We start from the raw sequence: 44239 nt of genomic DNA on the forward strand, positions 1-44239 counted from the left end.
TACCCAAATTTTTAATTAAAATATATAAGGTCATTTAAATTGGACATTCTTTTATTTATCAAAGCCCTAATCATGGGTATTATTGAAGGTATTACCGAGTTTTTGCCGATTTCTAGTACGGGCTATTTGATTTTATCGGCGGATTTAATGAACTTTTGGACAAAAGAAAAGGCAAGTTTGTTTATTGTCGTCATTCAAATGGGGGCAATGCTGGCGGTGGTTTATGATTATTGGGGCAGGCTTTGGAATGCCCTAATGGGTTTATTAACAGGCAAGGCACAAGGATTAGAAAAACCCCGTCAATTAGGCTTATCGTTAATTATTGCCACATTGCCGATAATGGTGCTGGGTTTATTATTTGAAGATTTTATTACCGAAAAATTATTTCACCCTGTGGTGGTGGCAATAATGTTAATTGTCGGTGCAGTGCTTATTATATATGCTGAAAAAACCAAACGCCCCATCATTGCTCAAACAGCCGAACAAATAGACTTTAAAACCGCTATTAAAATCGGTTTGGCACAATGCCTTGCTCTAATACCAGGGACTTCTCGCAGTGGCTCAACCATTATTGGGGCGTTATTATTTGGTACTTCTCGCACGGCTGGCACCGAATTTTCATTTTTTTTGGGTATTCCTGTTATTATGGGGGCAGGCTTACTAGGCTTAATCAAACACAAAGAGGCAATGCAAACAGGGGGCGATTGGGCAATATTGGGTGTGGGCTTTGTGGCATCTTTTATTATTGCTTTAATTTGCATTCGCTTTATGGTGGCGTGGGTTTCCAAAAAAGACTTTATGATTTTTGCTTATTTAAGAATTATTACAGGCATTGTGGTGTTAATTGCTTTTTTTGGCTTTGGTTATTCAATGGAAGGATAAGATTGTTGAATTGCATTTTTTTAAATAATCACGAATACGATATTAAATTTATTGAAACGCTCATACAAGAATTTCAATTAAATTTGTCATTATCTGTTATTGAAACTTTGGATTGTTCTAATAAATCTTTAAAAAAAGTAAGTGCCTTTAATGATAATGCACCTTTGTTATTTTTTGATAAACAAAGTTTTATATTGGCAATGGTTATTGATAATGAACTTATTAAAACCAATCTTAATTGGCAAAGTCTGCAAAAACGCATTGTCTCTTCTGGGAAAAATAATGAACTGTTATTAAAGGCGTGTAAATTAAGTCAAACAATGAGCGTTATTGACGGTACGGCAGGATTTGGCATTGATGGGCTGATATTGGCAAGTACAGGGGCAAGGGTAACGCTGATTGAACAAAATCCAATCATTTTTTTAATGCTGTATTTTGAAAAACTTAAAATGAGCCAACATAAAAATTGGCAAAAACTGATGGATAGAATTAATATTGTATTTGGTAATAGCAATGATATTATCAATAACAGTATCAAACACGATTTAATTTATCTTGACCCAATGTTTCCAAATGGCAGTTATAAGGGAGCGGTCAATAAAAATATGCAAGTATTGCATTCAATGGTTAGTCCACCAAATAGCGATGATGAATTAAAACTTTTTAATACCGCCATAGCAAAGTGTGATAAATTGGTGATTAAACGCCCTATAATAGCTCCCAATTTTGCCGATAAATCGCCCAATCAAAGTTTTAATAATGAAGTCATAAGATTTGATGTGTATATGGAGAATAATCAATGATTGAAATTATTTTAATTTGTGTGACAATCATTGTTTTTGGGTTTTATCTGATTTGGTTGTTTAGGTCAATGTTTAAAACCATAGATAATCCACTTGAAACATATAAGCCAGAACATATCAATGATTTTGTCAATTTTGCCAAAACACAATTACATTTGCCCAAAGTCAAAGCCATTAAAGCCATTCGCCAAGAATTTCCTCATTTAGAATTGGTACAAGCATTGGCAGTCTATGAATTGGCAAATAAAGAAAAAGAAATAGACAACCCTAATTTGTCAGAAAAAATATAAAAAATGTTTCCTATTTTTGCCATTTTAAGTTATCATAAGCACATAATTTTAAAGAGAAATTATCATGCAACAAACACCTATCATGAGAAAATCCGATTTAATCAATAACCTAACTTCTGAATGTCATCATTTAGATGAAAAGTTGGTTGATGAAGCGGTGCGTGAGATAATTGGACTCATGGCGAACGCCCTAGCCAATGGCGAACGCATAGAAGTGCGTGGTTTTGGCAGTTTTTCGCTACACCACAGAGAGCCACGCCAAGCTCGTAACCCCAGAACGGGTGAGGTTGTCATGGTGGACGCAAAATCTGTGCCACATTTTAAGCCTGGTAAGGCATTGCGTGAACTCGTCAATCAAGAGATGTAAGCCATGTCCATGTTTTTAATTATTTTATTGGTGATATTTTTTGGCTATTCGTTAGCATTGGTATTAACCAACAACAATGAAGTTGCTGTTAATCTATTGTTTAGTCAACTACCTAACACCAATTTGGGTTTGGTGCTAATTGCTACCATCACATTGGGGGTTTTTATCGGTGTGTTGCTGGCGTTGTTGATTTTTAAAGTTTTGCAAAACAAACTAGAAATCAGAAAACTGCACAAAGATGTTGCTCTATTGGAAAGCAAATTAAAGGAAGCAAACATCGCCATTGAGCAAAATCGCATCGCCTTAGCACAGACACAAGCCACACAAACCATGCCAGAGCCAACCCTTAACACCACGTTTGTACCCCCACAAGGACAATGACATGACTGCATCGCCCATTATCGTTGCCATTGATAAACATGATTTAGGTTCGGCATTGGCATTGGCGGACAAATTGGACCCAAAGCTATGTCGTTTAAAGGTGGGAAAAGAGCTGTTTACCGCTTGTGGTACAGAAGTTGTCAAGTCCTTGCATGCTCGGGGTTTTGAGTTATTTTTGGATTTAAAATTCCACGACATTCCTAATACCACCGCCCAAGCGGTGCTAAGTTCAGCCGATTTGGGTGTATGGATGGTAAATGTTCATGCCATGAGCGGTAGTCAAACGATGAAACTGTGCAAAACCCGCCTGCGTGAGGGTGGCTACGCAACCTTACTTATTGGTGTAACGGTATTGACCTCAATGACTGATGAGGCGCTTATAGAGCTTGGTATTAATGACAAAGTTAGCAATCAAGTCTTGCGACTTGCCAAACTTACCCAAGCATCAGGGTTAGATGGGGTGGTTTGTTCCGCCCAAGAGGCTAAATTGCTAAAAAGTACATTGGGAGCGGATTTTAAACTCATCACGCCCGGCATTCGTCTGCCTGATGATAGTAGAGATGACCAGCAACGCATTTGTACGCCCAAAGATGCTGTGGCAAATGGTTCGGACTTTTTGGTGATTGGTCGATCAATTACCACCGCCAAAGATCCAGTTGCCAAACTTCAACAAATTCTAAGCACTTTATAATCTTTGATTGCCATGACTGATATGTTCGCTTTTCCAAAACCACCTAATCGTCCCATACCCACGCTACCTATCAGATGGGTGGAGACTGATGATGAGTTGTACGCGTTGATTGATGAGATTGATGATGTGGACGTGGTGGCACTTGATACCGAATTTGTGAGGCGTACCACCTATTATCCGATTTTGGCACTTGTGCAAGTGAACACGGGTAAGGGCATTTATTTGGTAGATGCCCCCAAACTTGATTTGAGTGAATTTTGGCAAGCACTTTCAGAAGTACCAACCATGCTGTGGTATGCGTGCGGTGAAGATTTGACGATTTTTTATCATTTGGCAAAATGCCCACCACTCACCAATATCATTGATATACAAATTGGCATTGCATATCTTACCAGTCTTATGCAGGTCGGTTATGCTCAAGCGGTGTTTGAGGTATTGGGTGTAACACTAGACAAAGCCGAAAGTCAATCAGATTGGCTTGTTCGTCCACTTAGCGACAATCAACAAAACTACGCCATTAGTGATGTGCAGTATTTGCCTACACTGTATGAAGTTATCAAAGAAACTCTTGTTGCCAAAAATCTGTTTGATTGCGTGATTGAAGACAGCTTATTATACGCTAAAGAAATTCATACTGCTTTACACACCCCCAATGAGCAGGTGTATTTGGACTATCTTGACCCCAAATATAACCAACGTCAAATCACCTTGTTACAAGCTTTAACCAGTTGGCGAGAACGTTTGGCAAGGGTCAAAAACAAACCACGCACCTTTATCATTGACAAACAGGGACTGCGAGACATCATTGATACCATGCCTACCACTACCAAGGCATTAGCAAATACAAGCATTAATCGCAATGCCCTACGCCGTTATGGTGATGACATTGTGCGTATCATCAAACAAGTAACAAGTCTGCCCAAAGAGCAACTCATTACCCTACCGCCACCGCCGTATACTAGTAAAAATAAACCCTTTAAAAAAGAGTTGTCCCAAGCCCTTGCTGCTCACAGTCAAGCTACTCAAATCCCTGAATCATTGCTTATGCGAGGGCGGTGGCTAAATCAACTTTTATATATGATTTACCAAGAGTTAGACGATGAGCATTTGCCAGACGGTTTGAAAGGCTATCGCCATGAGTGGGTTATTGCACATATTTTACCACTACTGCGTGAGTACAAAGAGCAGATTGCGGACGGCTTTATCTTGGGCAACAATCAGCGTGGTTGACTTAATAAGCCAATAATCACTGCCATAAATTCGGGTAAATTCATGCCTTTGGCATTCATCACCACATAAGTTTCGCCCAGTACAAACTCACCATGATAATACATATTGCCCTGTTTGTCGCTCAACGATTCTAGGCGGATGGGTGTACCGTCTACATTTTCGTTAAACAGCTCCTTAATCAATATGGTTTCATGTGCCAATTTGGTTTGGGTGATTTCAAGGCGGGATTTGGTGGTGGGGTTTTCAAACAATTGATAAATGCCATCAAAACCCTGCTCACCCTTTTGCCCTTCGTATTGGCGACCTGTCAAGACAAAGCCTTGTGGTAAAAACGACATCATCTTGACTGCTTGGAAGGATAAAGGTTGCTTGCGTCCAAAACGATAAGTCATCTTGGCGTGGGTAGATTGTTTAAATTCGGTGGTTAAAACCCCGCCCGTGCTACTGCCTGTTTCTTGGATATTGTTGATTTGTTTTAGGATTTTTTGTTTTTCTTGGGGAGTAATTTTGGTATTTTCAATAGAAACGTAACGCACCAACTGTGGTTTTGGTAGCACTTCGCTCATTTTTAGCACACCCACGTCTGCTTTTGCAGTTGGTACGATGGTCATTTTGTCATTGTTTGGACGTGCCCATATCAACCCTAAGCCTATCGCACCCAAGCACACAGCACCGATGAGGAGGGTTTTTTGATGTTTTTTAAAATGTGTCATAATTTATTGTGATGACCTTGTAATCTTTTATGGATATTTTAACGGTTTTTGATAAAATCATCAAATAAACTTAACCGACCTTCATAACACACCGCAAGCGTGCCATCACAAACGCAACAACACGCCAATACTTCACCATCATCAAGCATGGCAAGCGGTGAGCTTTTATGGGAAGTGGCACAGGTAGATGAGTGTACTTTTATTTTGCATGCCCCACAAAAACCCTGCCGACACATATATCGCACATCTTTATGTTCGGTGCGTATCATGCCATCAAGCAAAGTTTCACCATCATGCAAATAAAATCGTTTTTCTTCTGTAAAAACCCAGCCCATACCACATCACTAAATTATAATTTAAAATCGTCCAAGTCTACATCGTCCAAATCACTGTCAATCTGACCAACCAGATAAGTGGTGATTTCTGTTTCTTGGGGGGCGACTTGGACGTTGTCGGACGATAACCATGCGTTAATCCATGGGATTGGGTTGGATTTGACATCAAAAATAGCAGGTAGACCAATCGCACTCATGCGAGCATTGGTGATGTATTCAATATATTGACATAAAATATCACGGTTTAGCCCGATGATTGAGCCATCTTTGAACAAATAGTCCGCCCAGTCTTTTTCTTGCTCGGACGCCACACGGAAAATCTGGATTGCTTCGGCTTCACATTCTTTGGCAATCTCCACCATTTCAGGGTCATCTTTGCCATTTCTCATTAGGTTGATGATATGTTGAGTGCCATTTAGGTGCAAGGCTTCATCACGAGCAATCATCTTGATGATTTTGGCATTGCCTTCCATGACTTTGTTTTCGGCAAAAGCAAATGAGCAGGCAAATGACACATAAAAACGAATGGCTTCTAGGACATTGACCGCCACGATACATAGGTATAGTTTTTTCTTTAATTCACGCAAATCACCTTTGCCTGTCAAATTATACATCTGACTGGCTTCATACAAATCATCATAATACACCGCAATGTCTTTGGCTCGTGCCAAAATATGCTCGTTATCCATAATATCATCAAAAATGATGCTGGGGTCATTGACAATGTTGCGAATGATGTGTGTATAACTACGGCTGTGAATGGTTTCGCTAAATGACCAAGTTTCAATCCACGTTTCAAGTTCGGGTAAAGACACAATCGGTAAAAGCACCGCATTGGGGCTACGCCCTTGAATGCTGTCAAGCAAGGTTTGGTATTTTAGATTGGATAAAAAAATGTGCTGGGCAGGGGCAGAAAGCTCACTAAAATCAATCCTATCGCGACTGACATCAATCTCTTCTGGTCGCCAAAAAAAGGACAACTGTTTCTCAATGAGTTGCTCAAATATTGGGTGGCGTTGTTGGTCATAGCGAGAGACATTCACGGCTTGCCCAAAAAACATGGGTTCTTTTAGGGGGTCGTTTTTGGTTTGAGGAAAAATAGAATAATGCATAAAATTTAATCTCTAATGTGTAATGACAATCATCATCGGTTGGTGATGAGTGGTGAAAATTTTAGCATATTTTTGATGAAAATTTTCATTTGAATGATAAAATTTATTAAGCGATTGATTTTATTAATGATAAAATTTGTTAAGTAATTGATTTTATTAAATTATTTATTTTTTGAAATGGTTAAACGATGGGTTTACGCCGATAAAATAACAATCCGGGAATGGATAAGCCCAATACCAATGCCGAAATGATAAAAATCGCTTCAAAAAAGTAAGTCATCATTTGCACAAATAGCGGTATGCTAAATCCAAAATAGCCAATTTGTACCATACTCACCATCGCTTTATACGCCACAATACCCGGCATGAGGCAAATGACACTTGGTACGATGAGTGCTTTGGGCGGTAATCCTTTTTTTTGGGCAAAATATACACCCAAAAAACTGGCAAACATCGCTCCAAAAAAAGTCGCCACCGCCAAATGTACGTTTGCTTGTGTCATGAGTGTTTTTGTGCCAAAACTGATGGCGGTTAGTATCATGCAAAGACTTATATAACGCAAGGGTAGGGTAAACATCAAACACCACCCAAAGGTAATAACACAGCTTAGCAAAATATCAATGATAAAATTCATCAGTGTAGTCCCCAATCTGGAATTTGCAATAAAATCAATGCAATGACAATACCAACACAAGACGATAAAGTGAGCATGGTGGCAAACATCCAACGACCCACGCCCATGTTAATATAACCTTTTAAAATATCAGATAGAGCGTTGATGATGGGAAAGCTTGGCACAAGCAATAAAACGCTTGACGCAACGGCGACATCGGTATTTGCTCCTAAATTTAAAAAATGACCACTTGCCCCAAGACAGGTTGCTACAAAAGCGGTGATAATGACAACCACAAAGGGGTTAAAATGTTGAGTGGAAAGATAGGTTCGTACTCGCATGGCACACATACCTGCCACCAATGTTACGAGGGCGATTTTTATATTGCCACCATTTAAATAAGCAAAGCAGGCACAGGATAAACCGACAAATAACGCCAAAATGATGTTGGGGTAGGTGGTGCGGTTGATGTGGTACAGGCGGTGTTCAATGTCGCCAACCCAAGATTCATCAAATTTTTGGGATTGATTTCTTTGGCGTTCAATGTCAAGGATAATTTGCTGAATTTGTACCAAAATATTGACATTAATGCCTTGATGAACGGTGTTTCTGGCGGTGGTAATACAGCGACCTTGATGAAGTGTTGTCAATGTGATGGCGTTAAATGATAATGCACATTCTACCCCCGTTACACCAAGTGACAAACCCAAACGTTTGGTCAAATCTACCACCACCACCGATTCTGCTCCGTATTGCATGAGCAACAAAGCACAACGCACACAAAGTCGTGTGATGCGTTGTTGGTCTTCGTGGCTTAGGTAGGGGGGTTTTTGAACAATGGTGCTCATAATTATACGGTGTCAAAATTATATATTATAACTTGATGTTGTGAATGTTCAACATACCTTAGCAAAAAAGTGTATAATAATGGTTTATTTTTTACCATTTATTTGTCCCATGCAACAAATCCACATTGTTTTATACACCCCCAAAATCCCCAATAATACAGGTAATGCCATTCGCCTGTGTGCCAATACAGGAGCAAAACTACATCTTATCAAACCTTTGGCGTTTGAGCTTGATGATAAAAAGTTGAGACGAGCGGGGCTTGATTACCACGAATATGCTGACATGCAAGTGCATGATGATTGGCAGGCGTGTCGTGATTATTTAACAAACGTGGGTGTGGAGACGGTGGTGGCTTTGACGACAAAATTTAGCCGTCCATTTTACGATTATGATTTTAAACAAAATAATGGCTTGGTTGCATTGGTTTTTGGTTCAGAAACTGATGGCTTGCCTACTGATGTGCGTGATGATATTGGAGCGGACAATTGGCTAAGGTTGCCCATGCTCCCTGATTCTCGCAGTCTAAACCTATCTAACAGCGTGGCGATTTGTCTGTACGAAGTATGGCGACAACTTGGCTTTGTGGGTGATGTGGGTGAGAGTGTGGGTTATCATCGTTTGTCTAGTCGTCCTGAGTGATTTGTTATGTTTCAAAAACTATTTTTACCTTTGATGTTGCTCACCTTGACCGCTTGTGGCGAACAAACGCACACCAAATCCAACCCAACTCCCACAACCAACAATGAGCTTGTGGGGTGTTATAGCGTGCATAAAGATGGCACTGCCCAAATCAAGATTAGCCATGATGATGGTTATGTCATGCAAATGAAAGAGCCAAACGGAGCAACGCAAGCATGGGATAAGCCTGAAGCACTAGATGAGCTGGCTTTGGATAAGGCGTGGGAGTTTTTTAGGGTTAATACGCTAGATTTGCAATCTGCTGATTTGAGCCATGTTATCGCTCGCCCTGATGGTATGATGGCGTTGGCAAAGGTAAATCCGACCGTTGCCAATGTCAATCCATTGGTTGATGGTGGCTATGTGGTACATATTGTTCAAGGGGTGAATGTGATTTATCAAGTGCCATGCGATGATGTGCCATTGGAGATTGTTAAGCCTAGTATTCACGGTGTGCATGGGCATTAAAAATGTTCATTATTTATTTAAAAAATGGAGTTTTTGAAAATATTTCTCAAAATCATACCATTTTATGATAAAAATCTTTTATAATGTGAAAGATTTTTGGTTTTACAATAATCATATCCAAATATTAACTAATCCTGTAAGGGTAATTTTATGACAACATACTACAACGATTCCGACCACGTCGAAACCCAAGAGTGGCTTGACGCATTTGAGTCGGTCATCAAAAACGCCAGCAAAGAAAGAGCAGGCTTTTTATTAAAAGCACTTTATAACAAAGCGGTACAAGAAGGCTTGCAAGCCAACCGCCTAGATACCGCCTATGTCAATACCATTCCTGTTGAAGATGAGCCTACTTATCCAGGCGACCTACATATGGAGCGTAAACTGCGTTCTATCGTACGCTATAATGCTCTTGCGATGGTGGTACGTGCCAATATGAATGATGATGAGCTTGGTGGGCATTTGGCAACTTTTGCATCATCAGCAACGCTATACGAAACTGGCTTTAACCACTTTTGGCGTGCACCCAGTGAGGCTCATGGTGGCGACATGATTTATTATCAAGGTCATGGCACACCGGGTATGTACGCTCGCTCGTTCATGGAGGGACGTTTATCCGAAGAACAACTTAAAAACTTCCGCCGTGAAGTGGACGGCAAGGGTCTATCAAGCTATCCACACCCATATCTGATGCCTGACTACTGGCAATTTCCTACCGTATCTATGGGTCTTGGACCACTGATGAGTATTTATCAAGCTCGTACCCAAAAATACCTAACTAACCGTGGTTTGATTAAAGACGAAGACCGTAAAGTTTGGGCATTTTTGGGCGATGGTGAGACGGATGAACCAGAAAGCTTGGGTGCCATCAGCATGGCAGGGCGTGAGAAACTGGACAACCTTATTTGGGTCATCAACTGCAACCTCCAACGTCTTGATGGTCCTGTACGAGGCAATGGCAAGATTATTCAAGAGCTTGAATCAGTGTTTCGTGGGGCAGGCTGGCGTGTGATTAAGGTCATTTGGGGTGACCATTGGGATAGCCTACTTGCCAAAGACCATACAGGTGTTCTAAAACACCGCATGGAAGAAGTGGTTGATGGTGAATACCAGCTTTATACCGCTCGTGATGGTGCGTTTGTGCGTAAAGAGTTTTTTGGCAAATACCCAGAGCTTGCTGACATGGCGTCCGCTCTATCTGACGATGAAATCATGCGTCTAAATCGTGGCGGACATGACCCCAAAAAAGTCTACGCTGCCTATGCTGAGGCTATGAAAACCAAAGGTCAGCCAACAGTGATTTTGGTAAAAACTGTCAAAGGTTATGGACTATCTAGCCAAATCCAAGCAGTGAACAAAGCCCACCAACTCAAAAAACTGGACGAAACTGGACTTAAATACTTCCGTGATAGATTTGATTTGCCAATCAGCGACGAAGAGTTGAAAACCCTACCATTCTATCGTCCTAGCGAAGACAGTGCCGAATACAAATATCTGATGGGTCGCCGTGAGGCATTGGGTGGACATCTACCAGCTCGCCGTAGTGGTCATGTTCCATTAGAGATTCCAGAATTGTCTGTTTTTGATGGAGTGTTGCAAGGTAGTAAGGGCAAAGAACAATCCACCACCATGGTGTTTGTCCGTCTGTTGTCTGCCCTCCTAAAAGACAAAGGTCTTAACAAATATGTCGTACCTATCGTGCCTGATGAAGCTCGTACTTTTGGTTTGGAAGGTATGTTCCGTCAATTAGGCATTTATTCATCTGTCGGTCAAAACTATGTTGCCGAAGACGCCGAAGCCTTGATGGGTTATCGTGAAGCCAAAGATGGACATATGCTTGAAGAGGGCATCAACGAAGCAGGGGCGATGAGTTCTTGGATTAGCCTTGCAACCAGCTATTCGGTGAATGCTCTGCCAATGATTCCGATGTATATCTATTATTCCATGTTTGGGTTCCAACGTATTGGCGATTTGGCGTGGGCAGCAGGCGACAGCCAAGCACAAGGTTTCTTGTTTGGTGCTACTGCGGGGCGTACTACCCTAAATGGCGAAGGCTTACAGCACCAAGACGGTCACAGCCATATCCTATTTGGCACAGTACCAAACTGTGTAACCTATGACCCATGTTTTGGTTATGAGCTTGCGGTCATCATGCACGATGGTTTAAAACGTATGTATGGCAATGGTGAACGTGTGTACTATTATATCACGCTCATGAACGAAAATTACGACCAGCCTGCCATTCCTGCCCAAAACCGTCAAGCAGTAGAAGAGGGTATCAAACGTGGTATGTACCTATTAGAAGATAACGGCTCTACCCAAGTTCAACTGTTGGGTTCTGGCGTGATTTTGCGTGAAGTTCAAAAAGCGGCAACCATTTTGGCAGAAGAGTTTAACATCAAAGCCAACGTGTGGAGCGTAACGAGCTTTAACGAACTGACTCGTGATGGTATGGCGTGCGATGATTATAATCGCTTGCACCCAACTGATGAGCCTAAACTACCTTGGGTAACTGAACAGCTTGCACCACACAAAGGTGTTATTGTGGCGGCGACTGACTATATGCGTAACTATGCTGAACAAATCCGTGGTTGGTTGCCTGACAACCGCCCATATAGCACACTTGGTACAGATGGTTTTGGGCGTTCTGATACTCGTGCCAACTTGCGTAGCTTCTTTAATGTAGACGCTGCTCACATCGTGGTGGCAACCCTTAAAAAACTTGCTGATGAAGGTGAGGTAGATGTACGTTTGGTAAAAGACGCAATTGCGACATTTGGCATTGATGCTGACCAAGCACCTGCATGGCAACCACAACCACATCATGACTATTACCCTGATGCACCTGCTCCTGCACACCCAGCACCAAAACCTGTGCCTGAGCTCAAAGATGATGTCAAATAACCCAAATAGGAGAGAATCATGGAAATTTTAGCCCCAGATTTGGGTGTAGATAGTGCCGAAGTGGCAGAAGTGTTGGTCAAAGTGGGTGATGTCATTGCTGAAAATGACAGTCTAATTTTGGCAGAATCTGACAAAGCGTCCGTAGAAGTGCCTGCTCCTGTGAGTGGTAAAATCACGGCGGTATTTGTTAATGTTGGTGATAGTATTAGTACAGGTACGGTACTGTTTACCGTTGAAACAGCCATTAGTGCTGAACAAACGCCTGCACCCAAAGCAGAAGAAGCTACCACCGAACCAGTTGTAGAGAATCAAGCCAAGCCTGCTCCAACCACAAACCAAACTGGCAATCAAGCCAGCCAAACCTACAATCTGCCTGACTTGGGTGTGGCAAGTGCCGAAGTTGCCGAAGTGCTTGTGGCGGTTGGTGATGGTGTGAGTGAGGGTCAATCGCTACTACTTGTTGAATCTGACAAAGCGTCCGTAGAAGTGCCTGCTCCTGTGAGTGGTGTGGTTGAGGCGATTTTGGTTAAAGCGGGTGATACTGTTGCCAACGGTCAAGCCTTTATCACCATCAAAGGCGATACTGGCGCTTCGGTTGCTAGTGAGCAACCAAAAGCTACAACACCTACTCCTGCCTCCCAAGTTGAGCCGACAACCCAACCAAGTACACAAACTGCCCCCACTGGCAAATTACCAGAAAATGAGGTAAATATTCGTGCCAAAGACGCTCATGCAGGACCTGCGGTGCGTAAACTTGCTCGTGAGATGGGTATTGATATTAGTCTGGTCAAAGGTACAGCACCGCATGGTCGTATCCTAAAAGAAGACTTATTTGGTTATGTTAAAGCGGTGATTAACAATGCCAATACCAAACCAGCCAATACACCAAGCGTGGCGAGTGGTTCGGCGATTAGTTTACCACCACTTCCTGACATGAGTAATCTTGAAATTTGGGGCGAGACCCAGACGGTTGAGTTGTCACGCCTTCAAAAAGTCTCAATTCCACAACTCAATCTTAATACCTTGCTTCCGCAGGTTACGCAGTTTGATTTGGCGGATATTACTGATACCGAGGCCTTGCGTGCATCTTTAAAAGATGAATTCAAGGCAAAAGGTATTGGCTTGACTATCTTGGCATTTATTGTTAAAGCGGTAGCGTATGCACTAACTCAGCACCCCAAATTCAACAGTCATGTGTCTGATGATAACACCCAAATGATTGTTCGCAAATCGGTAAATATGGGTATTGCTGTGGCAACTGATGATGGATTGATTGTACCTGTCATTCGTAATGCTCAAAGCAAGGGTATCACCGAACTTGCCAAAGAGATTGGCGAACTTGCTAAAAAAGCCCGTGATAAGAAGTTATCTGCCAAAGACTTGCAAGGTGCATCATTTACCATCTCATCGCAAGGCAATATGGGTGGGACGTATTTTACTCCGCTTGTCAATCACCCACAAGTGGCGATTTTGGGAATCTCTGAATCCACCATTCAGCCACGTTGGAATGGCAAAGAGTTTGAGCCTCGCCTCATGCTACCGTTGTCTTTGTCTTATGACCATCGTCTCATCAATGGGGCAGATGCGGCAGTATTTACTCGCTACATCGCCAAATTGCTTGCTGACCCACGCAAAATTTTACTATAATTTTAGTAAAATAATGCTACAAAAAAGACGGAACATAAACCGTCTTTTTTGTTATAATTCCGATTGTTTTTTGGAGTTTTTTTATGAAAAAGATAGTTGTTGCCTCTTTGTTGTTGGTGTCAAGCTCAGCATTGGCAAATCCCACATCAGGCGGTGCTACTTTGGTTGGTAATTGGTTGTGTGAAGCGGTTGTTTATCATGGTAATCTTGCCATACAAACCAAAAATCGTGTTCATTACCAATCAAATGGTCGTGCCAATGAAACCATTCAGGTCAATCATTACGAAAATGGCGAATTGCGAGCGACTGGTAATGTGCGTTTAGGATATGGCTGGGAGTTGCTTGGTGGTCGCCAAAGAATGTCTAACATGACCATTGATGCCTATGAAGTTTATGATCATGTTACTAAACAGTCCGCGAATTTTGGTGAAGTGGCGTTATTGAAGCAAAACTTGATTGACCAATACCAAACTCACCCATGGCAAACCATCACGTTTATTGATGAAAATATGCATCAATATACTGCTGATGATGGTGCAACGGGCATTTGCCTGCGTGAAGTTGCCCCATGATGCCAAATCGCCGATTATTTTTGCAGCTGCTTGCTGTATCACCTGTGGTGCTGGCGACGGCTTGTGGTGGTAAGTCCAAGTTTACCACACTTGGCAAAGATTCAAAGGTGGTGGCGTTGGGAGATAGCTTGACGTTTGGTTTTGGTGGTCAAGGGCAAGATTATCCTAAGGTGTTGGCAGGACTGACAGGTTGGCAGATTAAAAATATGGGTGTCAATGGCGATACCACCTCTGATGTCCTAAACCGCCTAGATACCGTGATGGCACATCAGCCCAAGTTGGTGCTATTGGGTGTGGGTGGCAATGATGTATTGAGACGGATTGATATGAATGTAACCAAATCAAACCTTATTAATATTATCAATACCTTACAATCAAAATCCATGCCCGTGGTGTTGATTGCTGAGCCGCATTTTTCGGTCAGTGCTTTATTTGGCAAAGCCAGCGATAACCCTGTTTACAAAGAAGTGGCGGACGAATTGAACGTACCGCTATTTGAAAAAGCGTGGTCAGAAATTTTATCCGACAACAGCCTAAAATCTGACCAAATCCACGCCAATGGGGCAGGCTATGCCAAATTTGCCGAAATGCTGTTTGAATTTTTAAAGGAATTGGGTTATGTTTAAATATGCGTTGGCGGGATTTTTGTTATTGCCTGTGCTTGGTTTTGCCAATTCTTTGAATGATAAAACTTTTATTGGCAAATGGCAGTGCGACATGAAAAACCATGAACCTTTTGTGGCACAAAAAATTGATTTGCAATTTTTAAAAGATGGGACGGTGAATGAGTATTTTCAAATCACCTACGGACAACGCCATGAATATGCCTATCAAATCGAAACTGCCAATTCAAAAGCCAAATGGCGATTTGCCGATGACATGCTGATTTATGAGGATTATCAACTTTATAATTATAAAGTCAGAATGCCAAATAGCAGTAAAGATGACATTGGACAAGCAAGCATTGCCTTAAATAAATCTTTGCCGATTATTAAAATGATGATGGATAATGACATTCGTCAGCGTGAATTTGATGTATCATTGATAGATAAAAGAAGTTTTTTAGCCAATGACAGCCAAAGCCAAATGCTGATGACTTGTCATAAAAAGAGTTGGCTCAATTTTAATTTGTGATGATTGATTTGAGGAATGGATATGTTAAAAAGAATGCTGTTACTTGGCATGATTGTGCCATTATGGGCAAATGCTGAAATTCCATTTACCAAACAAGATTTGATTGGAAAATGGGAATGTAAAGTTTTAATAGATGATGATTTTAGGTCGGAAAGTGTGGTTGAATACCGTAATGATAATATCATTACCGACAATACTGTATTATATAGTTTATCAGAAAATGATGATTTGTATCAAATTGAAAAAATACAAACATTGTCCAAATATAAATTGGATAATGATAAAATTAGTTATTATGATGGCATTGTTCAATCTTATAAAATAGATATGCCAAATTATGATAGAATAACTGCTTTTGCCAATTATGATAAAGAATTAATGCTTGTTATTAAAGAAGCAATGGAGCGTCCTGAAATTGAGCAGTTAGTGGCAAAGGGAGCGATTGGTCGCATTCGTTTTCTTGATAAAAATACCTATATTACCGCCTTTGAAAGTATTGATGAAGATTTTCCTACTGATATTGAAAATAATCATTGCAAACGTAAAATTTAATTTGGAGAAGAGTTATGACCAATTATATGCCCCCAAAAGTTTGGGAATTTGAAAAAGCATCAATGGGCGGGAAATTTGGTGGTATCAATCGCCCCACCGCAGGAGCAAGACACACGCAAAACTTGCCCAAAGGTGATAAGCCATATCAGCTATATAGCCTAAATACACCCAATGGCATCAAAGTCAATATTATTTTAGAAGAGTTAAAGGTGCTTGGGCTGCTTGATTATGATGCTTTTAAAATTAACATCATGGCAGGTGAGCAGTTTGGCACAGGGTTTGTGGATATTAACCCCAATTCTAAAATACCTGCACTGGTAGATTATTCAACCGATACACCCATTTCTATTTTTGAAAGTGGGGCGATTTTGTTGTATCTTGCCCAAAAATATGACAGATTTTTACCAAAAGATTCTGCCAAAAACGCCCAAACTTTATCATGGCTGATGTGGCAAATGGGGTCTGCTCCATTTTTGGGTGGTGGGTTTGGGCATTTTTATGCTTATGCCCCCGAGCCGATAGAATATGCCATCAACCGCTATGCCATGGAAGCCAAACGTCAGCTTGATGTGTTGGATAAGCATTTGACAAACAATCAGTTTGTGGTTGGTGATGAATATACCATAGCGGATATGGCGATTTATCCATGGTATGGGGCGTTGGTGCTAGGCAAGCTTTATGTTGGACAAAATGATTATGCCAATTATGATGCTTCTCAATTTTTAAGTGTCCATGAATACACAAATGTCATAAGTTGGGCAAAATCTATCCAAAGCCGTGAAGCGGTGAAATTGGCTGAAAATTTGTCGTTGCGACCAATTGGTGAATGACGATGAATTTTATCGGTTATTTGTTGTTGGGTAGTGCAATGTATTTGCTTGGGTTTATGATTAACCTAAAAATACTCCACCCCAAACGCAAAACGGGTGCAGTTTATACGCTCATGCACCCGACCATTTTGGGTTTTGTGGGGGTGTGTTTTGCTGTTATGCTATTGGTGTCGTTTTTGATGGGGCGGTTTTTGTTAAATCATGATCCGATTGATGTCGCTTTTGTGCTGGTGAATAGTGCGGTAGCAACAGGGGTTTTTTATTTTGGGTTAAATCCCGACCAAACCAAGATGAATATGCCTGATTAATTCTACCTTTGATAAATGATGAGCTGTAGGGTGGCATGATGTTTACCCTGTGATTTTTTGTGAATTTAATTTTTTCGCCCCAAATATGGTTTTTAAGCTGTAAGGTGTGTATAACGCATCGTTTTTAAACCTGTAACGGTACATACGCATGTACACCTTATGTTTGATTGCAAAAATGGATTGAACAAGGTTAATCAAAATCCAACCTTTTAATCCAAAGGTGCGTACAACGCACTATTTTCAAACACTTTAAAGGTATGATACGCACCTTATGCTAAATAAATCTTACGATAGTTTTGGGGTTATATATAAAAACCCGCCATTAAAAGCTCTTCATAAGTTTTATAATCCGACTTTTTAATGGCGATGGCTTTGATTTCTTTATCAGACGGACGGACTTTTTCAAATTCTTGTTCAGACAATCCAGTTGTTTCTATAAATTTTTTGAGCAAGCGTTTTGATTCACTGCGTCCATAGCCGATTGTGTTTTGACTAATAAAAAATAAAGATGCCAATGCCCATTCATTATGATATAGGCGATAATTGGTAAGCAATATTTTTAATAAATAGGATTCATGATAACTTGGAGATGGGTAGGGGCAATGCTTATTCAATGTTGTTTCGGCATATTCTTTGGATTCAAAAATATTATATCCTTCCTCCATTTTCAAGTAATCCAAAACATCTAAGCGTATTCGTAACACCGCATAATGGTCATACATGTACCCCACAATATGACCAATCATTTCTGTATCAAGTGGCGTTAATGTGCAGTAGCCATACCAATCCAAGCCAAATTGCTCTTGTATTGCTTTGGCAAATTGATGTAAAGATTCCTGATTAAATGCTGATAATAACTCTAAAAAACTGTCGTTATCCAATGGTTTTACCCACGCTTTATCATCGCTTTTTAATAAAATGCCAATTAAATTTTTGATTTGCTCATTAGACAATGGCGTTCCGTCTTTTAATAGTAAAGGTGGTAGGGCATTTAATTGGGTTTCATCAGGAAATTCGGGAGCTCTGATACGCAAGCCTTTGATTTGCCAAGGGGGTGTGATTAAAAGGCTGGGGATTGCTGGGGTTGTCATTGGGATTGTCTATAAAACACAAAGTGAATTTTATTATAATCAAAATGGGCGGTGGTTGCAAGGCGATTTCCCAATAAAATAAGGCTTTAATCAAATTAAAACCTTATTTTATCCGTTGGATTAATGTCTAAAATGTCTCATGCCTGTAAAGACCATGGCAATACCATGCTCATCGGCAGCGGCAATAACTTCTTCGTCACGCATAGAGCCACCAGGTTGGATAATGCACTTGATGCCAGCCTTGCCTGCATTGTCAATGCCATCACGGAATGGGAAAAATGCGTCTGATGCCATGACTGCACCCTCCACAGGCAGTCCTGCGTGTTCGGCTTTGATGATGGCAATACGAGCGGAGTTCACACGACTCATCTGACCTGCACCAATACCGATGGTTTGGCGGTTTTTGGCATAGACGATGGCGTTGGATTTGACATATTTGGCAACTTTCCATGCAAAAATCAAATCATCAAGCTCTTCTTGGCTAGGCTGACGTTTGGTAACGACTTTTAGGTCGGATTTGTCAATCATGCCCAAATCTTGATCTTGCACCAAAAGCCCGCCATTGACACGTTTATAGTCAAGCTGTGGCGTGCGTTCGTTGATGGCGGGCAGTTCGCCACAGGTAAGTACACGCACGTTTTTCTTGGTGGCGGTGATGTCTAGCACGCCATCTGCTACACTTGGGGCGATGATGACTTCCACAAATTGACGTTCAATGATGGTTTTGGCGGTTTCAATGTCAAGCTCACGGTTGAAGGCGATGATTCCACCAAAGGCACTTTCTGGGTCGGTGGCATAGGCTAGGTTGTAAGCGTCCAAAATGCCATCTAGGGAAACTGCTACGCCACAAGGATTGGCGTGTTTGACGATGACACAGGTAGGTTTTGCAAAAGATTTGACGCATTCCAATGCCGCATCGGTATCGGCAATGTTGTTATAAGACAGCTCTTTGCCTTGATGTTGAATGGCGGTGGCAATTGAGGCTTCTTTTGTGTCTTTTTCAACATAAAAAGTGGCTTTTTGGTGTGGGTTTTCGCCATAACGCAAATCTTGAGCCTTGATAAGTTGGGTGTTAAATGTACGAGCAAAATCAGCATTTTCACCCAATTTTTTACCAAAGAAATTGGCAATCATACCATCATAATGGGCGGTATGTTCAAAGGCTTTGACCGCTAAATCAAAACGAGTCTCAAAGCTGATACCACCATTTGCAAGCTCATCAAGCACACGTCCATAGTCGGCAGGGTTTGTTAAAATCGTAACGTGAGCATGATTTTTGGCAGCAGAGCGTACCATTGCAGGTCCGCCAATGTCAATGTTTTCAATGGCATCTTCCATACTGACGTTGGGGTTGGCAACGGTTTGGGCAAAGGGATATAGGTTTACCGCCACCACATCAATACAGTCAATGCCATGCTCTGCCATCACATCATCATCTGTGCCACGTCTGCCTAAAATACCTCCGTGAATCTTGGGGTGTAAGGTCTTGACACGACCACCCATCATCTCACTAAATCCTGTGTGTGAGCTGACTTCAATGGCGTCAACATCATTATCTTTGAGTAATTTGAATGTGCCACCTGTGGACAAAATGCCAAAACCATGGGCTACTAGACCTTTGGCAAGCTCAATAATGCCTGTTTTGTCAGAAACGGACAAAAGTGCGAATTTTTTCATAAAAACTCCTAGATAGAAATTCAACAAAAAACCCGTCAAAAACGGGTCTGTGATTACAATAAGCCATGTGTTTTCATTTTGGCACGCAATGTACCACGATTTAGACCCAGCATTTTGGCGGTCTTGGATTGGTTGTGATTGGTGTGTTTTAGTAGGCTAATCAATAGCGGTTTTTCTAATTCGTGCAAAAATAACTCGTACATGTTTGTGGTGTTTTCACCTGCCAGATTGTGTAGGTAGTCATGTACGGCTTGTTCAACATGGTGATACAATGCTGATTGGGATTGCGTGTTATTCATAATGGATTGGTATGATTAGTAAAAAGGTTTAATGTCTACGGTAGAAACAAATTTGGCGGTATTGATGGTAAACATGGCACGTTTGTGTTGTCCGCTCAATAGACTGTTTTGGGCTTCAAATACATAATCTTTGGTAGTAACCACAAAATCACCAAGTAATGCACCATTGACATCTTTGGCTGTAACTACAAAGTTAGGAAATAGTGTGGGGTCATTACCTTTGTTTGTGATAACAACAACGATGTTGGTGGTGTAGTTTTCGCTAGTATGTGTAGATTCAATGCTGATATTGGATAGCTCTGCTTTTGGAATGGTGCAAGGTGCGATAGCACACACACTTTCTAGCACACTTGCTTGGGAGGGGTTTTTGGCGATTGTGTTGATGTTGAAAAAGACGTACTGGATAGCCAACACCGCCAATAACAAAGCACAACCCAAAAGCCAAAGAAGTTGGGAAATCATTGAAGTTTGGCTGGCGATTTCTTGGGCGGTTGGGTCTTTTTTGGCGAGAATACGACTAAGACCAACATTTTTTCTGGTTCTTGGGGTGGTAGCTACAGGGATAAAATCATCAAAATCAATCGCTGTTTGGGCGGTGCTGGCTGTACGTGCAACACTGTTTTGGGTGGCGACGCTGGGTTTTGAGTCATCAAGCAAATCACGCACCCAAGATTCGTCATCTTGTTGGGATTTTTGTTCGTCTAGGGTGCTGGTTATGGGCTGTTGGATATGTACATCACTATTTAAAAAGCTGTCTAGCTCGTTGTCAGAAAAAGCCACACTGACGGGTTTTTCTTCTTCTCCAAACATATCATCGTGAATGACATCGCCTGTGGGTGCAGGTTTTTCTCGTTTGGTGCGTCTTTTGGGCTGTTCTGGAACTGGTTCATTGGCAATGGCGTTGAATGCGTCTAGGTTTACCCCTGCTTTTTTATTTTCTTGTTCTGGTGCGATTAGATGGTCATTGAGTAAAAAAATCTCTTGGCAACGTCCGCACCTTGCTTTTGCATTAGGCTCGCCCAGTTTTGCTTCTGGCATGGGGTAGGTAGCGTGGCAACTTGGGCATTGGGTTTTTAGTTGGCTCATTATTTTATTCCTAATATGTCGTGAAAATCACCCAACAAGGCTTAGCGTTTGGTGGCGGACAAACGATACCAATGGCGGTCATCGGCATTGTCATAATGATAAGGTATGTCCATATCAAAGGCGATTTGGTAGGCGTTCATCACGTCATTGACTTGATTTTCAATCAATCCTGCCAATACGATAGAGCCTTTATTTTTTAATAGGGTAGCAAAATAAGGGGCAAAATGAATGAGTGGTTTGGCTAAAATATTGGCAGTAATGGTATCAGCTTGAATGCTGTTTTGTTCTTGATAAATTTTAAATTCTTCGGGCAAAAACGCCAAAAGTTTGTCCTCAACACCGTTTAATTTGGCGTTTTGGCGAGTAGCAAGGATTGCTTGTGGGTCTATATCTACCGCTAGGACTTGTTTTGCTCCCAGCAGTAACGCCCCCACACCAAGCACACCAGAACCACAACCGTAGTCAATCACTACTTTGTCGGTCAAATCCTGCTCGGTGAGCCAGTCAAGACATAGGCGAGTGGTGGCGTGATATCCTGTCCCAAAGGCAAGTCCAGGGTCTAATATCAAGTTGGCGGCGTTGGGGTCTGGGGCTTCTAGCCACTGCGGTACAATCCATAAATTATTGGCACAAGGTACAGGCTTGTAGTGTGTCATCCATTCACGAGTCCAATCCTTGTCGTCAAGTACAGATAGCCATACACGACTTGCTCCAACTTCGGCACTGACTTCTTGGGCGAGATGTTCAAAGTCCATTTGGGCAAAACGGTCATCTGTGTTGGTGTCAAAGATGGCGGTTAAAATGACATCGCACCAAAGTGGCTCTTCGTTTGGCATGGGTTCAAAAAGTGGTTCATCACCTGCATCTTCAAGCAAAATAGAAACTGCTTCGGCTTCATAAAAGAGTGCTTCTGCCAGTTCAACTTGCTCTTTGGTGAGTTGTAGGTGAATTTGTTGCCATGCCATAACAATGCCCTAATTAATGTGTCAATGTGGTCAATTATTAACCAAGTAAAAATTTTACCCATTTTAACAAAAAATAACGCATTTGCAAATGGTATTTTGTCAAATTTGTGGCGTTTGTGCGATGTGTGGGTGTGTTTACAGCACATTTACCTGATATACATCATCATCAATGCTAATGCTAAGTCTGTCGCCTGTATTGAGCTTGCCCACACCTTTGGGTGTGCCTGTCATGACGAGGTCGCCTGCCTGCACACCATATAAATCATCAAGATAATCAACCAGATATTCTAATGAATACATCAGTTTGTCAGTAGTGTCGTTTTGGCGGAGTTCATCGTTGATACTTAGGCTTAGGTGATAAGTTTTTTTGTAAAGGGTTTAAATGTGCCAAGCCAGCACGCTCCCTTATTTTAACAAGATTTACAAAACCAATCTTATTCTCAACTTAAAATCACAACTTATTGATATAAATTTTTAAGATGTGGGCGAGAATTGCCATGCACCTGATAAAAATCAAACAGTTGCATAAAGTTGCGATTGGTATAAAATCAGGCTATTCCAAGTTTTTTGGCTTTTTTGTTTTAAGTTTAATAAAAACAAAAATGCAAGTCATACTTGCATTTTTTGTCAAAATTATCATTTAGTCAAAAATCTTGCCAATGGCTTGAAATGGTAAAGTTACCACGTCAAATGCTACTGCAAAAGGAAATAAGACCAATTTTTGGATAGGGTCACTCTCACCTTGTCGGTAGGTGGTTTGCTCTTCGTGGGTGTAAATGCTGACAGGGTAGGCACGACTAAGTGTGTGCAGGCTGGCTTGATTGTTGACGGCGGGGTAAGACAGACCTTTTAGAGGAATGCTAAAACAAAAACTTTGAGCATTAAGTGACTTGTCGCTGTAAGAAGTGCATTCTTCTACATTGTTTTGCAAAAAGAAATTCAACTCTTGATTACTCACGTCATCTTTGAGCTTGGTGTATTTAAAAGCAAGCTCGCCTGTAAATTGTCCGTCATTATTTTGTGAATAAAATTCTAACGGTTTGGTGAGTTTGATGTGTTTTGGGTCAAGGCGAGTGAGCAAACGTTCAAATTGTCCACCACCTTCGGTCAATACATAGCTGTGTTTTTGTCCCACAATCACCACCGCATCGGCAGGCAATCCTTGCATGGGTAAGGTTGGTTTGCCAAAAGCAAGGACGGTGTCATTGACGAGTGTTTTTTGTACTTGTTTGGTCGTCATACCCCCTGAATCTTTGGAAAGTAGTGAGTGAGTGGCACAACCAGACAACATCATGGTAGCAGTCAGTAAAGCAACGGCAAATTTTTTCATCAACAAATCTCCACATTTTTTATAGGGGATATGTTAGATTATAATGTATTTGCCAACGCTTGTAAACATATAAAGTTGGGTTGCTGTTAAACTATTTTATTCTTAACTTAAAATCACAACTTATTGATTTAAATTTTTGAGATGTAGGGGGAAATTGCCATATATCCTGATAAAAATCAAATAGTTGCATAAAGTTTAGATGGTGTATAAGTTTTAAAAAGGTATGCCAATAAAAAAATGTAGTTTAATGGGATTACCCTCTTCGCCGACACCTGTTGCGACATCTAGCCTTACTTGCCCAACAGGAGAGGCATAACGCACGCCCAAACCTGCACCGATTTTGGTGTCATTTTTAAAATGTTTGTCATAGGCACCACCCACATCAGCAAATACCCCAAGACGTAAATTTTCCATGATTTCGTAGTTGTATTCACCGCTTGCTACCGCCAATGCTTGACCGCCAACCAAATAACCCTTGTCTGATAAGGGTGCTAGGCTCTGGTAGTTGTAGCCACGAATGCTCTGGTCGCCTCCTGCAAAAAAACGCAATTTATAAGGCACGCTTTCAAAATCTTTTGCCCACAGATAACCACCATGCAAACTGCCGATGAGTTGGTGCTGGCGGTTTTTGCCATAGGCGTTGTCGCCAAAACTGTATATGCCACTTAGTCTGGCTTGTAATATGGCAAGCGAAGTGTCAGTAACAAGACCTTGGGTACCCGCTTCTAATGAGTAATGCTGGCGATAGCCACGCATGGGATTTGCAATGTTGTCAGCAACCATTTTGTTCATGGTGTAGCCTAGCAGTAGGGCTTCTTGGGTGGGTTTGCCATCTATAAAACGTACGGGCAAATCTTGCCAAAGTTGGCGTGGCATATTGGTTTCTAACTCATCTAAGCGATAACGTAGCGAATAGGTGCGATTCCAACCTGTCTCATTGATGCGGTTGCGACTCAAAATGGCTTCTAAGGTGCGAGAGGACAAATCAAAACTGCCCTTGCCACGATTGAGGTCTTCTTCTTCATAATTTAGGCTTGCTTTTAAAGTGTCATTAAGAGGGTGTTTATGTGGTCTTGTGATGTAGGCTTGCACCCCCTTTTTTTGTTCAGAAAATCGTACGTCCGCCCCTGCCTGCATACCATGACGGTTTAGTAGGTGATGTTCAAATTTACCAATCAAACGAGTGCCACTATCTGAACCCCAACCGATACCGATTTGGGCGTCTTTGGGTTTGTCAGACATCACAAAAATATATAAGGGTACTTTTTTATCAGCATACACTTGTTCTGCCGTTTTTCGCCCTTGTAAGATGGGGGGTTTTTCATCATCTTGGAGTTTGGGCAGGGCATCATCAGATTCGTCAGGCAAAATGATTTTTGCTACATTGCTTACAGCGTCTGAAATGCGTCCTAGTAGGCTTTTGGATTTTTGATGAGTGTCTGTAACTAACAAGCGGTCATCAGGTGCCATGTAGAGTTGTTCGGCTTTTTGTTTGATGAGTGCCAGTTTATCATTAATTGCTTGTGAAGTGGTAAACTCTATGGGGGAGACATCAACCACCACGCCATCATCTAACACAACCGTTTCGTTTTTGCTGGTGTTTTGTGTGCTACTTGGGTTGTTTTTTTGGGTGGACTCTGGTAGAACGGTTTCGGTGTTGACGGCGTTAAAAAAACCTGTTGCTAGTAAGCTATTACTAAGATTGCGAACGGCACTGCGGTTATAGTCATCGCCCATGTTAAAAGTCATGAGTTGTTTTAGAATTTTTGGGCGGATGGGCAGTTTATCAGGGTCGGTGGTTAGTTCGCCTGTATCAGGGTCAATGGTAAAAAACACCACCTCATCAAAAGTGTACTGCGTGCCTGTATCATACACCAAACTGACATCAGCGATATTGTCGGGTAGCAAAACCTCTACGGAGTTGTTTAGCCATTTACTGTCAAAAAATCCATGTTCGCCACTTGCGTCTGTGAGGCGAGTTTTTAGGGCTTCATATTGCCCATGATGAAAGGTGTCGCCAACGTTGAGTGTTTGTGGGTCATTGGTTATGGCGGTGTAGGCTTTATGAGTTGCACCTTCGCCACGTACATCAAGCGTTTTATGCTCTACCTTAACGCCATCACCCATGTTGTGTATGATAACATGAAGTTTGTTTGCTCCTGCTTTGACAATGCTAAAATCAACTTCATAATAACCCACCGCACGGCTAGCACTGATAATGGCTTGGCGTAGGCGTGGTACAGCTCCTGTAAAGTCGCTCATGCTCTGGGCGGTCATGTCGGTGAGCGTGGCTTTGATGTTGGCAAAAGGCTCGGTTTTGATGAGTTTTTTATCAATCTGTTGGGGGGCGTTGTCGCCTTTTTTACCCTGATAAAATACCACCTCAATGTGTGGCACGGTTTCAACACCATCTTTAAATAGACGGTTGTATACTCTTTTTAGGGCGTTGGGCTTTGGCAAATCATCATCATTTGATGTTGGGTTGGGTTCATTGTGTTCTAAGGTTTCTTCATATTCATAAACAGGAATGTAGTCATCAGGATTGATGTCATCTGTTTGGTCAGTAGTTTCTTGGACGATACTTTCTAATGTTGGCAGTTTGGTGATAGATGTTACATCAAGCCCGATGGGGGTGGCAGGGTTATCCAAACGTGAAATGGGGTTTTGGTTGTCAAAAGCCATGTCAGTAGCCATGGTGCGACCCAAGAGTTTTTGTTCAATGGCAAAAGGATTTAAGCTAATGTCATCTTGCTGTATGGCATTATCGTTGTTGCCTTGAAAGAGGGTTTGGGGTTTGGTGTTTTGGGTTTGGGCAAATGCCCCTAACGTTGTCATGATGATGGTTTGACAAAGGAATGTTTTTTGTAGATTTTTTTTGGTAAAATTCATAAAAAGTTACAGCCATGCTTATTTTTCTGCTATTATAACAAGCAATTTCAACAATACAAATACTCACTTATGGCATCTCAATTTTCTTTATTTAGACATCGGCGTTTTAGTGCGATGTTTTTTACCCAGTTTTTAGGTGCGTTTAATGACAATGTCTTTAAACAAGCTCTGATTTTGGTGTTGACTTATTCGGCAGCGACCAAGCTTGGTATGGCGGTGAGTCTATTAAATAATCTGGCTGCCATGTTGTTTATTTTGCCTTACTTTTTGTTTTCGGCATTGGCAGGGCAAATCGCTGACAAATACGAAAAATCCAAACTCACCCAGCTTGTCAAATTGCTAGAAATCATCATCATGGGCATTTCGGCGGTGGGCTTTGTATTTGAGATTTATTGGCTACTTTTTGTGGCATTATTTTTGATGGGGACGCAGTCCACCTTTTTTGGACCGATTAAATACGCCTACTTGCCAGAAGCGATGCACAAAGATGAGCTTGTGGGAGCAAACGGTCTGTTTCAGACAGGTACAAGCCTTGCAATACTTGTGGGCATGATGAGTGCAGGCTTGCTTATGCAACTAAATCACCCTATGATTTGGGTATGTGTGGTTACGCTTGTGGTGGCGTTTTTGGGTTTTGTGGCATCTAAATTTTTGCCAAAAACGCACGCCTACAACCCTAAGTTGGTTGTTAATTACAACATTTTTGCCACAAGTTTTGAGGTGATTAAATATCTGTATGGCTTACCACTTCTTTTTTTCATCATCATGGGTAATAGCTGGTTTTGGTTTTATGGGGCGACATTTTTAACCCAAGTGCCAGAATTTAGCAAAACCATGTTGTACGGCGATGAGGGGGTGGTGATATTTTTATTGACCTTGTTTTCGGTGGGGACGGCAATGGGGTCTCTTTTGTGCAAAACACTCACCAAAAATCAAATCAGCCTAAAATTATTACCAATCGGCATTGTGGGTTTGTCGTTATTTGCCATTGATTTGTATTTTGCTTTAAATGGCTTATCCATTGTGGCGGGGGCAAATGAGGCAACCTATGGTATTGGTGAGCTTTTTGCAATGAATGGAACAGTGCGAGTATTTGTGGATTTATTTTTGCTAGGATTATCTGGTGGTATTTATATCGTGCCTTTGTACGCCTATATGCAAGCCTACGCTCCTAAGCCACCGTTCTCGCATTGTGGGGGCAAACAACATTTTTAATGCCATTTTTATGGTGGGGTCAGCGATATTTGCGATTGTGATTTTGGCGGTAGCAAAACTATCCTTACCTACGTTGTTTGTCATTACAGGTGTACTAAATCTTTTGTTTGGGGTATTTTTATACACCAAACTAAACCGTTATAAAAATAGCATGGAACGTGCTGACGGTGATGATGTTTTTTTGTAATTTACAAAATGTAACAATTTAGCTGATAAACTCTCTCAAAAAGTTGGTTTTGATTGATAACTCATTGCACAAATTTTGTTATGATACACAAGTTTTTAGCACATATTATTTGGAAAACAAGTTTATGAAAACCTTATTTAAAATTTCTGTACTAACACTAAGTTTGGTTGGTATGTCCGCACTGGCAAATGTCGCCCCCGTATTGCGTGGTGAAATCACCAAACCAGTTCATCATGCCAACAACGCCAATCTGCTCACCACACCTGTGGCAGGTGTGCCAAGCATTCGTGCCAGCATAAGCCAAGTAAAAACCCTGCCTACCATACTTATCAATGCTGACAAATCAGGCACGACCAAACTTGATGTTACGCTGATTGATGATTTGCTTGATGATTTGGCTCCCAATGCCCGCCACTACCCAACCAACTTTCCAAACCGTACGGCTGAGCATTTGGCAGGGCAAAACATTAAACACATCTCTGATTGGATTGAGCCTTATGCCAACGCCAAAGATGCTAGCCTAGATGTGCTAATCCGTGCCGCCAAAATCAACGGCATGGCTCGCAATCTAAATATTGGTGATGCTTATTCATTGCGTGCCAATAATCACATGGCAAAGGTACTAAAACTTGACCCCAACCATGCCGAAGCTAACTTTTTATATGGCATGATGATTAGCGAAGCAGGTGGTTTTAGTGAGGGCAAAAAATACCTTGATAAGGCGGTAAATCTAGGTTATGTAGAGGCAGAGCAGAGTCTTGCCCAAGCGGATTTGTTATCTGATAAAAAAGACCAAGCACTTTCTCGCCTAAAAGCATTGCAAAATAAACACCCAGACAACACCCAAATCACCGAACAAATCAAGATTGTAGAAAATGGTGGTTTTTATATTTGGAATATTGCCAATAACCAACTCAACCTAAAACCAGTTTATTAAACAGGTTTTATTTTTATATTTTTATATGGCTATTTTACCTCATTAAAATCCGTCATTTTATTATGGCGGATTTTTGTGTAAAATACCCAATATTTGTTTGGTTTTTTGGATTAGTCATGCAAAATTTGAGATTTTATGGTGTGTTTGCGGTGTTTTTGGTGTTGTCGGCATGTACAACCTTGCCCAACAACAAAACCGCCCAAGCCAAGCTCATACAAAGTGCTCGCACCAACATCTCCACCACCACACGCCTAAGCGACAGCACTCAAAGCGTGCTTTTGTCGTCAGGTTATACCCAAGAGGAATGCGTGGCGGATTTTGATAAATGCTTGCAAAGTGTTGATGAGTTGTTTTTTAATGAAAAAAACAAATTTTATCTAGCGGTGATTGCTGAATTGCATTATGCACATGCTCTGTATTTGCAAAATCATGATGATTGTCGGCATGATTTCCCCCCGTTTGATGACTATTATGCCAATGCCCCACTAGATGAGCAAGCCCAAAAACAGCGACAGCTAAGCCAACAGCAATGTTTTTTGACTTATGTTAAAGCGTTAAATAATACCATTAATTACAGTTATGCTCACCTGTTTTATGACAATCTAACTGGCGATAAAACTGCCATGCCCATAGCATTTGAAAATGACATTAAAGCCCAAGACTTGTACCATGTGGCAAGCCATGCATTGATTGATGAAGTGTACAAAAAACAATATGGAGCGTTTGCTTTTACCAAAGCTAATCATGCCAAAGCTGATGGACAAAATCTTAGTGCCATTGGGCATTTGTTGGACGAACGTTATCAGATGGCAGATTATGTTGTCAATCTTCATGTGATTGATAACAATGATTATTTTCACAGTTTGTATAAAGGTGAGGATACGGTGTCAGAGCTGATTTCTATTTATGACAGCCGTCTTGCCAATTTACAAACAGTAAACACACGTTCTGGTATTGGTGTGGGTTATGTTGGGGTGCTTGCCGACCGTTATGCCACACAAAAACAACCTAAAACCGATGAAAAAAATCGTTCCAAAGCCCATGATGACCCAGCCACTCGCATTTATCCGATTGGGCATGTGTTATTGACAGGTGTGGCAAAACCACAAGGTAAAAGTTTAGATGAAGTGCTAAACAGTCATACGTTGGACGTGTATTTTTTTAACCCGTATGACAATAAATCAGTAGAAATTTTGGGGCAAAATTACCCTTTATTTGTCAATTATTCGGCAAGTTATGCCATGTGGCTCAAAGAAAATGATTTGGATAAAGTTGGTTTGTCCAACATGCTCCAAAAACAAGAAGTTAGCTTGCCTGAACTATTTATGTTAGAGCCTTATAATCCTGATAAAAAAGTGGTGATTTTGGTGCATGGGTTGGCATCTAGCCCAGCAACTTGGGTGAACTTTACCAACAACCTACTGGCTGACCCTATACTGCGTGATAACTATCAAGTGTGGCAAATTTTTTATTCCACCAATCTGCCCATGCTAGAAAATCGCTACCAAATCCAAAAACTCATTGAAACCGCCTATGCCAAAACTGATCCAGAGGGCAAGCATAAAGCCAGCAAAAATAGTATTTTGATTGGACATAGCATGGGCGGGGTGATTTCTCGTATGATGTTGTCTGATGATGATTTATGGTCAAGACTTGATGAGATTGACGAAAAAACCCAAGACAATCAAGTCAAAAAATTATTGACCCAAACTTATCAAGATGAGTTTCTTAACCGTTTTAGTTTGCGTGCTTTGCCACAAGTAGATACAGCAGTCTTTATATCCAGTCCTTTTCGTGGGACGGATTATGCTGAGCGTTGGTTTACTCGCATGGCAAGACGAATCATTCGTTTGCCACTTGATTTGACACAAGTGGTGGTAACGCCCCTTGTCAATCTGGGCGAAGATGAGGTTTATGACAGTACGATAGGTTCGTTGTATTTGCATAATGGGGCAAGCCAGTTATCCGACCGTTCGGCATTTATGGCGTTAACCAAAGACATACAAATTAATGATAAAGTGCGTTATTATAGTGTGATGGGCAATCATAAAGGTAAGTTGGATAACGGTGATGTGGCAGGGGTGGCAATTTCTGATGGGATTGTGCCTTATGAGAGTTCACACTTGGAAGGGGCAGAGCGTGAAATCATCATCACAGGCGGACACAGTATCCATGAAAACCCCAAAACCGTGCGAGAACTTAGAAAAATTCTGCACGAACACCTCATGAGTCAAAAATAACCTACCGACCAGTTGGTTTTTTATTAAACGTTCGTGTGATGACGAACGTTTAAGATTTAAGAAGGGTTGGGTGGTTATTGATAACGTGTGGGGTCGTCCACGCCAGCATCAATAAATCCTTGACGGCGTAAAGTACAGCTATCGCATACACCACACGCTCTGCCATTGGTGTCGGCTTGATAACAAGAAACTGTTTGCCCATAATCTACACCAAGCGACAAACCCAGTTTGAGCGTCTGAGCTTTTGAAAGGTGTTGGAGTGGGGCGAGAATGGATAAATGGTTGCCTTGTCTGCCTGCGACTGTTGCAAGGTTTGCCATAAGTTCAAAAGCATGAATGAAGTCAGGACGACAATCAGGATAGCCTGAAAAATCCACTGAGCTGACACCGATGACGATGTGGCTTGCATTTGTAACTTCGGCGACAGCCAAAGCATAAGACAAAAAGATGGTATTGCGAGCGGGTACATAGGTGATAGGTACGTTGTCAGTATCGCCCTGATAATCAGGCACATCAATGCTCAGGTCAGTCAATGCCGAACCGCCAAGCTGGGCAATATCAATGTCAATAATGCGATGTGAGACGTTTAGGGACTTGGCGATTTGTTGGGCAAAAACAAGCTCGCTACTATGGCGTTGCCCATAGCGAAAACTTATGGCGGTAATGGATTTAAAATGAGATTTGGCCCAATATAGGCAAGTGGTGCTGTCTAACCCACCAGAAAAAAGTACAACAGCGTTTTGGTTGTGATAATCGTTCATCATTGGCTAAAATTCATGATTTTAGCATAAAATGATGACTTTGACGACTAAAATTTTTATGATAAAAATGATAGAATGGTATAATGAGTAAAAATAATTAAATCGGAGCGTATTTATGGATACAGAACTTATCAAAATCATTCTTGCATTTATGGTATTAATCAACCCTTTTAGTGCATTGACTTTATTTTTAAATATCACAAATGGATATGGCGAAAAAGACCGCCAAAAAGTTGCCCAGATTGCGTGTGTAACGGTTTTTGTGGGTATTGCGTTTTTTACGTTGCTTGGTGAGAGTTTGTTAAAAATATTGGGCATATCGGTGGGGTCATTTCAGGTGGCAGGCGGGATTTTGGTGTTTTTAATTGCCATTAATATGATGAATGGAGGTGGCAATCCTGTCAAGCCCAAAGAAAATGAGGTGGGGGTGGGTTCGTCATTGACGGCATCAGCAGTTGTGCCACTTGCCATACCAATGATGATAGGGCCGGGCGGCATTTCTACCGTGATTATTTATAGCAGTCAGGTCAAAGGTGCGTTTCAAATTGGCATGATTTTGGTGGCAGGGTTTTTTATCAGTATTTTTTGTTATGTATCGCTGATGATGGCAGGTAAGGTCAGTCGTTTTTTGGGCGAAACAGGACTAAATATCCTAAGTCGTATTATGGGCATGCTCCTTGCGGCGGTAGCAATAGAGATTTTGGTGAGTGGGCTTAGGGCAACTTTTCCACAGTTGGCGGGGTAGATAGCGATGACTGGTTTTGGTGATATGTTGTTAAATTTGACCTCATTTCACCAAATGAGTTTATTGAAAGCTTGATTAAGCAAAAAAACCCAACCGTTTTCACGATTGAGTTTTTAGAATGATGGTGGGGACGGAGAGACTCGAACTCTCACGGGTCGCCCCGCTGGAACCTAAATCCAGTGCGTCTACCAATTTCGCCACGTCCCCATTGGCTCTGTATTATACACTTTTATTTTAAAAGGTCAAGTAATTTTTTTTAAAATTGATAAAAATTTCTTTAAAACTCATAGGTGAGCGAAATGGCATAGTTACGACCAGGGGCGGTGTAGCGGTTAAAGCCGTTGCCATCTCTATCTACCATGTTGTTGACATTAGCATTGCTAAACATTCTTAGGCTTTCCCAAGGAATGTATTTGGCGTCAGTCAAGTTATAAATGCCACCATTTAAAATAAAACGGTTGTCTTTACCAAATTTTTTAGTACCATATAAATCCACCAAAACCACATCTTTGCTACGGTCAGCGTGTTTGTAGGTGCTGACATATTCGGTGTAGCCTGTGAGTGTACGGTCATTTTTGTAAAAGTCGCCATTGTTATCTTGTAACAAATAATCCGCACTGCTACAATAAAACGAACCATACCAAGCATAAAATGGGTCGTCTTTACAATATTTGATGTCATTTTTGTATTTTGGGGCAACGTCAATGCCTTTGGTATCTTCGGCTTTTTTGGCACGAATGCCACGCACTCTGGTATGTAGCGACCAATCTTTGTTGGCAGAAACATAATCCGCTCCTAAAATCAGACTGGTTGGTGTGGCAGCCAACGTATTGATTTTAAATCTGCCATCATAGTCGGTTTCTACTTCGGCACTGTCTTTGGCGGTATGATAATTGGCGAGTACGCTAAATTTGCCATTGGTTTTTAATTTTTCGGATAAATCCGCTTCTATGCCAACCTTGACACCATGCACTTTGGCGGTATCAAGGTTAACAGATTGTAGACAGATAGACCTTCCGTTACACCCACCTGTGTTTCCTTCCCAAAATTTGGTGTGGATAAAATTGTCATATTTTGAGAGATAGCCTGACACAGTCAGTGCGGTGTTTTTTGTAGGACGAAATTCAAACTCTAACTCTTGGTTGAGTGAAGTTTCGGGTTTTAGGTGATAATTTGGTACTTCTAGCACGCCAAGCCCTTGAAAGTTTCGGTAAATTTGCGTGCCTGTGGGTGCTAAAAAACCTGTGCCAATTTTATAACGAGCGTTTAAACGATCAGGAATAACTGCATAATCTAGCATACCACTCCATGTAGTATGGCTGTATTTGGTGTTTTTCAAACTTTCGCCCAATCGGTAATTTTCACAAAATCCGCCAGAAGCGTTATTGGTTACACAAGTTTGATACACTCGGGCATTTTCATCATAACCAAAAACATCATTTTCAAAGTAGGGTTTGTATTTGTGATTGTCGTATCGCACGCCTGCCATGGCATTTAGACGATTGCCAAAAGTCATAAAGTCAGTGAGTGCCAAATGATAATTGTCTTTTTTGACATCAGAAAAAGTGTAATTTAGATAATTTGGTGAGCCATCTTCTTTGAGTACTGTTGCCGAGGTGCTACGATCAGCTTTCGCCAATCCTCCTGATAACTCTAAACGATGTTCGCCAAATTTACCAAAATCAATGGGTAAAAATTTTAAATTTAGACGATATTGGTCGGTTTTGGTGGTGGTGGGACGGTATTCTCGTCTGTCAAAATCAATAACACCTAGCCAATTTCTATCATATACCCAAGTGTCTGCTACGCCAAGCACTTTACTTTTGGTATAATCAAAGTTTAATTCATCTAAAAAGCTATCACTGGGGCGATAACGGTAATTTGCTCCGTAACTGGTCATTTCTTCTTTATCTTTGGCACGGCGTGGGTCAAGACTGGTGCGAGAACCATAGCTGGCATTGATGTCGGTATTCATGACGGTATTTTTTTGTTGGTATATGCCATGCACGCCGATACGATGATTGTCATTGAGGTGATAATAAAATTTTGCCAACGCACTGTCTTGTTTGGCACTCATGGCGTTGGGGTGGCGAAGCGATTTTAAGCCACTTGGTAATTCTTCTTCGCTAAATATGTATGCTAAATTGTTTACAATTTCTTTTTTGTGGCTTATCATGTCGTGGTTTTTTAGCTCATGTCCTTCACGGCGAGCATAGTTTATTAAAAATTCGGTACGGTCATACACGCCTGCCAGACCAACAGCAGAGAGCAACTCTTCGTTTTTGTTGGTATAGCCCAATTTGGCATAACCGCCTAGATTTTTGTCGCCGTATACGAGATTGTTCGGGTTTTTGGTGTTGTATGCGACTGAGCCACCTACCGCCCCCGAACCTGACAGCAGACTATCTGCTCCTGCGGTAATGTTTACTCTACCCATCATTTCCAAATCAGGATTAAAACGCCCTTCGTACATATAGCCATAGGGTGAAAAAATCTCATTAACCTCCACTTCGGGCAATGCTACACCATCAACATTCATGGCAACACGGTTGCCATCTACACCACGAATGGCAAAACCTTTGTTGCCATAGCGACCCACTTCTGCCACATCTACTTCGGTGTTATAACGGACTAAGTCATGACTGTTTTGGATATTTTCTTGGTTTAGTTGTTGGCGAGTAACAGTGGTTTCACTCATCTTGTCTTTGGGTTTTTTGGCGAGTTGTATGGTGATACCCTCCAAGTTTACCGTAGGCGTGTCGTCTGCCCAAGCACTGTACATGACCGTACAAACTGTCAAGGTGAGCATGGTAAGGTGAAAATATCTAGTTTGCATGAATTAGCCTTAAAAACAAATGTTACCAAAATGATACATGATTGTGATGGAGGTGTATTATAAGCGATTTTTCTATTTTTGCAAATGGTTATAGTTATTATTTGAATTATATTTATATTTTTTAATTCAACTCATCATATAATAAAAAAGCACCATATCAGGTGCTTTTAGTATGCCAAGATTGTGAGGTTATTGCTTGTAGACTTTGTGGCAACTACCACAGCTTTCTGCCATTTTGCCAAATGCTCCTGCCACATCGTCAGCAGTTTTGGCGGTGCCAGCCACGGTTACAAGCTCGGCAACGGCGGTGTCAAAAGCATCTTTTTTGGCTTGGAAGCCTTGTGCGTCCGACCATACAGCATCTTGGGATTTGCCTTTGGCGTTGGCATCATTAAAATGCCCCCATGCTTCGGCAATGCTTTTTTGGATAAATTCGGCTTGCTCTTTAAAGGTTGCACTGTCAAAATTGTTTGGATTTTCAAGCATACCTTTCATGATGTCATTGGCGCCACGCCAATCTTGCATGATATTTTGGCGAGCTTTAACGCCATCAGTCTGGGCAGGAGCTTCTGTATTGGTGGTTTTATCGCCACCACAAGCGGTTAGGGTGATGACAGTTGCCATCGCAAGAGCGATGTGTTTGATAGAAAAATTCATTTGGCTTCCTTTGGAAAGATACAAAAAAGGTGGCTAAGGTTTCTATCGTACCATAAAGATTTTTAATAATCAAAGAAAGTTGCATAAATTCAATAAATGTAGCACCATGGATATAATTTTTAACAGAATTTAACAAAAAAAGCGGTCATGAAACCGCTTTTGATGAGTAGGGCGTACCCACCTTTTGTATTTACAATTAAAAATGAGATAAACCGCACGTTTTTCTAGGAAAAAAACGTAGGCTGTAAGTTTTCTATCAGACAAGTTTTTAACAAAAAAACACCCAACCACTTAATCTCTTAACTCTAAGAGTACCTTTAATTTTATAAGATTAAGTGGTTGGGTAGCCATTTTTAATGTAAAAACGCTCTATTTTTTCTAAATTATTACTATATTGTAAATGGTGTTATAAGGGTGGGTATGCCCTATTTATAAACTTAACCAATCTTTTGGTTTAAGATAAAAGTCAGTCAGTTCAAATTCTCGTGTACCTGCTTTTGGCTCATAACGATACGACCAACTTGCTAGTGGAGGCATGGATACCAAGATGGATTCGGTACGCCCATTGGATTGTAAGCCAAAAATCGTCCCACGGTCATAGACTAAGTTATACTCAACGTATCTACCACGTCTATATAACTGAAATTCACGTTCATCTTGGGTGTAGGTTTTGTGTTTGTTGTTTTCAAAAATGGGAATGATGCCATCAATATAACCTTGACCAACTGCTTGCATAAACGCAAAGCATTTTTCAAAATCCCAACCTTGTGTGGCGGTGTTTAGGTCATCATAAAACAAACCGCCCACGCCACGACATTCACCACGATGTTTTAGGTAAAAATACTCATCGCACCACTTTTTAAAATCATCATAAACTGTCTTGCCAAAAGGTTGGCACAAATCACGGCAGACAGTATGCCAATGCACCACATCACCCATGACAGGATAAAATGGGGTCAAATCAAAACCACCACCAAACCACCAAACAGGCTCACTACCATCATCAGGATAAGCAACAAACAGGCGGACGTTGGCATGGCTTGTGGGGACGTGAGGGTTTTTGGGGTGAATTACAAGCGATACGCCCATTGCTTCAGCTTTTGCACCTGCAAGTTGTGGATAGCGTTCGGAGGCAGAAGGAGGGAGTTTACCAATTTGGATATGGCTAAACATCACACCACCTTTTTCAATCACTTGACCACCTGCCAACACACACGAGCGACCACCACCGCCTTCGGGGCGTTCCCATTCGTCAGCGATAAATTTGGTGTCTGTACCACCATCAATACCCCCTGATTTTTCTTGGTTTTCTAGGGCGGTGCAGATACGCTGTTGTAACTCTAATAAAAAGGTGCGTACCGCTTGGATTTGGGTTGGTTGAATGCTCATGGCAAATCTCCAATGAAGGGAATTTTTAAAAATTATAAAACAAAACACCCAAAAAATCCATAATATTTTTGGGTGTTTAAAATGATTTATTGACGATTGAAACGCTCCATTTGTCTAAGCAGTTCTTGCAGTTGTGCCAACTCTTCTGGGCTTAGGTTTTGTAAGTTTTGGCTTTGGTTTTTGGTTGGACGTTCGCCCACAGTAACGCTAAGGTTGTGTTGCTGGTTGTTGCGTAAAATTACCATGGATAGGGTGTTGTTTGGGGCGGTTTTGGAGACAAGCCCGATAAGTGTGTTGGGGTCGTTGGTGGTTGTGCCATTGATGGAGAGTACAACATCGCCATTTTGTAGCCCTGCTTTTTGGGCGGGCGTGCCTTGCCCAACGTGGGTAATTTGTACACCTGTTTGGGTGGATAAATCGGTCAAATCGTTGTTATGAGCAATTTCAATGCCCAGCCAACCACGACTGACCTTACCATGCTTGATAAGTCCGTCCACTACCTGCTCAACGATGCTTGTGGGAATGGCAAAACCAAGCCCCACCGAACCGCCAGAGCGTGAATAAATCATTGTGTTGATACCAATCAATGCCCCATGAGCATCCACCAACGCTCCGCCAGAGTTGCCAGGGTTGATGGCGGCATCCGTTTGGACAAAGTCCTCAAACATACTTGTGCCAAGTCCTGCTCGCCCTGTGGCGGAGATGATGCCTTGGGTTACAGTTTGACCGACACCAAAGGGGTTGCCGATGGCAAGGGCGACATCACCCACACGAATGGGGTCGGTACGAAAGGCTAAGGGTTTTAGGTTGTCAAGCTCAATTTTGATGACTGCCAAATCGCTTTCTGTGTCTTGTCCGATGATTTTGGCATGGGCTTTGCGTCCGTCATTGAGTGCCACGATGACCTCGTCTGCCTTTTCAATGACATGGGCGTTGGTTACGATGTAGCCATCTTTGGCGATAATCACACCAGAGCCTAGATTGCTAATGTCTTGCTGTTTTTGCCCATAATACTCAAAAAGTTGGCTTAACACAGGGTCATTGGCATAGGGGTTTTGTACTTTTTGGGTGGTATAAATGTTCACTACTGATGGTGAAGCCAGTGCTACCGCATCATGATAGGAGCTGACAGCAGGGGTGGAAGCCAATGCTGGGGTTGGGGCAACATCTTTGAGTAAGAGTGTGCTTGGGGTGATGGCGACAGGCTCGCTTGCTTGACTACCTTGGGTTTGGCTAGGTTGCATGGACTGTGGCAAATAGCCTTGTAGGGCTTGTCCATTTTGTTTGGGGTTTTGTACCACCCAAAAAAACAAACTTGCCATGACAATGACCAAAAGCCAAGGGAAGATTTTTAACAGGCTAAAACCAAGTTGATTATTTTTCATGCTCTTTTTCATACAAATTCCAAAAATAGTGATGATGAATTTATGATACAAAATTTCATTGTATTAAATTTTACAAAGATTGTGGGTTTTTGGGGTGCTGTGTTGAAAATTTGTAGCGATTGTTAATGCTCTATAAAGTGTTTAAAAAACCGCCAAAATTGACGGTTTTTAATCATGATGATAAACATCAATCAAATCAAAATGAGCCAATTATCATTGAGCCAGTTTGCTACGCTTACCAAAAGCTCGCCGTCTAGCTCATCAAAAACAATCGCCTCATTGTCTGTAAAGCGGTCAATGAGTGCCAGCTCTTTATCATCAAAACATATATTTTCACCATTGATGTACCATTGGTCATTTTGCAACACAAATCGGCAGGCGGGGTTAATCATGAGGCATTCACCATTTTGTAGGCGTTCACCAAGTTCATCAGGGCTTAATTCATCATCAAAAGCAACCAAATCATATTGGCGTTTGCTCACCAGTTCGCTCACTGCTTGGGTGATGATGGTATTGCCTTTGTCGGAATTTAACAGATTGATAAGTTCATTTTTGATGGCGTGAATGCTATCATCGCTTAGCTCATAAGCGTTGGTCTGTAAGGATTGAGGTAAAGTTAATGGCGAAAATAAAGCGTGTTCACCTGTGGCAACATCAGCGATTTCGTCAAGAATTTGCACCATGTTGGGACGGCGAAAGCCAAAACTAAATGTCAAACAATCGCCCATCGCCAACCCATAATGACTAAGGCGTGGCGGTACATACAGCACATCACCAGCTTCTAAAACTTCATCAAAAATAATATCACCCATGTCATCAAGCAGGCGAATGGGTTGACCTTCTACAAAGGGTGTGCCAGCCTCACACATTTTACCAAGTGTCCAACGGCGACTGCCATAGCCTTGTGCTAAAAATACATCATATTCATCATAGTGCATACCGACCGAGCCACCATCTGGGGCAACTGATACCATGATGTCGTCTTGTTGCCATTTTGGAATAAAATCAAAGGCTTGCCACAACTCACCAAGCTCTGGCGACCATTGTTCTAAGTTTTGCACCAGTACCGTCCACAGGCTTGGGGTGGATTGTAAATCGCTTTCGGTTAAAGGCGAATTTTTGAGCGTCCATTGGTTTGGGTTGTCATCTTTTTGGGTGATGAGGCGTGCTGATGCGCCTTCTTCTATTGCTAAATCCAGCACGTCTGTTGGCTCAAACATACCTACTAGGGCGGGCAGACCGTTTTTGATGAGTAGAGGTTTTTTTTGCCAATATTCTGCCAAAAATACTTCTGGTGTGATGTCTTTGGGTAGGCAAAAGGGTAATTTTTCGGTCATGGCATTTCTCTAAGATAAAACTCCCATATTCTATCAAGTTTTGCTCCAAAAAACCATTTGTTAGCACCAAATTTCATGATTGATTTAAAAATGAGTTTAAAAACTGTCAAAATTTATTTATAATGCTAACAAATTTTTTATCTTAGAGAATGTTATGTTAGATGTGTTTGGTTTTGTCAAAAGTGATGTGGATAATGATAAGGGTCATGGTAGGTTGAACCAAACCCAAGCCGATGGATTGCAAGCTGAGTTAGATGAGGCTGGGCGTAGCCTTCGCACCATTCGTGATTTTATTCGTTTTTGTGTGTCCAAACTGCGTGAATATGATGTGGTGGTGGCACAAGGCACAACTGATGAGTTTGCCGAAAGTTCTGCCATTGTGCTACATACGCTCAATTTGGATTGGGACGCAAACCCTGAGATTTTGGATTGTCGTTTGACTGATGGTGAAAAACGTGCGGTACTTGATTTGCTATTTAATCGCATCGTTCAACGTAAACCATTGTCTTATTTGATTAATTTGGCATATTTTTGTAATTTGCCGTTTTATGTGGACGAGCGTGTACTAATACCACGTTCTCCGATTGCCGAACTGATTAGCCAAAAATTCTACCCTTATTTTGATGTGGATCATGCTAACAAAAGCCAATTTTTTGAGCATGGCTTTGAACAAAGAGAATTGGTATTGCCAGAGCGTATTTTAGATTTGTGTACAGGTTCTGGTTGTATTGCCATTGCATTGGCGGTGGCTTTTCCTGATGCCAACGTAGATGGTGTGGACATTGACAAAGACGCCCTAGAAGTGGCATGGACAAATGTAGAGCATCATGGTCTAGAGCATCAAGTTAATTTGATTGAAAGTGATTTGTTTGCCAAATTACCAATGGAAAATCAATATGAACTGATTGTTACCAATCCGCCTTATGTAGATAGTGAGGACATGGCGGAGCTTCCCCCAGAGTTTTTATATGAACCTGAACACGCCTTAGCCGCAGGGCAAGATGGCTTGGATATTGTTCATAAAATTCTCTATCATGCTCCTGACTATCTCACTCGTGATGGGTTGTTGGTGTGTGAAGTGGGTAATAGTGAATGGCATTTACGCCAAGCCTATCCGTCCATTCAATTTAATTGGCTCAAATTTGAAAAGGGTGGTAGTGGGATTTTTGCCATTAGCCGAGAAGAATTGGTGGAATATCGGGAGCTTTTTGGGCAGTATGTGAATGTTTGATGGTTAAATAAAAATAAATGGTGATTTTTTTAAAAATGAGCCATTTATTTTATACATAAGAGATGTTTTTTTAATTGCGATATTGTGTCTTTAAGTAATGAAACATAGACCAGCTTATTATCCTGATACCGATTTTTCTCAAAAAATTTACCCCAAAGTTTTGGTGTATTTACAAGATTTTGAGAAATTAAATGACACTTATTCATTGACCGAGCAGGAATTTGAAAATGCTTATCAAGCATTGGCAAAATCTTTACAGGATTTAACCAAAAAAGAAATGGGTAATTATCCATTATGGGAATGGTGGGAAGGTGAGGGTATAGAAGTTTTGGCTTTTAGAATTTCTTTACCAAATCCTACGATTTATCAACTTAATCAAGACGAGTTAAGAGATATTGTTGATATTATCCAAAATAATAATTACCCTTGTCAAAATGAATTTGAAAATCAATTTTGTGGTTATTTTGATAAGTATTTTCATCAATTATTGGCATTGAATTTCCCAAAAAGTTATGAATATGATTATTTTTTAAGGCATTGTATTGGGGAAAAATATATTGAATTTAATATAGATGATATTGTGGAATGTATCTTTTCCAATAAACCTTATCAATATCATAAAACCACCTTATTTAAAAAATATGGAGCATAGAAGTGTCAGGCAACACCATTGGAAAATTGTTTACCGTAACCACCTGTGGCGAGTCGCACGGTGTGGGTTTGATGGCGATTGTGGACGGTGTACCACCCAATTTACCACTTTGCGAAGAAGATTTGCAAATAGAGTTGGATAGAAGAAAACCCGGTACTTCCAAATTCGCCACACAAAGAAAAGAAGACGATAAGGTTGAAATCATCTCTGGCGTGTTTGAAGGGCGGACGACTGGCACACCCATTGGGCTTTTAATTCGTAATACCGACCAAAAGTCCAAAGATTATGGCAACATTGCAACAACCTTTCGCCCCAACCACGCCGATTATACCTACACGATGAAATACGGTTTTCGGGATTATCGGGGCGGTGGGCGTTCGTCTGCACGAGAGACGGCAATGCGTGTGGCGGCAGGGGCGATTGCCAAAAAGTATCTTAAAGAACGCTTGGGTATTGTCATTCGTGGCGTTGTTACCCAAATTGGCAATGAAAAAGCGGACAAACTTGATTGGGATATTGTGGGTACAAATCCGTTTTTTTGTGGCGATGAGACGGCGATTCCACGCTTTGAACAGCTTATCACAAGTTTGCGAGAGCAGGGGACAAGCTGTGGGGCAAGGATTGAAGTGTTTGCTCAAAATGTGCCTGTGGGGCTTGGCGAGCCTGTCTTTGACCGTCTTGATGCCGATATTGCTTTTGCGATGATGTCTATCAATGCGGTGAAGGGCGTGGAGATTGGCGATGGTTTTGATGTGGCAGGGCAGTTTGGACATCAAGCCCAAGATGAGCTTACGCCCAATGGCTTTACTGCCAATCACGCAGGCGGGATTTTGGGTGGCATATCAAGCGGTCAAACCATTAAGGTTGCCATTGCCCTAAAACCAACTTCTAGCATTACAACGGCTGGTAAATCCATTGACCTAGATGGCAACCCGACTGATGTCATTACAAAAGGGCGACACGACCCTTGCGTGGGGGTGCGAGCTGTACCGATTGCCGAGAGTATGCTGGCGATTGTCCTGCTTGACCATTATTTACGCCATCGGGGGCAAAATAGCGATGTGGTTCAGCCATTTACACCCATAGAATAAATGATTAAGTGATTGGCTGGATCAGTATTTTATTAAGGATTTGTCTTAAATAATCCAAATGCCAGTCAATCAAAGATAATTGTTTAAAAATGAAATGATTAAAATGAAATTTATCATCGTTGCCATTATTTTACAAATCTTATTTGCGTTAATCATAGATTTGTTATATGTCAAATTTGATGGTTTAAAATGGGTTAATGATGATGATTGGATTTATTGGATATTGATGATGGTTATTGCTTTACCTGTATATTTTAAGGGCTATTTCATTTTATATAAAAAGAAATGGCTGGCGGTAATTTTAGCCATTGTTTCTTTTATAATATTTGGGCTATTATCAGCAATTTTGGGAGTATTATTTCATACTCAAATATTAAATGCTCCTTTATAAAATAATTGGAAACCATAATGACCCCTGCCATTACTTTATTAAAAAAATTACAAGTGGATTTTAGTATTCACGAATACGACCACGACCCAAGCAATGTCAATTTTGGGCAAGAGGCGGTGGAAAAACTTGGCTTAACTGATGTGGAGGTTTTTAAAACCTTGCTTGCCACCGATGGTCAAAACTATTTTGTGGCGGTGTTGCCTGTGGCATATCAATTAAGTTTAAGTAAATTTGCCAAAGCGATGGGTGTTAAAAAACTAAGAATGGCGGATATGGCAAGTGCCGAGCGTGTTACAGGCTATTTGGTGGGCGGAATTAGTCCGATTGGGCAAAAGAAGAAACTTCCCACCGTGATAAGTCATACTGCCCAAACGCTTGATAAAATGTATGTCAGTGGCGGACGGCGTGGACTGGATGTGGGGTTGGTTCCTGACGAGCTGGCAAAGGTTTTGTCGGCACGGTTTTGTGATATAATAGATAACTAATTTT

At 41.3% G+C, this 44239-nt stretch carries 43 protein-coding genes, 1 tRNA gene and 2 pseudogenes; 26 read left to right on the forward strand and 20 right to left on the reverse strand.

Going from position 1 to position 44239, the window contains the following annotated elements:
* Nucleotides 1-39: 39 nt before the first annotated feature.
* From MOB01S_RS07155 to MOB01S_RS07185, 7 genes are all read left to right on the forward strand, one after another.
* Entirely contained in the window at nt 40-882 is an 843-nt protein-coding gene (locus MOB01S_RS07155) for an undecaprenyl-diphosphate phosphatase (RefSeq protein ID WP_066803145.1), read from the forward strand.
* Between the two features lie 5 nt (nt 883-887).
* A complete protein-coding gene (locus tag MOB01S_RS07160; RefSeq protein ID WP_157073928.1) occupies nt 888-1685 on the forward strand; it encodes a class I SAM-dependent methyltransferase in 798 nt (265 codons plus the stop codon).
* A gap of 68 nt (nt 1686-1753) precedes the next feature.
* Nucleotides 1754-1975, forward strand: coding sequence for a hypothetical protein (locus MOB01S_RS07165; RefSeq protein ID WP_157073929.1), 222 nt, complete (start codon nt 1754-1756; stop codon nt 1973-1975).
* Nucleotides 1976-2039: 64 nt separating this feature from the next.
* Nucleotides 2040-2342: an integration host factor subunit beta gene (locus MOB01S_RS07170; protein ID WP_218016085.1), complete on the forward strand. Its 303-nt coding sequence runs from the start codon at nt 2040-2042 to the stop codon at nt 2340-2342.
* Between the two features lie 3 nt (nt 2343-2345).
* A complete protein-coding gene (locus MOB01S_RS07175) occupies nt 2346-2723 on the forward strand; it encodes a LapA family protein (RefSeq protein WP_066803152.1) in 378 nt (125 codons plus the stop codon).
* 1 nt (nt 2724) lies between these two features.
* Nucleotides 2725-3414 carry an orotidine-5'-phosphate decarboxylase gene (pyrF, locus tag MOB01S_RS07180; RefSeq protein ID WP_066803154.1) on the forward strand — a complete coding sequence of 230 codons (690 nt, stop codon included), beginning with the start codon at nt 2725-2727 and terminating at the stop codon, nt 3412-3414.
* Between the two features lie 12 nt (nt 3415-3426).
* Entirely contained in the window at nt 3427-4644 is a 1218-nt protein-coding gene (locus MOB01S_RS07185) for a ribonuclease D (protein WP_066803156.1), read from the forward strand.
* Here the strand turns inward: MOB01S_RS07185 and MOB01S_RS07190 are convergent.
* The 5 genes from MOB01S_RS07190 to MOB01S_RS07210 all read right to left on the reverse strand — a co-directional run bounded on the left by MOB01S_RS07190 (nt 4632) and on the right by MOB01S_RS07210 (nt 8265).
* Complete coding sequence (locus tag MOB01S_RS07190) at nt 4632-5357, reverse strand: hypothetical protein (protein ID WP_066803158.1); 726 nt, start codon at nt 5355-5357, stop codon at nt 4632-4634. The genes MOB01S_RS07185 and MOB01S_RS07190 overlap by 13 nt on opposite strands.
* A gap of 38 nt (nt 5358-5395) precedes the next feature.
* Nucleotides 5396-5692 (reverse strand): 2Fe-2S iron-sulfur cluster-binding protein, encoded by a 297-nt coding sequence (locus tag MOB01S_RS07195; protein WP_066803160.1) that lies wholly within the window; start codon nt 5690-5692, stop codon nt 5396-5398.
* A gap of 14 nt (nt 5693-5706) precedes the next feature.
* Complete coding sequence (nrdB, locus tag MOB01S_RS07200; protein ID WP_066803162.1) at nt 5707-6804, reverse strand: class Ia ribonucleoside-diphosphate reductase subunit beta; 1098 nt, start codon at nt 6802-6804, stop codon at nt 5707-5709.
* 181 nt (nt 6805-6985) lie between these two features.
* Entirely contained in the window at nt 6986-7438 is a 453-nt protein-coding gene (locus MOB01S_RS07205) for a threonine/serine exporter family protein (RefSeq protein WP_066803164.1), read from the reverse strand.
* Nucleotides 7438-8265: a threonine/serine exporter family protein gene (locus MOB01S_RS07210; protein WP_066803165.1), complete on the reverse strand. Its 828-nt coding sequence runs from the start codon at nt 8263-8265 to the stop codon at nt 7438-7440. The genes MOB01S_RS07205 and MOB01S_RS07210 overlap by 1 nt, the downstream gene beginning before the upstream one ends.
* Nucleotides 8266-8374: 109 nt before the next feature.
* Here MOB01S_RS07210 and MOB01S_RS07215 point away from each other — a divergent pair, with 109 nt between their 5' ends.
* The 10 genes from MOB01S_RS07215 (at nt 8375) to MOB01S_RS07260 (ending at nt 17359) form a co-directional block, all read left to right on the forward strand.
* A complete protein-coding gene (locus tag MOB01S_RS07215; RefSeq protein WP_066803261.1) occupies nt 8375-8905 on the forward strand; it encodes a tRNA (cytidine(34)-2'-O)-methyltransferase in 531 nt (176 codons plus the stop codon).
* Nucleotides 8906-8911: 6 nt separating this feature from the next.
* The gene (locus MOB01S_RS07220; protein WP_066803167.1) at nt 8912-9412 is read left to right on the forward strand and encodes a hypothetical protein; all 501 of its coding nucleotides are present in this window, start codon (nt 8912-8914) and stop codon (nt 9410-9412) included.
* A 150-nt stretch (nt 9413-9562) separates the two neighbouring features.
* A complete protein-coding gene (aceE, locus tag MOB01S_RS07225; RefSeq protein WP_066803170.1) occupies nt 9563-12316 on the forward strand; it encodes a pyruvate dehydrogenase (acetyl-transferring), homodimeric type in 2754 nt (917 codons plus the stop codon).
* An 18-nt stretch (nt 12317-12334) separates the two neighbouring features.
* Nucleotides 12335-13963 (forward strand): dihydrolipoyllysine-residue acetyltransferase, encoded by a 1629-nt coding sequence (locus MOB01S_RS07230; protein WP_066803173.1) that lies wholly within the window; start codon nt 12335-12337, stop codon nt 13961-13963.
* Between the two features lie 83 nt (nt 13964-14046).
* Nucleotides 14047-14535, forward strand: coding sequence for a hypothetical protein (locus tag MOB01S_RS07235; RefSeq protein ID WP_066803176.1), 489 nt, complete (start codon nt 14047-14049; stop codon nt 14533-14535).
* Nucleotides 14535-15161: a GDSL-type esterase/lipase family protein gene (locus MOB01S_RS07240; protein WP_066803179.1), complete on the forward strand. Its 627-nt coding sequence runs from the start codon at nt 14535-14537 to the stop codon at nt 15159-15161. Before MOB01S_RS07235 ends, MOB01S_RS07240 begins: the two co-directional genes overlap by 1 nt.
* A complete protein-coding gene (locus MOB01S_RS07245) occupies nt 15154-15669 on the forward strand; it encodes a hypothetical protein (protein WP_066803182.1) in 516 nt (171 codons plus the stop codon). Before MOB01S_RS07240 ends, MOB01S_RS07245 begins: the two co-directional genes overlap by 8 nt.
* Before the next feature lie 21 nt (nt 15670-15690).
* Complete coding sequence (locus MOB01S_RS07250) at nt 15691-16221, forward strand: hypothetical protein (RefSeq protein WP_066803185.1); 531 nt, start codon at nt 15691-15693, stop codon at nt 16219-16221.
* A gap of 14 nt (nt 16222-16235) precedes the next feature.
* Nucleotides 16236-17051: a glutathione-dependent disulfide-bond oxidoreductase gene (yghU, locus tag MOB01S_RS07255; RefSeq protein ID WP_066803188.1), complete on the forward strand. Its 816-nt coding sequence runs from the start codon at nt 16236-16238 to the stop codon at nt 17049-17051.
* Between the two features lie 2 nt (nt 17052-17053).
* Nucleotides 17054-17359 (forward strand): hypothetical protein, encoded by a 306-nt coding sequence (locus tag MOB01S_RS07260; RefSeq protein WP_066803191.1) that lies wholly within the window; start codon nt 17054-17056, stop codon nt 17357-17359.
* Nucleotides 17360-17661: 302 nt separating this feature from the next.
* Here MOB01S_RS07260 and MOB01S_RS07265 read toward each other — a convergent pair whose 3' ends face one another.
* The 8 genes and pseudogenes from MOB01S_RS07265 to MOB01S_RS07295 all read right to left on the reverse strand — a co-directional run bounded on the left by MOB01S_RS07265 (nt 17662) and on the right by MOB01S_RS07295 (nt 26696).
* Complete coding sequence (locus tag MOB01S_RS07265; RefSeq protein WP_066803194.1) at nt 17662-18450, reverse strand: hypothetical protein; 789 nt, start codon at nt 18448-18450, stop codon at nt 17662-17664.
* Nucleotides 18451-18570: 120 nt separating this feature from the next.
* The gene (gene purH / locus MOB01S_RS07270; protein ID WP_066803197.1) at nt 18571-20127 is read right to left on the reverse strand and encodes a bifunctional phosphoribosylaminoimidazolecarboxamide formyltransferase/IMP cyclohydrolase; all 1557 of its coding nucleotides are present in this window, start codon (nt 20125-20127) and stop codon (nt 18571-18573) included.
* A 53-nt stretch (nt 20128-20180) separates the two neighbouring features.
* On the reverse strand, nt 20181-20426 hold the full coding sequence (locus MOB01S_RS07275; protein ID WP_066803200.1) for a helix-turn-helix domain-containing protein: 246 nt from the start codon (nt 20424-20426) through the stop codon (nt 20181-20183).
* A gap of 15 nt (nt 20427-20441) precedes the next feature.
* A complete protein-coding gene (locus tag MOB01S_RS07280; RefSeq protein WP_066803207.1) occupies nt 20442-21512 on the reverse strand; it encodes a zinc-ribbon domain-containing protein in 1071 nt (356 codons plus the stop codon).
* 41 nt (nt 21513-21553) lie between these two features.
* On the reverse strand, nt 21554-22477 hold the full coding sequence (gene prmA / locus MOB01S_RS07285) for a 50S ribosomal protein L11 methyltransferase (protein ID WP_066803210.1): 924 nt from the start codon (nt 22475-22477) through the stop codon (nt 21554-21556).
* A 135-nt stretch (nt 22478-22612) separates the two neighbouring features.
* A pseudogene (locus MOB01S_RS12150) lies at nt 22613-22825 on the reverse strand (fumarylacetoacetate hydrolase family protein); the annotation flags it as partial.
* A 292-nt stretch (nt 22826-23117) separates the two neighbouring features.
* Entirely contained in the window at nt 23118-23807 is a 690-nt protein-coding gene (locus MOB01S_RS07290) for a YidX family protein (protein WP_066803213.1), read from the reverse strand.
* 213 nt (nt 23808-24020) lie between these two features.
* Nucleotides 24021-26696: an autotransporter assembly complex protein TamA gene (locus tag MOB01S_RS07295; protein ID WP_066803217.1), complete on the reverse strand. Its 2676-nt coding sequence runs from the start codon at nt 26694-26696 to the stop codon at nt 24021-24023.
* Nucleotides 26697-26765: 69 nt separating this feature from the next.
* Between MOB01S_RS07295 and MOB01S_RS07300 the strand changes: the two are divergent.
* The 3 genes and pseudogenes from MOB01S_RS07300 to MOB01S_RS07310 all read left to right on the forward strand — a co-directional run bounded on the left by MOB01S_RS07300 (nt 26766) and on the right by MOB01S_RS07310 (nt 31275).
* Nucleotides 26766-28098 (forward strand): annotated as a pseudogene (locus MOB01S_RS07300) (MFS transporter).
* A gap of 124 nt (nt 28099-28222) precedes the next feature.
* Nucleotides 28223-29035, forward strand: coding sequence for a tetratricopeptide repeat protein (locus MOB01S_RS07305; protein ID WP_066803221.1), 813 nt, complete (start codon nt 28223-28225; stop codon nt 29033-29035).
* A 116-nt stretch (nt 29036-29151) separates the two neighbouring features.
* Nucleotides 29152-31275, forward strand: coding sequence for a lipase family protein (locus MOB01S_RS07310; RefSeq protein ID WP_066803223.1), 2124 nt, complete (start codon nt 29152-29154; stop codon nt 31273-31275).
* Between the two features lie 74 nt (nt 31276-31349).
* Here the strand turns inward: MOB01S_RS07310 and queC are convergent, their stop codons facing one another.
* Nucleotides 31350-32036 (reverse strand): 7-cyano-7-deazaguanine synthase QueC, encoded by a 687-nt coding sequence (gene queC / locus MOB01S_RS07315; protein ID WP_066803264.1) that lies wholly within the window; start codon nt 32034-32036, stop codon nt 31350-31352.
* A gap of 115 nt (nt 32037-32151) precedes the next feature.
* On the opposite strand from queC, the gene MOB01S_RS07320 reads away from it, so the two are divergent.
* The gene (locus MOB01S_RS07320; protein ID WP_066803226.1) at nt 32152-32781 is read left to right on the forward strand and encodes a MarC family protein; all 630 of its coding nucleotides are present in this window, start codon (nt 32152-32154) and stop codon (nt 32779-32781) included.
* Between the two features lie 122 nt (nt 32782-32903).
* Here MOB01S_RS07320 and MOB01S_RS07325 read toward each other — a convergent pair.
* The 6 genes from MOB01S_RS07325 to MOB01S_RS07350 all read right to left on the reverse strand — a co-directional run bounded on the left by MOB01S_RS07325 (nt 32904) and on the right by MOB01S_RS07350 (nt 40385).
* Nucleotides 32904-32988 (reverse strand) — tRNA-Leu (locus tag MOB01S_RS07325).
* Nucleotides 32989-33058: 70 nt separating this feature from the next.
* Nucleotides 33059-35617, reverse strand: a complete 2559-nt coding sequence (locus MOB01S_RS07330) for a TonB-dependent receptor domain-containing protein (RefSeq protein ID WP_066803228.1) — start codon at nt 35615-35617, stop codon at nt 33059-33061.
* 189 nt (nt 35618-35806) lie between these two features.
* Complete coding sequence (locus tag MOB01S_RS07335) at nt 35807-36274, reverse strand: c-type cytochrome (RefSeq protein ID WP_066803231.1); 468 nt, start codon at nt 36272-36274, stop codon at nt 35807-35809.
* Nucleotides 36275-36703: 429 nt separating this feature from the next.
* Nucleotides 36704-37663, reverse strand: a complete 960-nt coding sequence (gene hemF / locus MOB01S_RS07340; protein ID WP_066803234.1) for an oxygen-dependent coproporphyrinogen oxidase — start codon at nt 37661-37663, stop codon at nt 36704-36706.
* 86 nt (nt 37664-37749) lie between these two features.
* Nucleotides 37750-39060, reverse strand: a complete 1311-nt coding sequence (locus tag MOB01S_RS07345) for a S1C family serine protease (protein ID WP_066803237.1) — start codon at nt 39058-39060, stop codon at nt 37750-37752.
* Between the two features lie 179 nt (nt 39061-39239).
* Nucleotides 39240-40385, reverse strand: coding sequence for a cupin domain-containing protein (locus tag MOB01S_RS07350; RefSeq protein WP_066803240.1), 1146 nt, complete (start codon nt 40383-40385; stop codon nt 39240-39242).
* Between the two features lie 154 nt (nt 40386-40539).
* On the opposite strand from MOB01S_RS07350, the gene prmB reads away from it, so the two are divergent.
* The 5 genes from prmB to ybaK all read left to right on the forward strand — a co-directional run bounded on the left by prmB (nt 40540) and on the right by ybaK (nt 44235).
* Nucleotides 40540-41616, forward strand: a complete 1077-nt coding sequence (gene prmB / locus MOB01S_RS07355) for a 50S ribosomal protein L3 N(5)-glutamine methyltransferase (protein ID WP_066803243.1) — start codon at nt 40540-40542, stop codon at nt 41614-41616.
* 97 nt (nt 41617-41713) lie between these two features.
* Nucleotides 41714-42268 carry a hypothetical protein gene (locus tag MOB01S_RS07360; RefSeq protein ID WP_066803246.1) on the forward strand — a complete coding sequence of 185 codons (555 nt, stop codon included), beginning with the start codon at nt 41714-41716 and terminating at the stop codon, nt 42266-42268.
* A 2-nt stretch (nt 42269-42270) separates the two neighbouring features.
* The gene (aroC, locus tag MOB01S_RS07365) at nt 42271-43359 is read left to right on the forward strand and encodes a chorismate synthase (protein WP_066803249.1); all 1089 of its coding nucleotides are present in this window, start codon (nt 42271-42273) and stop codon (nt 43357-43359) included.
* 103 nt (nt 43360-43462) lie between these two features.
* Nucleotides 43463-43750 (forward strand): hypothetical protein, encoded by a 288-nt coding sequence (locus MOB01S_RS07370; protein ID WP_066803252.1) that lies wholly within the window; start codon nt 43463-43465, stop codon nt 43748-43750.
* Between the two features lie 17 nt (nt 43751-43767).
* A complete protein-coding gene (gene ybaK / locus MOB01S_RS07375; protein ID WP_066803255.1) occupies nt 43768-44235 on the forward strand; it encodes a Cys-tRNA(Pro) deacylase in 468 nt (155 codons plus the stop codon).
* Nucleotides 44236-44239: the final 4 nt, after the last annotated feature.

It is taken from the genome of Moraxella oblonga NBRC 102422 (assembly GCF_001598275.1).
Classification (GTDB): Bacteria; Pseudomonadota; Gammaproteobacteria; order Pseudomonadales; family Moraxellaceae; genus Moraxella; species Moraxella oblonga.

Excerpts from the sequence above, each read along its gene's own strand:
- MOB01S_RS07320 (WP_066803226.1), top strand. The coding sequence starts at position 32,152 with ATGGATACAGAACTTATCAAAATCATTCTTGCATTTATGGTATTAATC.
- MOB01S_RS07170 (WP_218016085.1), top strand. The coding sequence starts at position 2,040 with ATGCAACAAACACCTATCATGAGAAAATCCGATTTAATCAATAACCTA.
- MOB01S_RS07220 (WP_066803167.1), top strand. The coding sequence starts at position 8,912 with ATGTTTCAAAAACTATTTTTACCTTTGATGTTGCTCACCTTGACCGCT.
- MOB01S_RS07245 (WP_066803182.1), top strand. The coding sequence starts at position 15,154 with ATGTTTAAATATGCGTTGGCGGGATTTTTGTTATTGCCTGTGCTTGGT.
- MOB01S_RS07265 (WP_066803194.1), bottom strand. The coding sequence starts at position 18,450 with ATGACAACCCCAGCAATCCCCAGCCTTTTAATCACACCCCCTTGGCAA.
- MOB01S_RS07195 (WP_066803160.1), bottom strand. The coding sequence starts at position 5,692 with ATGGGCTGGGTTTTTACAGAAGAAAAACGATTTTATTTGCATGATGGT.
- MOB01S_RS07175 (WP_066803152.1), top strand. The coding sequence starts at position 2,346 with ATGTCCATGTTTTTAATTATTTTATTGGTGATATTTTTTGGCTATTCG.
- MOB01S_RS07360 (WP_066803246.1), top strand. The coding sequence starts at position 41,714 with ATGAAACATAGACCAGCTTATTATCCTGATACCGATTTTTCTCAAAAA.
- MOB01S_RS07250 (WP_066803185.1), top strand. The coding sequence starts at position 15,691 with ATGTTAAAAAGAATGCTGTTACTTGGCATGATTGTGCCATTATGGGCA.
- MOB01S_RS07345 (WP_066803237.1), bottom strand. The coding sequence starts at position 39,060 with ATGAAAAAGAGCATGAAAAATAATCAACTTGGTTTTAGCCTGTTAAAA.
- MOB01S_RS07240 (WP_066803179.1), top strand. The coding sequence starts at position 14,535 with ATGCCAAATCGCCGATTATTTTTGCAGCTGCTTGCTGTATCACCTGTG.
- prmA (WP_066803210.1), bottom strand. The coding sequence starts at position 22,477 with ATGGCATGGCAACAAATTCACCTACAACTCACCAAAGAGCAAGTTGAA.
- MOB01S_RS07260 (WP_066803191.1), top strand. The coding sequence starts at position 17,054 with ATGAATTTTATCGGTTATTTGTTGTTGGGTAGTGCAATGTATTTGCTT.
- MOB01S_RS07290 (WP_066803213.1), bottom strand. The coding sequence starts at position 23,807 with ATGAAAAAATTTGCCGTTGCTTTACTGACTGCTACCATGATGTTGTCT.
- MOB01S_RS07305 (WP_066803221.1), top strand. The coding sequence starts at position 28,223 with ATGAAAACCTTATTTAAAATTTCTGTACTAACACTAAGTTTGGTTGGT.
- MOB01S_RS07215 (WP_066803261.1), top strand. The coding sequence starts at position 8,375 with ATGCAACAAATCCACATTGTTTTATACACCCCCAAAATCCCCAATAAT.
- MOB01S_RS07210 (WP_066803165.1), bottom strand. The coding sequence starts at position 8,265 with ATGAGCACCATTGTTCAAAAACCCCCCTACCTAAGCCACGAAGACCAA.
- MOB01S_RS07280 (WP_066803207.1), bottom strand. The coding sequence starts at position 21,512 with ATGAGCCAACTAAAAACCCAATGCCCAAGTTGCCACGCTACCTACCCC.
- queC (WP_066803264.1), bottom strand. The coding sequence starts at position 32,036 with ATGAACGATTATCACAACCAAAACGCTGTTGTACTTTTTTCTGGTGGG.
- pyrF (WP_066803154.1), top strand. The coding sequence starts at position 2,725 with ATGACTGCATCGCCCATTATCGTTGCCATTGATAAACATGATTTAGGT.
- MOB01S_RS07350 (WP_066803240.1), bottom strand. The coding sequence starts at position 40,385 with ATGACCGAAAAATTACCCTTTTGCCTACCCAAAGACATCACACCAGAA.
- MOB01S_RS07205 (WP_066803164.1), bottom strand. The coding sequence starts at position 7,438 with ATGAATTTTATCATTGATATTTTGCTAAGCTGTGTTATTACCTTTGGG.
- prmB (WP_066803243.1), top strand. The coding sequence starts at position 40,540 with ATGTTAGATGTGTTTGGTTTTGTCAAAAGTGATGTGGATAATGATAAG.
- hemF (WP_066803234.1), bottom strand. The coding sequence starts at position 37,663 with ATGAGCATTCAACCAACCCAAATCCAAGCGGTACGCACCTTTTTATTA.
- nrdB (WP_066803162.1), bottom strand. The coding sequence starts at position 6,804 with ATGCATTATTCTATTTTTCCTCAAACCAAAAACGACCCCCTAAAAGAA.
- yghU (WP_066803188.1), top strand. The coding sequence starts at position 16,236 with ATGACCAATTATATGCCCCCAAAAGTTTGGGAATTTGAAAAAGCATCA.
- MOB01S_RS07295 (WP_066803217.1), bottom strand. The coding sequence starts at position 26,696 with ATGAATTTTACCAAAAAAAATCTACAAAAAACATTCCTTTGTCAAACC.
- MOB01S_RS07275 (WP_066803200.1), bottom strand. The coding sequence starts at position 20,426 with ATGAATAACACGCAATCCCAATCAGCATTGTATCACCATGTTGAACAA.
- purH (WP_066803197.1), bottom strand. The coding sequence starts at position 20,127 with ATGAAAAAATTCGCACTTTTGTCCGTTTCTGACAAAACAGGCATTATT.
- MOB01S_RS07185 (WP_066803156.1), top strand. The coding sequence starts at position 3,427 with ATGACTGATATGTTCGCTTTTCCAAAACCACCTAATCGTCCCATACCC.
- MOB01S_RS07335 (WP_066803231.1), bottom strand. The coding sequence starts at position 36,274 with ATGAATTTTTCTATCAAACACATCGCTCTTGCGATGGCAACTGTCATC.
- MOB01S_RS07330 (WP_066803228.1), bottom strand. The coding sequence starts at position 35,617 with ATGCAAACTAGATATTTTCACCTTACCATGCTCACCTTGACAGTTTGT.
- MOB01S_RS07235 (WP_066803176.1), top strand. The coding sequence starts at position 14,047 with ATGAAAAAGATAGTTGTTGCCTCTTTGTTGTTGGTGTCAAGCTCAGCA.
- MOB01S_RS07230 (WP_066803173.1), top strand. The coding sequence starts at position 12,335 with ATGGAAATTTTAGCCCCAGATTTGGGTGTAGATAGTGCCGAAGTGGCA.
- aceE (WP_066803170.1), top strand. The coding sequence starts at position 9,563 with ATGACAACATACTACAACGATTCCGACCACGTCGAAACCCAAGAGTGG.
- MOB01S_RS07190 (WP_066803158.1), bottom strand. The coding sequence starts at position 5,357 with ATGACACATTTTAAAAAACATCAAAAAACCCTCCTCATCGGTGCTGTG.
- MOB01S_RS07310 (WP_066803223.1), top strand. The coding sequence starts at position 29,152 with ATGCAAAATTTGAGATTTTATGGTGTGTTTGCGGTGTTTTTGGTGTTG.
- MOB01S_RS07165 (WP_157073929.1), top strand. The coding sequence starts at position 1,754 with ATGTTTAAAACCATAGATAATCCACTTGAAACATATAAGCCAGAACAT.
- MOB01S_RS07370 (WP_066803252.1), top strand. The coding sequence starts at position 43,463 with ATGAAATTTATCATCGTTGCCATTATTTTACAAATCTTATTTGCGTTA.
- ybaK (WP_066803255.1), top strand. The coding sequence starts at position 43,768 with ATGACCCCTGCCATTACTTTATTAAAAAAATTACAAGTGGATTTTAGT.